Source organism: Thiohalocapsa sp. (assembly GCF_022340605.1).
In the GTDB taxonomy this organism is placed as follows: domain Bacteria; phylum Pseudomonadota; class Gammaproteobacteria; order Chromatiales; family Chromatiaceae; genus Thiohalocapsa.
The window spans coordinates 1-57,127 of the sequence record NZ_JAJDNQ010000113.1 but is presented as its reverse complement, the minus strand read 5'-3'; the positions used below and the strand labels follow the sequence as shown (position 1 = coordinate 57,127).

The window sequence follows — 57,127 nt, the reverse complement described above, 5'->3', positions numbered from 1 at the left end:
TGCGCCGGCGCAGGGTGCTGGGCTTGTAGCCACTCAGGTCTTTGCCGCCGTGCTCGCGCACTAGGTCGAGGATCGCCCGCATCGCGCGGTCATCTTCTCCGAGCGCCGCGGCCGCGGCCTCCGGTGCCAGTCCGCGGCCCCAGGCGCACAGGGTGGTGGCGATGGCGGCGGCAGAGCGCCCGAGCTCGCCATCGCCGGGGGCGCTGGTGCCGTCGCGGGACAGTGCCAGCACCAGGGCACCGGCCTGACGCAGGATCGCGGCACCGGCACTGCCGTCGTCGAGACGCTCGGACAGCAGTGCCACGGCGGCGCGCGGCCCCAGCGCCGCCAGGCCGGCGCAGAAGGCGTCGATGGGCCGCTTCGCACCGGCGACATCCGCGGCGTGGACGAGTCGCAGGCCCGCGGGCTCGAGGCGCAGCGATTGCCTTGGCAGCACGATGTGGACATGGTCGGCGGCCAGAGACAGGCCATCGTCGGCGGCGGTGATCGGCATCGCGCCGCATTCGCCCGGCAGTTCCGGCAATGCGCCCTCCTGCCCCGGAACCAGGCCCGGCATCAGCACCCAGGCGATACCGCAGTCCGTCGCCAGGGCGCGCAGGAACGCCGTGAGGTCCGCCGGCGCGCCCCCCGAGCCGATGATCAAGGCGACCTTGACCTGTGCGTCGGCGCCGGCCACACCCGGCTCGCGCAATTTACTCATCGTCTACCTGCTCGGGGGCTTACACCGTCTGTGGAGGCAAGAAGCCCTCGCCGGAGAATCCGGGAAGTCCCAAGACTCCAGATCTGCGGATGATACGCCCGCGTGCGAACACGATGCATGTGCGCAGGGTCTAGGGAGGCGTTGCCTCAGACGGACGAGGCATGCTCACCGCGCTCGCCGCCATCCAAAGCGCGCCGCTGTTGGTCGGGCCGGCGAAGGAGGCCCGACAATCAGGCGGTGACGATATGCACCCCGCCGGGCTTCGTTCCCCGGTCCGCCCCGACGACGGATTCCTGTCCGGACGCGGCGCTTCGCGAGGAGGGACGCGGCGGCCTTACCTTACGGAACGCGGCGAAAGTTGTGTCGGTCGCGCGTACGGCTGCACGGCCGCTGAAGAGGAACTACGAAACACGCAAAAAGCGCGAAAGGGCCGAGGTAGGGGGCGGGGCTGGTGATGAATCCGCGCCTTTTCGGGTGTTTCGTGTATTTCGCCGTGACAACATTCCAGTCCCTGTGGGGTGGCCGTGCTGTGCAGTGCTGACTGTACTTGCGAGGTGCTTAGTCAAGTCCCGCTGATGCGGTCGTAATAGCGCGCGCGGTACAGCAGCCGGGGCACGGCGTCGTCGGTGAAGCCAGTGCGGGTGTGCAGCACGTTGTTGCTGACCAGGCCCCAGCCGGATTCCAGGCGGCCGTGGAGGTGCCAGGGCGTGTCGCGGTGCAGCACGTCCTTGAGCCAGGCGACGGCCTCAACGGTGAGCGGGTCGTCGCGCCAGACGATGTTGCGCGCCCGGTTGGTGAAGCGCATGTGCAGTTGGCCATCGGGGCGCACCGAGAAGACCGGCCCCGTGCGGTCGGGCCGCACCTGCTCGCCGTCGACGTAGCTTGCCGGGATGGTCATGCACTCCGGGTGCATCAGCGCGCGGATGTAGTCCGGCGACTGGTCGCGCACCAGGATATAGGCGATCTCGTGGTCCAGCAGGTCGTTGGCGCCGCCCTCTGCTGCGGGGTGGACGCAGTGCAAGAGCAGGCCGTCGATGCGCTGCTCCGGGGCGTTGTAGTAGCCGTCGGTGTGCCAGTCGATGGGCCGATTGGAGTAGGGAATGTATTCGCGGTGGCGGGCGTCGGTCTGCACCGTCAGCGACGTGATGGCGTCGTCGTCGGCGCCGCGGTTATGGTCAAGCCGGTGCAGCCCGAAGGCGGCGCCGAGCCGGGTCGGGATGTCTTTGTCCGGATCAGTGCCGGTCTTGCCGACGTAGATGGCCATGTTGGCGCGCCGGCAGCGCTCCAGGATGGCCGCGTGCTCCGCGGGCGCCAGCGTGCGCGGGTCGTCGATCTCGACCACCAGGTCGTCGAGGCGGGTCGGCGCCTCGGCGAGCTTGCGCTCGCGCCACTGAAGATAGGCGGTGTTGGCGGCGAGGTCGAAAGGGGAGTCGGACATCATCGGGGGGCGGCGGGCGGTTGTAGGGTAGAACGGCGTATTCTTGCACAGCACGTGGGGCCTTGGCCGGTGGTCGTTCTGTGTGCCGGTACGTGCGCCGGACAAGGTTGCTCACGCCGCTGCAAAATAGCGGCGTCAACGAACGCCCGCATCCATGGCGGGCCATGCACGGCAGAGTGAGCACGGGTATGGGCATGACGGGAATGTTGGTCAGGTTGGCGCCGGCCGCCGCGGCCCGTGTGGTGTTCTACGTGGACGCGGACAATCAGTCGCCGCAATGTGCGGGGGACCTCATCTCGCTGTTCGGCGCCGCGCAGGTGCTGGCGGCGCTGCGCACGCTGTGCACGTCCGATGCGGCCGGCCTGTATTCGGCGACGGTGGTGGAGCAGGGGCTGGCGAAGCTCGGCTTCGACCCGAAGGCGCGGCGCGCTTTTCTGGCCTCGGCTCCGGGCATCCAGACCGAGGGGAAGTTCACCGGGAAGGCTTACCGCTTTTGATGGGGCGCGGCGTGGTGCGGTGTCGCCCAGGAGGGCGACACTCCGGCCGCACTCCGGCCCCACTCCGGCCGCACTCCGGCCGCACTCCGGGAGTGTCGCCAGGGCGACACGCGCGAGGGTCGGTCCAAGACCAGTCTCGGAATCTTCATCTTGCTGCACCAGAGCTCGGACACCCCCCGGCGGACAACGTCGAAGGTCTCGGCGCGGCGCTAAGACTCACCTAATTCCCGCTCGCTATCGTCACCCTCACGCGAACATCCGCGTGACTGACGAGACGTGATCATCATGCAGAGCAAGCTCTATCAGACAGCTGCCATCACCACCCTTCTGCTGGCCGGGCTCGGCGGCGCCCATGCGGCCAGCGGCACGCAGAACGATGCGCTCGGCATCAACGACGCCGGCATCAGCCTGACCCAGGCCATCAGCGCCGCCGAGCAGCACGTCGGCGGCAAGGCGTCGAAGGCCGAGTACGAGCAGGAAAAGGGCCGCTCGGCGTTCGAGGTCGAGGTAGTCAAGGGCACCGCGGTGACAGATGTGGTGGTCGACCCCGCCAACGGCGCCATCCTGTCCGCCAAGGCGGACAAGGCCGACCAGGGCGACGAGGACCACGAGGAGCACGGCGACCGGCGGGGCGAGTCGGAGCAAGAGGACGACTGACCGCCCTGCCAGCGCTGCCCGGGGCGGCCAGGCCGCCGCCGGGCGCACCGGCCGGCAAACGAAGCCGGTCCGGCCGGACTGACCGCAACCCACCGTCACGGAGCCCCGATTCGAGATGAAGAACGCCCAAGACATTGCCCTAAGCAAGGTGCCCGAGGTCACCCTGCTGTTCTGGGTCATCAAGATTGCCGCAACCACCCTCGGCGAGACCGGCGGCGACGCCGTGTCCATGTCCATGCACCTCGGCTACCTGGTCGGGACCGCCATCTTCGCCGGCGTCTTCATCGTCGCCGTGGCCGCCCAGATCAAGGCCAAACGCTTCCACCCCTTGCTGTACTGGACCACCATCATCGCCACGACCACCGTCGGTACGACCCTGGCCGACTTCGCCGACCGCTCGCTCGGCATCGGCTACGCCGGCGGCAGCGCCATGCTGCTCGCCTTGCTGATCGCCTCGCTGGCCATCTGGTATTGCACCCTCGGCACCGTGTCTATGGCGTCCATCAGCTCGCCGAAGGCCGAGATCTTCTACTGGGTGACCATCATGTTCTCGCAGACCCTGGGCACGGCGCTGGGGGACTGGACCGCGGACACGGCGGGCCTCGGCTACGAGGGCGGCGCGCTGATCTTCGGTGCCATGCTGGCCGTCCTGGCGCTGGCGTACTACAAGACGCGGATCTCCCGTACCCTGCTGTTCTGGCTGGCCTTCGTGCTGACGCGGCCACTCGGTGCGGTGCTCGGCGACCTGCTCGACAAGCCGCTCGCCGCCGGCGGGCTCGCGCTGAGCCGCTACTCAGCGTCGCTGGCGCTGGTGGTGTTCATCGTCGCCTGTCTGGTGCTGTTCCGGCACCGGGCGGCGGAGACGGCCCATTGACGCGGCGAGGCACCCCGACAAGCCTCGCGCTTGCAGCCCGGCTCGAGGCCAGCGGCGGCCTTGGCGCCGGGCGCCGCCGCCGAGGAGCACCCCATGCGCATCCTGCTGGTTGAAGACGACCCGATGATCGGCGCGGCGGTCTCCGTCGCGCTGAAAGACGCCGCCCATGCCGTGGACTGGGTCCGCGACGGCGACACCGCCGGCCGCGTGCCCGTGGTCGTCATCACCGCCCGGGATGCGGTGGACGACCGCGTCCAGGGGCTGGACCTCGGCGCCGACGATTATCTGGTCAAGCCGTTCGACGTGAACGAGCTGCTCGCCCGGCTGCGCGCCGTCGTGCGCCGCCAGGGCGGGCAGGCGGCACCGCTGCTCAGCAACGGTCGCGTGAGCCTGAATCCGGCCACCGGCGAGGCCGGCAACGGGGCGGTCTCGGTGACCCTGAGCGCCCGCGAGCGCGCGTTGCTGCACACCCTGCTGCTGCACCCCGGCCGCATCTTCAGCCGCGCCGAGCTGGAGACCCACCTATATGGCTGGGGCCAGGAGGTCGAGAGCAACGCCGTCGACTTCCTGATCCACGGCGTGCGCCGCAAGCTCGGCGCCGACGTCATCAAGAACGTCCGTGGCGCCGGCTGGCTGGTGGAGCGGCCCCGATCAGAGGTGCCCGAAGGACAACCGCGCCCATGAGCCGCTCCATCCAGCGGCGGCTAACCCTGATGCTCGGCGCCGCCATCCTGCTTGCCGCGGTCGGGGCGGGGCTGTCGGCCTTCGTGCTCGCCTACCGCGAGGCGAGCGAGTTCCAGGACGATCTGCTGCGCCAGATCGCGGCGCTGATGGATGGGGGCATCGCGGCCGGCAGCGGGACCACGACCGGGCCGCGTGCGGTACTGACCGACCCCGACGCGCGCGTCGGCATCGTCCGGCTGCCGGGTGATACCCGGCCCGGCTGGCTGCCGCCGGGGCTCGCGCCCGGCTTCCACCGGCTCGCGGGGACGACGGAGCCGCCGCGGGTGTTTGTCCGCGCGGACGCGGGCGATGGGCACCGGATCATCGTCTTCCAGCCCACCGAGACCCGCGACGAGGTCGCCCTCAGCAGCGCCCTGTTCACGCTGGTGCCGCTGCTCCTGCTGCTGCCTGTCATCGCCGGGCTCATCGTCTGGATCGTCCGCCACGAGCTGGCACCGCTGCGCCGCCTCGCCCGCCGGCTCGATGCCCAGCCGGCGGAGCGGCCCGGGCCCATGCCCGACGCCGGGGTGCCGGACGAGCTGCGCCCCTTCGTGCAGGCCATCAACCGGCTGCTGGAGCGGGTCGGCGACCTGCTGCAACAGCAGCGCCGCTTCATCGCCGATGCCGCCCACGAGATCCGCAGCCCCCTCACCGCGCTGTCGGTGCAGGCCCGGAACCTGACCCAGGCGCAGAGCCTGGACGCGGCGCGCGAGCGCATGCTCCCGCTTCAGGCTGGCATCGAGCGCGCGCGCAGGCTCACCGAGCAGTTGCTCAGCCTGGCCAGGCTCCAGACCGGCCCCCAGCCCGCGGTCGAGGTGGACGCCGGCGCGCTCGCGCGCTGATCGCCGAGCACCTGGCTCTCGTCGAGGCCCGAGGCATCGACCTCGGCCTGGACGAGGCCGCGCCGGTGCGGCTCGCCGCCACGCCCGAGAGCCTGCGGCCGATCTTGCGTAACGGCCTGGAAAATGCGATCCGCTACACGCCCGAGGGCGGCGAGGTCACGCTCAGGCTCGCCACGGACCCGGATGACGCCATCATCGAGATCGTAGCGGCCATTGAACAGGCTGATGCCGATGCTGCAGGAGGTGCTGTGCTCGTGATCGCGCAAGCGGTAGGGGCGATTGAGCAGGTCCAGCGCCCGGTCGGCGACGCTGCCGGCAAGCGACTCGGCGCTGTAGGGCTCCGTACTCAGCGCCGGCACCATCACGACGAATTCATCGCCGCCGAGCCGCGCGACGGTATCGGCCTCGCACACGATGGTGCGCAGCCGTTCCCCGACCTCCCGCAGCAACAGATCGCCGATCTCATGGCCCATGCTGTCGTTCAGGCACTTGAAGTTGTCGAGGTCGATGAACAACACCGCGCCGTAGCTCCCGGAGCGCGCGCTGGCGCCCAGCGCCTGCTGGATGCGGTCCATCAGCAGCCGCCGATTCGGGAGCCCGGTCAGTGCATCGTAGAAGGCGAGACTGCGGATTTTCTGCTCGGCGGCCCTGCGCTCGGAGATGTCCTGCACGAAGCAGAAGGTGTATTCCTCGTCGCCGAAGGAGACGTAATTGGCGTTCGCCTCGATGGGGATGATGGTGCCGTCCCTGCGCCGATGATAGGACTCCGTCGCGAAGTGACCCTGCGGACTGAGCCAGTAGAAGCAGGTGCTGCTCTTGCTGATGGCGCTGTGGGCGAGTTGCAGGTCGCGCTCGGCGCGCTTGCGCGCGGTCATCGCCGCGATGGCATGCTCCCGCGGCGTGGCGTCTCGCAGCGTCAGCAGGAGACCGGTCACGGCCCCCGCCGGGTTCTTCAGCGGCGTCAGGGTGCGGTCCCAGCAGCCGTCGCGGCGCCGGGCGGCGTCGTGGTCCGACGCGGGGCTGCCCGGTATCGACAGCGCGACGCCCGTGTCGCGCGCGTGACAGAACAGCGCCTGGATCTCGATGTCCGGGCATGTGTCGAAGTATGCCTGGTCCGGCAAGTCGGTGCCGGGGTCACCGGTCGCGGCGGCGTAGGCGGGGTTGACCCGCACGAAGCAGAGCGCCCGGTCCAACTGGGCCATGGGTGTCGGTGCGGCGTCGAACACCGGATCTTGAGTGTCGTGCATCGATGGTGGTCCGGCTCACGGTCGTAGCTCCAGGTAAAAACCCTACTCAATGGTAAGGCCTTTACCAGTCTCTTGCGGGGCTTTCGGTGCCGAACTTGCGGTGGAGCGCCGCGGGATGCGCCATAACCCAAGCGTGGTAGCACGTGAAGGTCGCGGGAAACATGTCCAGACAATCGACGAGCCAGATGCCAAGCCAGCCCAAGCCAGGCCCGCTGCCCGCGGGCATCTGGGTGCTCGGCTTCGTCAGCATGCTGATGGACATCTCCTCCGAGCTCATCCACAGCCTGCTGCCGGTCTTCCTGCTAACCGAGCTCGGCGCGAGCGCGCTGGTCATCGGTCTGATCGAGGGCAGCGCCGAGGCCGTGGCCTTGATCGTCAGGGTCTTCTCCGGTGCCTTGAGCGATCACCTCGGCCGGCGCAAGACGCTCGCCGTCGCTGGCTACGGCCTCGGCGCCCTGAGCAAGCCGCTGTTCGCCATGGCATCCAGCGCCGGCATGGTGTTCGCGGCGCGCTGCATCGACCGCGTCGGCAAGGGCATCCGCGGCGCGCCGCGGGATGCGCTGGTGGCCGAGCTGGCCCCGGCGCGGGCGCGCGGCGCCGCCTTCGGTCTGCGCCAGGCGCTGGATACCGTGGGCGCCTTCCTCGGGCCGCTGCTCGCCGTGGGGCTGATGCTGCTCTGCGCGGACGACTTCCATGCCGTGTTTTGGTTCGCGGCGCTCCCGGGCGCGCTGGCCGTCGCGCTGCTGGTGCTCGGTATCCGCGAGCCGCGCTCGAGCCGGCGTCCGGGGCAGGGCTCGCCGATTCACTGGCGGCTGCTGCGTCGCCTGAGCCCGGTCTATTGGGCCATTGTGGTGGTGGGCGTCACCTTCACGCTGGCGCGCTTCGCCGAGGCCTTCCTGGTGCTGCGCGCGCAGCAGGGCGGGCTGCCGCTCGCCTGGGTGCCGCTGGTGCTGGTGGTGATGAACCTGGTCTACGCGGCCGCCGCCTATCCCTTCGGCCGGCTCGCCGATCGCTGGAGCCGCCCGCGGCTGCTGGCGCTGGGGCTCGCCGTGCTGGTGGCCGCCGACCTGGTGCTGGCGCACGCCGCCGGCTGGGGCCTGGCGCTCGTCGGCGTCGGCCTGTGGGGCCTGCACCTCGGCATTACGCAGGGCCTGCTGTCCGCGATGATCGCCGACGCCGCCCCCGGCGACCTGCGCGGTACCGCCTTCGGCCTCTTCTCGCTGCTGTGCGGGTTCGCCATGCTCGTCGGCAGCGCCCTGGCGGGCCTGCTTTGGGACAAGCTCGGCGCCGCCGCGACCTTCTACGCCGGCGCCGCCTTCTGCCTGCTCGCGCTGGGCGGGTTGCTCAGGACCCGAGCTGGCACAACCGAGGCGCCGCGCGCCTAGGGCGGACGAGGGAAGCGACCGGGCGCGATTTCGGCGTGGAGCAGCTCCTGTTGGAGCGGTACTCTCGGTGCCGCGCACGGCGGCGTAGCGGTTCTTGTGGGAGCGGCACTCTCGGTGCCGCGACCGGCGGCAAGGTAGCACACCACGCCCTGAGTAACTGCCAAGCGGCAGGCAGTCGTGCGGCCGTCATCGCGCTACAACAGGCAGTGGTGCTCCCACGGTGCGGGCGCGCCTGGAGCAGCTGTTATGGGAGGCCGGGTTAGCGCAGCGTAACCTGACGATGGGCGTCGGCCCCCTGTGTCAAGATGTAAGCCTTCGTGCGACGCCACGGCGTCACCAAGACCCGCCTGATCGAGGATGCGTTTCAGCATCACCTGCTCGCCACATCGGCACCACCTACGTCGCCGTCGCCGACACATCGGAGCGGCTGAATTCCGTCCAATCGCGCACCCCATTCTCTGCGCGCCGACATGGTCGCGGACCCCGCCCACTACCGCTGGTCCAGTTACCGCGCCAACGTGCTTGGCGAACCGGACGCGCTGCTGACCCCGCACCCGCTCTACCTCGCCCTCGGCGCCGACGCGGCAGCGCGCCTTGGTGCCTACCGGGAACTGTTTCCGCGGCGCGCTCGACGACAAATCCGGCAGCGACCTGCGGCTGGCCCTGAACCCTGAACCAAGACCAACCCATTAGCAACGATCGCTTCTACCTGAGCCAAAGATGGCCTTCGTAAGTGTCAGGTACCGTCAGATTCCGGCCAGAAATTCGCGTCGAGCACCTCGCTCTGGGCGAACGGGCAGTGCTCCGGGAAGTCATCCTCATCGAAAGGGGTCTCCTTCACCGCCTTCTGCACGGCACTGAACCAGCTGGCGTCGAACGCGTCATCCAGCTGAGACTTGAGCCCCGGGTTCTTTTGCAGCAGGCGCGCGATGCGGTAGCGCTGCTCTTTGATGGTTGCGCGCCAGCTCTTCCCTTGCCGCTCGGGCTGATAGCGCCACTTCAATAGGTGCGCGATCAGCACCGCCAAGCGGCTTTCGAGCTCCCGCTCCTGGCTTGCGCCCAAATCCAGCAGCTCCTCGATCAGGTGCTCGGCGTCGAGCTCGTCCAGGCGCCGCTCGCGCAGCAGCGCCGCCTGCTCGCGGGTCCAGCTGTAGAAGTCGGCATCGTGCAGTGGTGTGCTCATGGGCAGGGCGCTCGGCCGTGGCGTGGGCGATATTTTAGGCGCTCAACGCCGGCAACGCCCACATCCGCAAGACTGTCTTATCTTTCCTACCAGCGAACCCTGCTGGCGCCGAGTGCCGCGCCCAAGTTGGACAGGCTCCTAGGTCGTAGATTTGGATTTGGCGCAGTTGTTCGACCAAATCCACCACGACCGGCTCATCGCCCGCGTCGGGGAACACCTTCCGGACAGGCGCATCCTGCGCGTTACGGGCAAGACTCTGCGCACTGGTGTTCTCGCCAATGGCCTGATTACGCGGCGAGCCCGCGCAGGTGGCCGGAACGATGATCAAGGCCGGCAATGCTGGATTGCAAGACCCATCGTTGGACGTGACCCTATCGTTGGACGTCGGCTGGATTGCCTTGCCAAAGCATTCCTTCTAGACTGTACGGTATCACCGTACTGCAACAGAGGCATGCCCATGGACTCAACCACCGTAAACAAGTTTCGTGATAGCCTAAAAACCTTCGTGGAACAAGTGGTTAGCCAGCATTCGCCCCTGCGTGTAACCCGACGTAACGGATCTGATTTTGTCGTGATGAGCGCCGAGGATTGGGAGCGAGACCAGGAAACGCTGTATGTGCTCCAGAACACCAGCCTAATGCGCCAGATTGCGGATTCCAGCACAACCCACGCGACACGCACCGGATATGCCCCGACGAAAGAGCAGCTCGATGAGATCGTTGGTGTTTGAAGGTAAATCATGGGAGATGTACGAGGATCTTCGGCAGCGAGATAAACGGATGCACAAGAACCTCTGCGCGATTCTTAAGGAAATGGTGCGCGGAGATCCGACGACGGGTTTGGGTAAGCCCGAAGCGCTGCGGCACAACCTTACAGGCTTTTGGTCTAGGCGACTCAGCCAGAACGACCGACTCGTTTATAGATTTGACGATTCACATATCCATATCTTCGCCATCGGCGGTCACTACGATACCTTCGAGCCTCAACGTTATCCGTGACATAAGGGGTCACATTAAGGGGGGAGGGTCACATCACATAAGGGGCGGTTCTTGCATTCAAGCATAGTGCATCATTACAAGGCTTGACCCCGTTCTCTCCAGAGGCGCCGGCAGTGTGGGAGCGCCACTGCCTTTCGTGGCGCGATGGGCGCCGCGCGGTGGTCTGCCGCCTCGCAGTTGCTCAGGCCTGCATGGGCTGCCGCGCCGCCGGTCGCGGCACCGAGAGTGCCGCTCCCACAAGGGCCGCTACGATGGCCGCCGGAATCGAAGCCGCAACAGGGATTTTTTTCACTGCTCCTCACTCGAACGCGTAGCTGAACTCCCCGTCGGCGACGCTGACGTGCACCCGCTCGATGGACTGGCCTTCCATCATGCGGCGCAGGAATTCCTCGCTGATGCGCGGCAGCACGGTGTTGGTGAGGATGGCGTCGATCATGCGCCCGCCGCTTTCCAACTCCGTGCAGCGCTCGGCGATGAGCTGGACCACCTCCGGGTCGTAGCTGAAGGGGATCTTGTGGTTCTCCAGGATGCGGCGCTCGATGCGGCCGAGCTGGAGGCGGGCGATGGCGCCGATCATCTCGTCGTTGAGGGGGTAGTAGGGGATGGTGACGAGGCGCCCGAGCAGCGCGGGCGGGAACACCTTGAGCAGCGGCTCGCGCAGGGCCTTGGCCATGCCCTCGGCGTCGGGCATCAGGTCCGGGTCGGCGCAGAGGCTGGTGATGAGGTCGGTGCCGGCGTTGGTGGTGAGGAGGATGAGGGTGTTCTTGAAGTCGATGGTGCGGCCCTCGCCGTCTTCCATGTGGCCCTTGTCGAAGACCTGGAAGAAGATCTCGTGCACGTCCGGGTGCGCCTTTTCGACCTCGTCCAGCAGCACGACGCTGTAGGGGCGCCGGCGCACGGCCTCGGTGAGCACGCCGCCTTCGCCGTAGCCGACGTAGCCGGGGGGCGAGCCCTTGAGCGTGGAGACGGTGTGCGCCTCCTGGAACTCGCTCATGTTGATGGTGATGACGTTCTGCTCGCCGCCATAGAGGGCCTCGGCCAGGGCGAGCGCGGTCTCGGTCTTGCCGACGCCGGAGGTGCCGGCGAGCATGAAGACGCCGATGGGCTTGTTGGGGTTGTCGAGCTTGGCGCGGGAGGTCTGGATGCGCCGGGCGATCATCTCCAGGGCGTGGCGCTGGCCGATGATGCGCTGCTCCAGGGTGTCGGCGAGCTTGAGGATGGCCTCGGCCTCGTTCTTGACCATGCGACCGACGGGGATGCCGGTCCAGTCCTCCACCACGGAGGCGACGGCTTGCTGGTCCACGGTGGGCAGGATCAGCGGGCGCTCGCCCTGGTGCTCGTGCAACTCGGCTTGCAGCGCCTTGAGCTTGGTCAGCAGGGCGTCGCGCTCCGCGCCGGTCGGCGCCGCGTCGGTGGCCGGTGCCGGGTCCGCCTGGTCTGTTGCCGTGGCTCGAGTGCCCGCGTTGCCCGCGGCTGCCGCCGCCGGTGACGAGTCGCCGCCGGCACCACCGCGCAGCTTGGCGCGCAGCTCCAGGATCTGGTGCACCAGCTCGCGCTCCTGCGTCCAGCGCGCCTTGAGGTCGGTGTAGAGGGTGCGCTGCTCGGCGAGTTGCTCTCGGGCGGCGGCCTCGCGCTCGGCGGTCTCGACGCCGACGGCGGTCTCGCGGCCGATGATGGCGAGCTCGTTCTCCAGGGCGTCGATGCGCTTTTTGCAGTCGTCCACCTCCGGCGGCACGGCGTGCTGGCTAATGGCGACGCGGGCGCAGGCGGTGTCGAGCAGGCTCACGGACTTGTCCGGGAGCTGCCGCGCCGGGATGTAGCGGTGCGAGAGCTTGACGGCGGCCTCCAGCGCCTCGTCGAGCACCTGCAGCTTGTGGTGCTTTTCCATGGTGGAGACGACGCCGCGCATCATCAGGATGGCCTTCTCCTCGCTCGGCTCCTCCACCTGCACCACCTGGAAGCGGCGGGTCAGGGCCGGGTCCTTCTCGATGTGCTTCTTGTACTCCGCCCAGGTGGTGGCGGCGACGGTGCGCAGCGTGCCGCGGGCGAGCGCGGGCTTGAGCAGGTTGGCGGCATCGCCGGTGCCGGCGGCACCGCCGGCGCCCACCAGGGTGTGCGCCTCGTCGATGAACAGGATGATGGGCTTTTCGGACGCCTGCACCTCCTCGATGACCTGGCGCAGGCGCTGCTCGAACTCGCCCTTCATGCTGGCGCCGGCCTGGAGCAGGCCCACGTCCAGGGTGAGCAGGCTCACGTCCTTGAGCGGTGGCGGGACGTCGCCGGCGGCGATCTTCTGCGCGAAGCCCTCGACGACGGCGGTCTTGCCGACGCCGGCCTCGCCGGTGAGGATGGGATTGTTCTGGCGCCGGCGCATGAGGATATCGATGATCTGCCGGACTTCTTCATCGCGGCCGACGATGGGGTCCATCTCGCCCTTGGCGGCCTGGGCGGTGAGGTCCACGGTGAAGCGTGCCAGCGCCTCCTGCTTGCCCATCTGCGCCGGTGCGATGGCGCCGCTCGCCTCGCCGGGGCTGCCGGCGCTGCCGGCCATGGTGCCGTCCTGCGCCACCATGGCGTCCTCGGGCGAGCCGCCGACGACCTCGGACCAGCGCTCGATGAGGGTCTCGACCTTGACCTTGTCGAACTCCTTGGAGATGCCGGCCAGGGCGTTGCGCAGCCCCGGCGTCTTCAGGATGCCCACCACCAGGAAGCCCGTGCGCACCTGGTACTCCTTAAACAGCAGCGAGCCGTAGACCCAGCCGCGCTCGACGGCCTCCTCGACGTGCGAGGAGAGATCCGAGATGGACGTGGACCCGCGCGGCAGGCGGTCCAGCGACTCGGTGATGTCCCGGGCGAGCCTCGAGGGCTCCAGGCTGAACTGCTTGACGATGCGGTGCAGGTCGGAGTCCGGCAGTTGCAGGATCTGATGAATCCAGTGCACCAGCTCGACGTAGGGATTGCCCCGCAGCTTGCAGAACACGGTGGCGCTCTCGATGGCCTTGTAGCCGATCTGGTTGAGCTTCCCGAACAGTGCGACACGGCTGATCTCGGTCATGACTGGCTTCCTCGTTTGGCTGTGCGCGGCGCGCCGCGATCGTCTAAGCAAATGCTGGAGCGGCTGTTGGAGCCGGCCGTTCGGCTCGCGCGAACCCTTCGGTCTGCGCTCAAGGCGTCTCGGTGGCCTCCACATGCCGCAGCGGGTGCAGGTACAGATCGTCGGCGTCGTCCGTGGGTGTGCCGCTGATGGCCCAGGTGGACCAGCCGAGCCGGCCGCTGCCACCGAGGGCGAGCGGCGGCACCTGCTCCTTCTTTAGGATCAGGTTCAAGTCCCAGACCAGCTCGTCGCCGACGTAGTTGCGCACCAGTGCCAGCAGCCGCGGCAGGTACTCGCCGCCCGGCAGCAGGCGCTCGAAGTCGTCCCGGTCCAGCGGGCCGAAGACGATGCGGAACTTGTACTGCCGGTCCCAGACGCGCGCGCCGACGATGGTGCCGACGCCGAGCGCCCCGGTGCGCGGCGACTCGCCGAGCCGCCAGCGGCTCTCCACCGGCAGCGTCATCCAGTGGCCGACGAACTCCTCCAGCGCCACCGGCAGGCGGAAGAAGTCCGTCAGCAGCGCGATGAGCCCCTCGGCGTGGCGGGTCTGCGCGGCGAGCAGCCCGGCGTAGTGGAGCTTGCCGATGTCCGGTACGGCGTCGCGGTCGCGCAGGCTCGGCGAGCCGAGCCCGCAGGTGGCGGCGACGTAGGTGGAGAAGCGGTCGCTGTCCGGGCGGTCGAAGCTGACCGTAGGGCGCGCATCGGCCCAGGCGCGGTAGAACAGCGACAGCATCCGATGATGGAAGATGTCCGCGAAGCGCGACAGGGTGGCGTCGTGGACGTTGGCGAGCCGCTGCCGGGCATAGTCCGAGAGGTGCAGTGGCAACGGTCCCTGCGGACCGAACAGGCCGAGGAAGTAGACCGTTAGCAGCGGCGGAGCGCCGGCCTCGCCGGGCACGAAGTCGGCGAGTGTGGAGGGCGCGAAGTTGAGCGAGACCTCTTGCCCGAGGCGCACCACGTCGTCCGCCGGGCGCGGCGCGGTGCCGAGCCGCGGCCGGTCCGGGTGGGCGCACTCGAGCCGGCGCAGCGCCTCGAAGAAGTGAAAGCTGTAAGGCGCCGCCCGCAGCTGCTCGAACAGGGCTACAGCCTGTGACGTCGTCCGATTCTCGTCGGCCACCGCATCACCTCGTCGCCATCGCTCGTGCGCACGATGGTCTTGGTCCAGGCATTGATGGAGACGTACTTGGCGAAGAACTGCTCCATCACCGCGCTGAACAGGAACATGCCGCTGCCCTCGAAGGCGGCCTTGTCCAGTTCCAGCGTCAGCACCAGACCGCGGGCGAAGAAGGCCGGTCCCGGCCCCGGCAAGCGGTCCGTGTCGGCCCGCGAGCGAATGCTCCGCACGCCCTTGATCTGCTCGCGAATAGCCGGGTCGGAGGCGTTGGCATACAGTTCCAGCAGCTCGCGCAGCGCGGCGGCGCCCTCCTCGGGGCTGCTGTCGCAGATGGACAGGTAGTTGAGCGACAAATGGCTCACCAGGCGCCAGGCGGTGTCGCCCTCGGGGAACGCTGGCCGTGGCCGCGTTGGCGTGAGCATGGCGCGCACCGCGTGCACCGGGGCGCCGGTGCTCATGGTGAAGTCCGTGTCGCCGACGCCCAGTGACAGCGACAGCGGCAGGTCGCGGTTGGTGCAGAGCGCGCTGATCCCGAGCTGGCGCAGGTCGGTGCGATAGGGGGTCTCGTCGCCGTCCACCAGCGCGATGAACACCTCGCTGCCGACGTAGCTGGAGCGCGAGCCGGCGCGGCGCTGCTCGCCGGACAGCACCCGCGGCTCCCGGTGCAGGCTGTAGAAGGCACGGTGCTCGCGCCCGCTGATCCATTCATGCGGGGCGTAGAAGGGCTGGAAGGTCTGTTCCGGCTCCACGCCGACGCCGTAGCCGGTGAGGGTCTGGATGCTGTGCACCTCGTAGTCCATGGGCCGGGTGCGGTCCATGACGACGTGGTACTCCTCGGTCCGGCCGCTCAGGTGGATGCGGTCCGAGCGCTTCGGGAACAGGTTGATGGCGGGGGTGCAGAAGAGCGCGAACAGCTCGGCGTCGAAGCTGTCCTCCAGGGCCTGATCGTGGCGGTCCAGCAGGACCACCAGCTCCAGCTCGTCGCCCTGGTGGCGGCGCACGCCCCGCGCGAGCCCCGTGAGCTCGACGAACAGGAAACGGTCCGGAAAGGCAAAATACTCTTGCAGCAGCCGATAGCCCTGGAAGGAGCGGGGGCTGCGCGGCAGCAGCGCGTGCGCGTCGTCGAAGCCGAGCTGTTGCACGCAGTCGCGGTGCAGATGCTCGCGCCAGGCCGGCTCCGGCCCCGCCGGTTGGATCACCACACCCAAGGCATGCCCCACGAGCTGCTCGTAGACGCGCATGCGCAGCTCGTCGCTGCCGCGCAGGAAGATCGGCAGCCGGTCCAGGGCGAGCTTGTCGAAGGTGAGGCTCGCGGTGGCGCGTAGCCGAAGCACCAGCGCCGCGGCCGCCGCCTTGGGGATGTCGCCACCCGAGTTGGTGAGGGCGGAGCCGTGCAGGTAGCGGGCATCGGCGAGCTGCAACGGCCACAGGGTGACGTCGTGGGCGGTGCGGTACTCGCAGGCGGTGCGGTCGCCGCGGCCGAGCACGCTCTTGACCACGGTGTCGCGCCGGATCGGGAAGCCCTCGGCGAGGGCGCCCTCGGCCAGGTCTGGCTGGAACTGCAGCACCGTCATGGACGGCACTGGCGCCAGGAAGTTCGGATAGACGCTCTCGAGCAGATGCTGCGTGAAGCGCGGAAACTCGGCATCGAGCTTGAGCTGCACCCGCGCGGCGAGGAAGGCGAAGCCCTCCAGCAGCCGCTCCACGTAAGGGTCCGCGCACTCGAAGCTGTCGAGACCGAGCCGGCCCGCGATCTTCGGATAGGCGCGGGCGAACTCGCCGCCCATCTCGCGGATGAAGCGCAGCTCGCGGTTGTAGTAGTCGAGGAGCCTTGGGTCCACTGTGGTGCGCGGTGCAGGGGCAGTGGGTCAGCCGACGTAGTCCGTGACCTTGACATCGCCGATGTCGAGGTCGATCTCGGTCTTGAGATACATGCGCAGCGGTACCGGCTGCGCCCAGAGCTCGCCTTCGATCAGGAAGGTCATGGCGTTATGGCTCATCTGCGACTTGTTGGCCTCCAGCCGCACGGCGAGGCTGTGGCTCAGGATGCGGGGCTCGAAGTCGATGATGGCCTGGCGCAGCTCGCGCTCCAGCTCGGCGATGTTCGCACTGGAAACGGACACGCCCGACAGATCCGGGATGCCGTAGTTGAGCACCGAGTGGCGCACCTCGGGGTAGGCGTCCAGATCGGTGCCGGCCGCCAGGTTGGTGGTATTCAGGAGCCAGGCGAGGTCGCGCAGCACGGCCTCGCGCAGCCGCGTCAGCGAGAACACCCGCTGCTCGCGGGATTCGACCTGCCGGCTGGGCTCGTCGTCCGTGAGGCGGTCGAGCAGCGAGGGCTGCAGGCGTTCCTTGTGGGTCAGCTCAGGCAAGGTCGGCCTCGGCCGGTGCTTCGTCGTCGATGCTCGGCCGCAGCGTCACGACACGCGTGTCGAACAGCGCGTATTCACCCTGGTCGGTGAACAGCATGCGCTGACCGCTGCCGAGGAAGGTGTCCGGCTCCTGCTCGGTCCACTCGGTCTTGCGTGCGCGCACGATGTCGGTGTCGTCGGAGCGCTCGGAGCCGGGATAGCGGCTCGGGATCAGCGCGACCGTCTCGCCGCCGTTCGCCCAGGTCATCTGTGCCGGCATCCAGATGAGGTCGCGCAGGTCTTCCGGCGGATCGAGCCGGATCTCCTGGATGTGTTCGAACGGGACCCAGTAGTAGCGGCCGTTCAGGATCAGCTCCAGCATGGGGCCGAGTCGGGTGTCGCCGTCCGTGATCCAGGCGAACGTTTCGCCGTCGATCTCGCCTGCGGTCGCCGGTGCCTGGTCCAGCGCCTCGGCACCTACCTCGGCGGCCTGCGTCGCGGCACCCTCGGCGAGCAGCCGCTGTGCCTGGAGCAGCAGGGCGATCCAGGGCTTGGGCTCGCCGAAGATCAGCGGCGTGCGCTTGCCGGCGAACACTTCGGCGCGGAAGACCTCGCACTGCAACGCCTCGCGGTAGGTCTGCACCATGGCGAGTGTGCCGGCGTCGAGCTCGCCCGCGACCCGGAGCTGCTTCAGTGCGCGGTCCCATTGCCCGAGCAACGCGAGCAACTGGAACAGGAAGGTGCGGTGCTTGGCTTCCGATGGGTTGCCGCGGACCTGGTCCTGCAACAACGCCAGGGCTTCAACGAGCTTGCCCTCGCGCAGGGCCTCTGCTGCGTTCATGCGACTCCCCTGTTGGATTGGTGGTGGTGCGAGGACCACCCGGGTCCCCGCACCTGGCTCGCGCCGGGCGCCGCGCCGAGCCCGCGGCGGATTTCCGCCAAGCCGCGCGAACTCTTGCACGGCGCCGTGTTGGCATCACGCCGGGCAGTTCTCCGCGATGTTCCAGGCAAACTCTGGCTGCGCGCCCTTGGAGCCGTCCGGCTTCTGCTCGGTGTAGACGACTTTGAACTCGCGGAAATTCAGCGTCACGTTCTCGGTCAGCCGATCCTCGCCCCCCGAGCCGCCGGTGGAGACCGATGTGATGAGCACCTTCTTCATCTGAATGGTCAGATACTCGAGGGGCTCCTTGCCGGCCTTGCGCACGGTCAGCTTGGCGCTCGGGAAGTGGTCGCCGTTCGAGCAGTACTGCATCAGGATCGGCGACGACTTGTCGATGTACTTCGTCACGCTGATGTCCTGGAAGTTCGCCTTGCCAGAGCCGCCGCCGCCACCCACGTGGAAGCTGCCGGACTGGCTCATGCCCCAGCTCCAGGCGAGGACGTCGATCTCGTCCTTGTGTTCTTTGTCTTGCGCTTCACCCGCGATTTCGCCCTCGATGTCGAGGAACATGTCGACTGCCATGGCTGTTCACCTCACGATGTTGCCCAATGTATCGGCTCGGCACCGCGCGGGTCCGAGCTCCACCAATGCGCCGTCGTCGGTGCCCGACGACGGCTTCCCTCAAGTCAACCGCCACCCTTCGCCGATGGCAGTTTCGAGACCAGGCGCAGAGAGACGGTCAAGCCCTCGAGCTGGTAATGCGGGCGCAGGAAGAACTTCGAGGTGTAGTAACCGGGGTTCCCCTCCACCTCTTCCACCTGTACCTCTGCGGCCGCCAATGGCTTGCGCGCCTTGGTCTCCTCGCTCGACGTCCCGGGATTGCCATCCACGTATTGCATGATCCAGTTGTTGAGCCAGCGCTGCATGTCGCCCCTTTCCTTGAACGAGCCGACCTTGTCGCGCACGATGCACTTGAGGTAGTGCGCGAAGCGGCAGGTCGCGAACAGGTATGGCAGGCGGGCCGCGAGGTTGGCATTGGCGGTGGCGTCCGGGTCGTCGTATTCGAACGGCTTCTGCAGCGACTGCGCCCCGATGAAGGCTGCGAAATCCGAGTTTTTCTTGTGAATCAGCGGCATGAAGCCGTTCTTCGCCAGTTCCGCCTCGCGCCGGTCGCTGATGGCGATCTCGGTGGGGCATTTCATGTCGACACCACCGTCATCGGTGGGGAAGGTGTGCGTCGGCAGCCCTTCCACCGCACCGCCCGACTCAACGCCGCGAATACGCGAGCACCAGCCGAAGAACTTGAACGAGCGGTTGATGTTGGTGGCCATGGCGTAGGCGGAATTGGCCCAACAGTACTTGTTGTGCTCCGCGCCCTCGGTGTCTTCCTCGAAGTTGAACTCCTCCACCGGATCGGTCTTCGCGCCGTACGGGATGCGTGCCAGGAAGCGCGGCATGGTGAGGGCGACGTAGCGTGAGTCCTCGGACTCGCGCAGCGAGCGCCAGGCCGCGTATTCGGCGGTCTGGAAGATCTTGGTCAGGTCGCGCGGATTGGCGAGCTCCTGCCAGGAATCCATGCCCATCACCGTCGGGTTCGCCGCGGCGATGAAGGGTGCGTGGATCGCGGCGGAGATCTTGGCCATCTCGCCGAGGAGCTCGACATCCGGCGGGCTGTGGTCGAAGTCGTAGTCGCCCACCAGGCAGCCGAACGGCTCGCCGCCGAATTGGCCGTACTCCTGCTCGTAGAGCTTCTTGAAGATCGGGCTCTGGTCCCAGGCGGTGCCCTTGAACTTCTTGAGTGTCTTGTGCAGGTCCTTCTTCGAGACGTTCATGACCTTGATCTTGAGCATCTCGTCCGTTTCGGTGTTGTTCACCATGTAGTGCAGGCCGCGCCACGCGCCTTCCAGCTTTTGGAAGTCCTCGTGGTGCATGATCTTGTTGACCTGCTCGCTGAGCTTGGCGTCGATTTGCGCAATCAGCGCCTCGATGGTGTTGATCACGTCGGCGGAGACGGTGACCGTGCTTGCCAGGGCCTGCTGGGCCAGGGTCTGCACGGCCGTCGTGACCGCCTCCTTGGCGCGGTCGGTCTTCGGCCGGAACTCCTTTTCGAGCAATGCGCTGAATTCACTCGGCTCGAACGCGCCGGCTTCCGCCTGGGCCTCGGTCTGCGCTTGGGCTTCTGCTTCGGCCATGGATCAACCCTCCTTCTCTTCGGATGCCTGCCCGGCTGTCGCCGCATCGCCGTCGTCGGCAGGTTTTGCTGCCGAGGCGAGGGATTGCAGCAGGGTCGGGTCGGACAGCACCTTCGAGATCAGCTCCTCGGCGCCGGACTTGCCGTCCATGTAGGTGACCAGGTTGGAGAGCTGCTCGCGGGCTTGCAGCAGCTTGTTCAGCGAATCCACCTTGCGGGCGACGGCGGCGGGTGAGAAGTCGTCCATGCTCTCGAACGTGATGTCTACGTTGAGGTTGCCTTCGCCGGTGAGCGTGTTGGGCACCTGAAAGGCGACGCGGGGCTTCATGGACTTGAGCCGGTCGTCGAAGTTGTCTACGTCAATGTCCAGGAACTTGCGGTCCGCAACCGGCGGCAGCGCCTCGGCGGGCTTGCCGGACAGGTCCGCCATGACGCCCTGGACGAACGGCAACTGGACTTTCTTCTCGGCGCCGTAGAGCTCGACGTCGTACTCGATCTGCACGCGCGGTGCGCGGTTCCTGGCAATGAATTTCTGGCTACTCTGGGCCACGGTCTAGCCTCGCTTCGCTGGTTGATGTGATTCACGGGGAATTGCTGCGAAGCCCCGCGATCGATAGCTGCTGCCGCTTGCCCGGCCGTCTGCTGCCGGCAATGGCCGGCGCAGTGCGACGCGGCAGCGACCTCGTCCCTGGCGCGACGGCGGCGGCCGGTGCCGCGGGCGCCGGCAGTCGTCGGTCGCGGTTATGAGCGCGTTCGCGATACATGACTCCCGTGCTCGAAAGTAGGGGATTTGCCGAGATTAGCACGGGAGAACTCCGGCGTTGCATGGGGGCTTCGGAGCAAAGGACGGTCACCAACCCGACGACTTGCTGCCGCCCGTGCCGGCGCTGCCGCCGCCGGTGCTGTTGTCGCCGTCATCCGCGGTGGGACCGCGCAGGCGCTGTATGGCCGTCAGGCCATCTGGCGCCAAGTCTTTGATAAGCGACTCGAAGTCTTGGGAGATCAGGCGCAATGCGCGCTCCAGCAGAATCGGGATCGGGCTGGACGGCTCGTGCTTTCGGTAGTACGAACAGATTTCTTCGAGGGCGCGTCGCACGTCGTCGGGGCCGGCAATGGGACCGGCGATGGGCCTGGCAATGGGGGCGCCGCGCTGTGGATGAGCGGCGGTTTCGGTTGCCTGAGCGGCAGTGTCGCCCGTGCTCTCCGGGGCCGACTCGCCGGCGATGTCCGGGCGCAGTGCCAAGCCCTCGGCCAGGGCCTTGCGGGCGCGCGCGAGCAGCGCCGACAGCGGCGACAAGTCGGGCGCGGAGGCGGCGCCCACCAGGCTCATCAGCCGGCTTTCGAGTGCGCCCAGCGTCGCCACGGCATCGGTAACCGCCGTGTTGGTTTGCTCCAGCGCCTCCGCGTCCGCCGCGCGGATGGCCGCGTCGATGAGCTGGCGGTCTGGCGGCGATTCTTCGCTGTCCGCCGGATGGCTGGCCTCGCCCTCGGCCACCAGGATGTCGCGCAGCGAGAAGCGCCCCATCACCGACTGCACCAGCGGCGCCTCACGCAGATAGGTGAGCGTGCTGGCCGCGTCCGCCAGGGAGGCGATCACGTTGACACGCATGGTGAAGTCGTCGGGCTCGTCCGGATCGAGCTGTGGGTGCACGTCCGCCCAGAAGCGCTCCAGAAGACCGTCGAGAAACGTCAGCGACGCGGTGAAGCCGGGCCAGCCCTGCGTGCGCGTTGCCGCGTTGAGGAGTATGACGACGACCCGTAAGTCCTTGGTCTGCTTGCAGGCGTCCAGTGCCTGACGGCGCACCGCGTCCCATTCCGGCTCCTGCGCCGGCACCACCGTGTCGCCGATTTGCTGCTCCGGGACTGTCTGCGCGGCGCGCGTCAGCTCGTCGACGGCTCCGTATTCAAGGTCCTCTCCGCAGGGGGTGTCCGGGGCTACCGGTGTGAGCAGTTCTTCCAAGTTCATCAACAATCTGGACCTCCGCTCTGAGCACGCTAAGGTCGCTGGCCAGCCGCGGCCGCGGGAAAGCGTGGGGCGAGGATAGGGCTACGATCTTTGCATCAGCGGTTCATAGCCTCGGCCCGCGTGTGCGGAGTGACCTGACCAGATGCTTGGCAAAAACCCGCATGCGATGATAGTGGAGGCGCCTACCAGCCCACAAGGTGACAAACTTCACAGTCGCGGGCACCAACGGCCTTCGCCGGGGGATGGCTGCCGGGGCTCGTATCCGCCGCCTCTAGCCGACGGCGCCCGGAGCCTGTGCCGCCCGTTCCGGTCTCGGCGGCGCGGTGGCGATGTCGGTCCGTTGCCACCCCTGTCGGCCCGATGGCGCGCCTTGGTTGAGTGCGGCACCGCAACTGTCATACTGTTCCCCGGTCCATCCTTGGCTGTACGCCCTATGTCGTCATGGGTGGAATGACTGGCGGCTGCACCGGCTGGCCGCGGATGTCCTCGCCGCCGTCAAGGCTCGCCGACGACGGCGCTGGCACCCGGCGCCAGTGGTGCGGCAAGCGTGAGCGCATCGGCGTCCAACAGTAACGGAGTCCGCGACTATGGCGTCTTTCACTCAAACCGAGCGTGTCATCTCGGTGAAGACCCCGCTCCCGGCGGATACCCTCCTCCTCAAGGGCATGACGGCCACGGAGCGACTGAGCAGCCCATTCGATTGCCAGCTCGATCTCATCAGCGAAGATTTCGAGATTGCCGCGTCCCGCGTCCTCGGTCAGCCGATGACCGTGTCGCTGCACTTGCTTGACGGCAGCAGTCGTTGGTTCAACGGGATATGCAGCCGCTTCTCTCACGCCGGGCATGAAGACCGTTTCTGCCGCTATCGTGCAACCCTGGTGCCCTGGTTTTGGCTCCTGACGCGCAGCTCCGACTGCAAGATCTTTCAGGAGATGACGGTGCCGGACATCATCAAGAAGGTGTTTCGCGATGCCGGATTCACGGACTTCGAGGATGCGCTGAGCGGTAACTATCCGACCCGCGAATACTGTGTGCAGTATCGCGAGACGCATTTCAATTTCGTCTCCCGTCTGATGGAACAGTACGGCATCTATTATTTCTTCAAGCACCGCGACGGGAAGCACACGCTCGTGCTCGCCGATGCCTACGGCGCGCACGAGCCTTTCCCCGGGCATGAGCAGATCCCCTACCACCTACCCGATGAGATTGCGGTTCGGGAGCAGGACTACATCTTCGACTGGAACCGCGCGACCACGCTGCGCTCGGGCGCGTTTGCGCACGACGACTACGACTTCACGAGCCCTCGCTCCGAGTTGCTGGGCCAGGTCGCCAACCACCTCCAGCACGAGCACAACGATCTCGAGATCTACGACTACCCGGGCGAATACGACAAGAGCGAGGACGCCAACGGTTACGCGCGCGTGCACGTGGAAGAGCTCCAGTCGGACCATGCCTTGGGCTATGGTCAGGGCGTCTCGCGCGGGATCGCGGTAGGCAGCCTGTTCACGCTCGCCGACCACCCGTGGCGCGAGCAGAACCAGGAATATCTGGTGACATCCGCCGTCCATCACTTGCGCTCTAACGAGTTCATCTCGACGGGGCGGCAGGAAAACGGCCCACCCTACCGCTCGTCATTCCAGGTGATTCCGGCCAATCAGCCGTTTCGGCCGCCACGTATCACGCCCAAACCCGCCATCCATGGGCTGCAGACGGCGGTGGTGGTCGGCAAGTCGGGCGAAGAGATATGGACCGATAAGTACGGGCGCATCAAGGTCCAGTTCCATTGGGACCGCTATGGCAAGAAGGACGAAAACAGCTCCTGCTGGATGCGGGTCGCGTACGGCTGGGCCGGCAAGCAATGGGGCGCGGTTGCCATACCCCGCATCGGCCAGGAAGTGGTGGTGAGCTTCCTCGAGGGCGATCCCGACCGGCCCCTGGTGGTGAGCTCGGTGTACAACGCCGACCAGATGCCCCCTTACGGATTGCCGTCGAACCAGACGCAAAGCGGCGTGAAGACCCGCAGCTCGAAGGGCGGCGGTGCCGACAATTTCAATGAGCTGCGCTTCGAGGACAAGAAGGGCTCGGAAGACGTCTATTTCCATGCGGAGAAGGATTTTCATCGCATGGTCGAGCACGATGATGATCTGGTGGTGATGAACAACCAGACCATCGAGGTCAAGCAGAACCGCACCGAGGTGGTCACCCAGGGCAACGAAAAGATCACCATCAAGCAGGGCAATCGCACCGAAGAGCTCAGCCAAGGCAATGAAACGGTCACCATCAAGATGGGGAACCGCAAGGTCGAGCTGGGCATGGGTAACGACGACCTGACGCTCGAAATGGGCAATCAGACCACCAAGCTGAGCCTCGGCAAGAGCACCACGGATGCGATGCAGTCCATCGAGCTCAAGGTGGGGCAGAGCAGTGTCAAGGTCGATCAGATGGGTGTGACCATCAAGGGCATGATGATCAAGATCGAAGGGCAGGTGACGGTGGATGTGAAGGGCGTGATGACCACGGTGAAGGGCGATGGCATGCTGACGCTGAAGGGCGGTCTCACGATGATCAACTGAGGGAGCCAACGGCAATGACCAGCAATGAATCGCCGTCGCGCACGCAGGGTGCCGGGGCGCGGCCGCTGCTGCCGGAGCAGGCGCGCGCCGTGTGCGGTCAACTGGGGCTCGATGTCAACCAGTCGTCGCTGCTGAGAGAGGGGATGTCGGCAAAGGAGTTTCTGGCCGCGCTGATCGAGCAGGAGCAATTCGTGGACGCCGTCACCTTCATGGCGTGCGCCTTGCCGAAGCGCGAGGCAGTGTGGTGGGGCTACCTGTGCGCGCGTGAGGTGCAGGCTGATCCACTGCCGGAGCCGGATGCGGTCGCGTTGTCGGCGGCGCTCGAATGGGTGCGCGAGCCGACCGACGCGCGCCGTCGCGCAGCAAAGGACGCCGCCGATGCAACGGAGTACGCTACACCCGCCGGACTCGTGGCGCTGGCCACCTTCTTCACCGGTGGCAGTATTGCCCCGCCGGAGGTGCTGACGGTGGAGCCCGCGGAGCATGTGACTGCCCAGATCATTCGCGGTGCGGTGATGGCCGCGGGCGTCATTCACGAGCCGGAGCATGCCGCGGAGCGCTATCGGGGCTACCTGCAAACGGGGCTCGATGTGGCGAAGCGCAGGCTGCACTGGGACCGGCTGAAATCCTGACCCGGAGCCGCTTGTGTTCCGTGGCCACGCCGTGGGGTTTCTATGAGGCAGGATGAGAAGCGAAGCCCGACGTGGTGCTTGACATAGCCGCCTGATCGTCAGGCACCCTGCGCCGGCCCGACTGCGCCGGGCACCGAAATCGAAGCCGCGACCAGGTTTCTTGCCAGCCCCTCAGGTCCCCGAGGGTGTACGCGGCATCAGGCAGCCCTGCTCCAGCAACCGGCGCAGGATGCCGAGGCACTGACCCTGGATGTCCGCTATCGGCAGACCCTGGGCGCGGGCGAAATCGGCAATCGTCCCGCCCAGGGTCGGAAATTGCTCCAGGCGCTCCATCAGCGCGATCACATTGGCGTCCAGACCCAGGCGCACCGGCACGCCGTCGTCCACGCTCAGGACCATCGCATCCGGGTGCCAGGACCCACCGCGCCATACGGCCTTGGACTCCAGCCGCGCCCCGGGCGTGATGACGAGCCCCGCATCGAGGATAGCGGCGTCGCTCGGGTGGGCATGCAGGAAGTCGCGATTGCGGAAGCCCTGGCGCACCGCCGCGCCGATGGGCTTGCCCGGCAGTCCTGCTTCGATGCGGCTGAAGCTGATCCAGTTCTCGCCTCCGGTGCGCCGGCGCAGGGAGATGAGTCCGCCGTGCACCGCCGTCACGCCCCGAGCGGTCAGATGCTCCAGCCACGCCGCATAGCGCTGCGGCGCCGGCGGACCAGGCTCGTGGCTGGTCTCGACCACCCACTCGCGGGCGTAGGTTTGCGGCAGTTGCCGGTTGGCGGCGAGCACCCAGGCGTCGCAGCCGGATCGTGCGAACCAGTCTGTCAGCCGCTCTTGCCACGGCTGGCCTTCCAACTCGACCCATTCGCAGATGATCTGGCAGAAGCCGCCCTCGTTGAGGTGTTCACCCACCTCGCCGACGAGTCGGCGGGAGAAATCATCCAGATCCAGCGGGCTCTCGCGGAACGGATGGTCGCTGCCGGGCGAGATCACGAATGGCGGGTTGCTCAGAATGAGGTCGAATCGCTCCCCCGCCACCGGGGCGAACAGGTCGCCGGTGACGCAGGTCACGTCGTCGCGGGCGTTGAGCGCGGCGTTGAATGCGCCGAACAGGGCCGCGCGCGGGTTCAGGTCGCTGCCCACCACCTTTGCGTCGGTGCCGGCGGCGAGCCCGTGCATCAGATTGCCACTGCAGAGGTCCAGCACGCTGACGCCATCGCACGGCACCGCGAAATCGAGCAGCGTCAGCGCTGGCTCGTTGATGGGCATCACGTAGTCGCGCGCCTGCGCGGTCTCGCGGTAGTCGAAGGTATCGGATGCCAGCCAGAGTCCGGCGCAGGGTGTGAGCAGGGCCGCCGGACGCCAGTACGCACCGTCCCGGCGCAACAGCCCGCACCGCTGCAACAGGGTCAGAATGTCGGCGGGCAGCACCGCCACCGCCGCCTCTGAGGCTGGCTGCCCCAGAAAGAAGCAGCGGGTGAGAAGGTCGAAGGTCGACCCACCGGCGGTGCGCGCGAGCAGGGCGGGCATTTGCGGCGAGTACGAGGGCAGTGGAATGCGAACGGCAAGCTGCGCCTGGATGCCGGACGCGATATAACCGCTGGCGAGGAAAAAGTCGCGCAACCGGCGGGCTTCGTCGCTGGAGGGGGCGGTGAGCATGTCGGTGTCTTTCTCGGTGAGCCGCGGAGTGAGCCGCGGGGTGAGCCGTGGCGCGCGCCGGAGCCGATGCCTAAGAGGGCCAGTATGGCAGCATTCGTTCCGCCCTTGCAGCGCGGCGTGTGCGCCAGCCTCGCGCGCGGTCCCGCGCCGAGCGCAAGCGCCGGCGGCGGGGTTGTGCTCGCCGCCCGCTGCCTCGACCATGGACTTCTATGGGGTACGAGCACGCCAGCACCTGCGCCGTTTGCGGCACCGCGCTCACGGTGCACGAGCGTGCGTGCGGCAGCATCTGTGCCGACCCGGAGTGCCGGCGCACGCATCTACGGCGGCGGCAGCAATCGCTCGCGGGCGCGCTGCGGCGCACCCGCACCGCGGTGGCGCGCTGGCGCCGGCAGTTTCCCGGCGGCGGGGATGCGGCGGCGCCAGGGCAGGTGGCAGCCGCGCAGGGAGCCGAGCCGACGGCGCTGCTGCCGGCCAACACCCGGCGGCTCGTGCCGCTCCCGGCGCGGCGCCGGCGCCGCTTCCGCGACTATTTCACGCGCTCGCTCAGCGTCGCGCTCGCGCCCGATGCCGGGCATACCGGCGGCGCCCTGCCCGGGGAGGAGTCCGTGGGCCAGGCTACGACGCCAGCGGACGCGGCGACCGTCGCCATGCTCGGGCGCGCCTGCGCCGTCTGCCGCGGCCATTGCTGTGCGCAGGGCGGGGAGCATGCCTTCCTGCGGCCCGAGGTGGTGCGGGCCTACCTGTCGCGGCACCCGGCGCTGCGCCCGCGCGAGGTGCTTGCCGCCTACCTCGACCGGCTGCCCTGGGTGTCCTATCAGGACGCCTGCGTCTTTCATACCCGCCACGGCTGCAATCTGCCGCGCGGCATGCGCTCGCGCACCTGCAACGACTACCGCTGCGGTGGCCTCATGGACTTGGCTCGCCGGCAGCAGGCAGACGCCACCATGCAGGTCTTCGCTGTCGCGGTGGACGGGGAAACACCGGTGCGGGCCGCGCTCATCCGCCGCCCCACGGGGCTGGCGTGCGAGCGCTGAGAAGTTCTTGAGACCCGCGGCGACAGGCTGCGGCAGCGCTCGCTATACTCGGCAATTCCCTCCCTCATCCGGCAGGATATCCGCCACGCCGGCATCAGTCAGCTGCCCATGTCCGCGACAGGCCCGCACAACGCCTTGCCCATTGACGGCATGATCCAGGAGTTCCGGATCGTGCGCGTCCTCGGTGCGGGCGCGTTCGGCATCGTCTACGAGGCGCGCAACACCTTTTTGCCGCAGACCGTCGTCATCAAGGAGTTCCTGCCCAGCGAACTCGCCTATCGCGATCCGGACGGCCAGGTGCGGCCCCTCTCGCAGGAGACGCTGGAGCTGTTCGAGTGGGCGCGCAAGCGCTTCCTGCAGGAGGCGAAGAATCTCTGGGAGCTCGCCCAGCCCGACCGGCATCCGAACATCGTGCGCGTCACCCGCTACGGCGAGGAGAACGGCACCGCGTATATGTTCATGGACTTCGAGCAGGGGCGCCCGCTGTCGGCGATCCTCGACGAGCAGGGCCGCCTCACCGCCGAGCAGCTCGAGCATATCCTCGACCCGCTGTTGGATGGCCTGGAGCGGGTGCACGCGAAGGGCATCGTGCACCGCGACATCAAGCCCGACAACATCATGATCCGGGACGACTTCTCGCCGGTGCTGATCGACTTCGGCGCGGCCCGCAACCTGTCCGGGCAGAGCGAGCGCTCGGTGGTGGCCGCCTACACGCCCATCTTCGCCGCGCTGGAGCAGCACCAGGCGGTGGGTGAGCAAGGGCCCTGGACCGATATCTACAGCCTCGGTGCGACCCTCTACCTGGCGGTGACCGGCGATAGGCCGCGCTCGGCCCCCGAGCGGCTCTATGGCCTGACCCAGCCGCCGGCCGCGGAGGCGGCGCGCGGGCAGTTTCCGGATGTCTTGCTCACCGCCATCGACAAGGCCTGCGAGCTGCGCCCGGAGGACCGGCCGCAGTCGGTTGCGGCGTGGCGGCGGCTGTTCGGGGTCGCCGACGACGCAACGGTGCTGGCGCCGCGGGCCGCCGCCGCGACCGATCTCCATGTGGCCGCAGACACGACCACCAGGGTGCAGCCGCGGCTGGCGGCCCGGACGCAGACCACGCCAGGCGCCACGCCCGAGACGCGGCCGTCCGCGCCGGCGAAGCGGAGCCGGCGGGGCTGGATCGTGGGCCTTGCCCTCTTGGTGTTGCTCGGCTTGGGCCTCGTTGGCTGGCTTTACCGCGAGGATATCGGTCTCCGGCTGGTGGCGATGGGATGGCTCCCGGGCGAGTCCGAGCCAAGCCCCGGGCCTGCCGAGCCCGAGGTGCCGGCATCGACCGCGACGGAGCCGGAGCCAGCACAGAGCGGGCCAGCGCAGGCCGAGCCGGCGCAAGCGCGGCCAACACAATCCGAGTCGGCGGAGCCCGAGCAGGCGCAGACCAAGCCCGCCGAGCCTGAGCCGACGGCGTCCGCGTCGACGCAGCCGACGCCAGAGCCCACCATCGTCGTGCCCGGCGCGCGCTTCTCCGATTCCATGGACGATGGCGCCGCAGCGCCCATCATGGTCTGGCTGCCGGCGGGTGACGCCATGATCGGCTCGCCGGCCAACGAGGCGGGCCGCAATAACGATGAGGCACAGACGGCGATCAGTATCCGTGCGCCCTTCGCCATGGGCGAGACCGAAATCACCATCGGCGAGTACCGGCGCTTCGTCGACGCCACCGGGTACCGAACCGAGGTGGCCGCCAGCTCCACCTGTCTGCGTCCTGACGACGCCTGGCAGCAGTTGGTCCCCGACATCACGCTGGGCTGGGAGCGCCCCGGCTATGCCGTCACCGACCGCAGCCCCGTCGCCTGCGTCAGCTGGAACGATGCGATGGCCTATGCCGACTGGCTGTCCAAGCAAACGGGCAAAGTCTACCGCCTGCCCACCGAGGCGGAATGGGAGTACGCGGCGCGCGCCGGCACCAAGACCGCCCGCTTCTGGGGCGACGACGCCGACAGCGGCTGCCGTCAGGCCAACACCGCGGAATGCGACGACAAGTACCGCTATGCGGCGCCGGCGGGGTCGTTTCCGCCCAATCCGTTCGGCCTGCGCGACATGCTGGGCAATCTCGGCGAATGGACCTGCTCGGACTACGACAGCGGCTATCGGGGGGCCGAGCTGCGCTGTGGTGCCAGGCCCTCATCCACGGCGCCGCGCGTATTCCGCGGCGGCTCCTGGCTGGACGCCCCGGTGCTGGTGCGTGCCGCGGCACGCGATGCCGCCCCCGGTAACCTCGGCTTGAGCAACGTCGGCTTCCGGGTCGCCCGCGAGCTCGACCCCCATAGCAAGCGTAAGGAAAGCACTGTTCAGAGCGAAGTCTTAGAACCTGGCGTGGAATAAGTGAATCGCCCAGGTGGCAGCCGCAGCGGCTATGCTTTGCGGTGTCCAGCGCGCGCTGAGCCGCAGCGCGGCGGTCAGAACCACCAGCAGGAACCGCCATGATCCCACTGCACCCTCCCCGGTCCGTCCTGCCGCCGCTGGCCGGCGCCACCCTGGGCCTGCTGCTCGCCGGCTGTGCCAGCAGTGGCGGTGAGTCCGTCTATGCGCAGGCCGCCGGCGCCAACGACAACCCCGCCACCGTCGAGCGCCTGGTGAACCAAGCCGAGGACCTCACCGTCGTCGACTGCCTGTTGCCGGGCAGGATGCGGCGCATGGGCACCACCGTGACCTGGGTGACGCGGCCGCGCCCGGTGAAGAAGACCGCCACGGACTGCGAGATCCTCGGCGGGCAGTACATCCTGTTCGATCGCGCCAATCCGTCCACCGCGCTCGCCGTCTGGCGCTCCGCCGCCGATGCCGGCGATGCGACGGCCCAGACCTACGTCGGCGAGATCTACGAGCGCGGCCTCACCGGCACCGCGAACCCCGCCGAGGCGGCCCGCTGGTACAAGAAGGCCGCCGACCAGGGCTTCGCCCGCGCACAGTTGCTGCTGGGCAACCTCTACGAGAAGGGGCAGGGTGTGCCGAAGGATCCGGTGCAAGCGCTGGACCTCTACCGCAAGGCGGCCGACCTCAACGAGGACAAGGTGGTCTACCTGCGCGAGGCCGTCGCGCAGGCCAAGTCGGAGTACGCCGCCGAGGCCGCGGCCCGGCGGGCGGCGGCGCAGCGTGCCGCCGCCAACCGTGCCCGCGCCCAGGCCCAGTACCAGGCGGTGCGCCAGCGCGCCGCATCCGGGCAGCAAGAGGTGCAGCGGACCGAGGCACAGGTGCAGCAGGCCAAGCAGGAAGTGGTCAAGAGCCGCAGCACCCGGCTGCTGGATCAGCCCGCGCCGGCGGTGGCCGCCAATCGGCGCCTGGTGGACCAGTACGTCGCGGTCGCAGCACAGGCCCAGGCGCAGCAGACGCAGCTGGCGGCGACGCAGCGCATCGAGGGCCTCGCAGGACCCGCTCTGGCGCAGAACTAAGCGCGCTCGTCGCGCGCGGCCCCGCGGGGCCGGCACGGGCCGTTAGCGCGGGTGAGCGCCTAATGCTTCGGCACGGAAATGCAGAGGCCGTTCGCAGCACCTAGCCCTGGCGCCCTGGAGGGCGCCACTCCGGCCGCGGGTCGCGATGGCCGGAGTGTCGGCTTCCAGGGCGGCACTCACTCGCGCCGAATCGTGTCAGCGACCCGTCATCGCCAGCAGCTCCGGCGGGTAGCGATCACCCTCGATCGGAATTTCAGCCGCCGCGCGCTCGATCTCGTCGAGGTCGCCCGGCGTCAGGGAGACCTTGGCGGCGGCGATGTTCTCCTCGAGCCGATGCAGCTTGGTCGTCCCTGGGATGGGCACGATCCAGGGCTTCTGGGCCAACAGCCAGGCGAGTGCGATCTGCGCCGGCGTCGCGCCCTTATCCGCTGCGATTCGCTTCAGCAACTCGACCAGCGCCTGGTTCTTTTCCATGGCCTCGGGCGTGAAGCGCGGCAGTCTGGCGCGAAAATCGTTCTCGGCGAGCTTGGTGTCCTTGGTGAAGGCCCCGGTTAGGAAGCCCTTGCCGAGCGGGCTGTAAGGGACGAATCCGATCCCGAGCTCCGCGCAGGCATCGAGCACGCCGTTGGTCTCCGGACCGCGGGTCCAGAGCGAGTATTCGTTCTGGATCGCCGTGATCGGCTGCACGGCGTGCGCGCGGCGAATCGTCGCGGCACCGGGCTCGGACAGCCCGAAGTGCCGCACCTTGCCGGCCTGGATCAGCTCGGCGACAGCGCCGGCCACATCCTCGATAGGCACCTCGGGATCGACGCGATGCTGATAGAAGAGGTCGATGTAATCGGTCTTCAGGCGTTTCAGCGAGGCATCGGCCACGGCCTTGATGTGGGCGGGTTGGCTGTTGAGCGCGCCCAGCCCCTTCTCGGCATCGAAGCCGAACTTGGTGGCGATCACGACCCGGTCCCGCACCGGCGCCAAGGCCTCGCCGACCATCTCCTCATTCGTGAAAGGCCCGTAGATCTCGGCCGTGTCGAACAGGGTGACGCCGCGCTCGGCGGCCGCGCGGATCAGCGCAATGCCTTCGTCCCTGGTGAGCGCGCTGGCGTAGCCGAAGTCGATGCCCATGCACCCGAAGCCAATGGCCGAGACCTCGAGCCCACGGTTTCCAAGCTTGCGTGTTTGCATGTGTGGTTCTCCCGAATTTGTCAGATGGAATGGCGTTGCCCGATGCCACTCGGACGCGGGTGTCCAGAGGGGAATCGCCCGACGCCTTCAGTGGCGCTTCGACAGACGAGACCTACGCATTTCGCTCTGGACGCGGTTTTGTCCTCGACCCGGAGAGCGAGCGTCTGCGGCGTCACTTGCCGCCGTCCGGTTGCGCGGCAGCGCACCGACGCGAGCAGGGATGCCTGGAATCTAGCGGTCGCGATATCCGGCAACAAGGTGGGCGAAGGGGGTGCCCTTATGAGAAAAACTCATCAGTGCCCGGTCGGCGCCGTGGTGATCGAGGCGCTGCGGCATCGACGCTGAAGCCGTCTCATTCCACGCTCACGCCGCGGGTCGCATCGCGGCTGGGCGGCGCCCGGTGGTCCGGGCGACCCTATCCCCCTTGTCCCCAACTCGGCTGCGCGAATGCCGTCGCCAGGAACTCCACCAGGGCTCGCACCTTGCCCGATAGGTGCTGGCGGGTCGGGTAAACGGCGTAAATGCCGATGTCTTCGCCCTGCAGCTCCGGCAGCAGCCTTACCAGGCGCCCGGCGGTGAGATCCGCGCCGATGAGGAAATCGGGCTGCAGGACGATCCCCTGATGATCGAGGGCCGCGGCGCGACAGGTATCGCCATTGTTGGTGTGCAAGCGCGAGCGGGTGCGGATGCGGCGTGGCCCGTCCGCGGCCCACAAGGTCAGGGTGTCGCCCATGGGCTCCGAGCGGTAACTGATCACCCGATGGTCGGCCAGGTCGGCCAGGCTGGCCGGCGTGCCGTGCGTGGCCAGATAGCCCGGCGAGGCGCAGAGCATCAAGCGGGTGCTGGCGAGCCGGCGCGAGACGAGGCTGGAGTCGGCCATCTGCGCAATGCGCACGGCCACGTCGAAGCCCTCTTCCACCAGGTCAACCAGGCGGTCGTTGAGTGTGACGTCCAAGGCGACCTCGGGGTGGAAGGCGAGGAACGTTCCCCAGAGCGGGGCCAGATGCAGCACCCCGAAGGACACCGGTGCACTCACCCGCAGCAGCCCGGCGGCCCGGCCCGTGACCGCCGAGACCGCCCCGTCCGCCTCAGCGAGGTCCGCCAGGATCTGCCTCGCGCGCAGCCAATAGTCGCGCCCCGCCTCGGTGAGGGCGAGGCGCCGGGTCGTGCGTTGCAGCAGGCGCCCGCCCAGGCGTGTCTCCAGGTCTTGGACGAGGCGCGAGACTGCCGTGGTGGAGGTGCGCAGCGCTCGGGCGGCCTTGACGAAACTGCCGGCCTCCACCACGGCGATGAAGGTCTCCAACTCGCGAAAGCGGTCCACGAGGATTGTCCTGATCTGCGGGATAGTGAATCACGGATTGTACGCTTTATCTTGAATGGATCGTTCAATAGATGGACGACATCATCACTTGCCACCGCTCCGGCACCACCGATGAATCTACCGTCCCTCTTCGTTTCCCACGGCGCACCAACCTTTGCCTTGGAGCCGGGAGCCGCCGGCCGCGCCCTGCAGGCCCTGGGGATGCGGCTGCCCCGGCCGCGGGCCGTTCTAGTCGGTGGTGCAGCTGTCGCTGCCCGTGACCGACGCCGCCAAGGTCCTGCTGGCGATTGGCCGGGCGCTGAGCCCGCTGCGGGCATCCGGCGTGCTCATCCTCGCCTCCGGCAGCCTGACCCACAATCTGGGCGACGTGCGTCCGGGAGACGACGCGCAAGGCGGTTATGCCGCGCGCTTGATGGACTGGGCCGCAGGCACGCTTGCCGCGGGTGACCTCGAAGCGCTCTGCGACTACCGCCGACGCGCCCCCGATGCCCGGCGGGCACACCCCACCGAGGAGCACTGGCAGCCGCTGTTCATCGCCATTGGTGCTGCCGGCCATGAGTGGAGTCGCTCCGTCCGCCTCCCGGGGGGGCTCACCTACGGCGTCATCGGCATGGACGCCTACGGCTTCGCCGTCTCGCCCGCCGTGCAGCCGGCGTTCGAGGCGGCCCTTGACGCTCGACGGGAATCGCTTGGAGCGTCGTAGCGGGCATCCGGGGCGTCCCGTCGCCGGCGTCATCTCCGGCACCGTCGTGGCGGCCTAGCAATCAGAAGATCCGAAAGCCGCGAGGCCGAGCGTGCCTCGCACGGTCTCGATGCCATGAATGATCAACGGAGCAACCAATGAACACGCCTTACCGCATTGCCGTACTGGTTGGAAGTCTGCGCAAGGAATCGCTCAACCGAAAGCTGGCCCTCGCGCTCGGCGCGCTGGCGCCTGCCGCGCTCAAGTTGGAGATCGTCGAGATTGGCGCCTTACCGCTCTACAACGCCGACCTCGACGAAGGAATCGCTCCCCGGGAATGGCTCGTCTTCCGCGAGCAGATCCGCGCCGCACAGGGGGTGCTGTTCGTCACGCCCGAGTTCAATCGCTCGGTTCCGGGCGCGCTCAAGAATGCCATCGACGTCGGCTCGCGTCCTTACGGCCAGAGTGCCTGGGCAAGCAAGCCCTGTGCCGTGATCAGCCTCTCGCCCGGTGCCCTCGGCGCCTTCGGGGCAAACCACCATCTGCGCCAGTCGCTCGTGTTCCTCGACATGCCCGCCATGGCGCAGCCGGAAGCCTATATCGGCCACGGCGGCGACCTGTTCGACGACGCGGGTGAGGTGACCAACGCGGCGACACGCGAGTTCCTGGCGGCATTCATGCGGGCGTTCGCGGCCTGGGTGGAACGCCACACCTAGTGCAGCGTTTCTCCCAACTTTGCTTTCGTTGTCGTTATCGTTGCCGTAATCGACTACCCGACCATGATTACGACCACGACCACGACCACGACCACGATCGCTGCTCGGACTGCGAGAGCGATCCTCCTGACTCGTCGGTCTGAGGGAACGCCTCGCTGGATTGCTTCAAGCGCCGAGCGCCGAGCGCGGGGGGCCAAGGGCCAAGGGCCGAGGGCTGAGGCCCAAGAAGCGACCGCAGGTGCCATTCCGGCCCTTGGCCCTTGGCCCTTTCTGGTCTGCGGGCGAGCAGGGCCGGCCACTGCGCCTCCCAGCAGCAGGTGTGATCGAAGCCGGGTAGTACGACGAGCACGGCATTCGACTGCCGTGCCACCACCGGCGCCAGGAGCCGCGGCGGTACCCGGCGGTCGCCGGCGCCGGCCAGGTGCAGTTGGGTGATGTTTGCCGGCAGCGGCGCTTGCGTGGCAGGGTCCAGCGAGCCCCCGAGCGGTGTGTAGCGGTGGTATTGCGTCCAGGCCGCGACGTCCAGGTTTCCGGCGATAGTCACCACCCGGACGGTGTTGCCGAGCCGCGGCGCCAGCAGCATCGCCAGGGTGCCGCCACCGCTGTAGCCGATCAGCACCAGCGGCCGCTCCCGCCCCGCGAGTCGGCGCAGCGCGGCGGCCATGCTCGCCACCACGCGCTCGCCATAGCGGGCATCGGTCCACAGCCGCGGCGTGCAGCCGGCGGCGTGGGCCTCGCCGTGGTAGCAGGGCCGCCCCAGGTAGACGGCGGGGGCGGGATCACGCACCAGCAGGCGCAGTGCCAGCGGATTCCGCGGCGTGGGATCGGCGCTGATGCGGGTCGGGGTGAGGAAGGGCAGGCCGTCACCCTCGAGGTAGACGTGCAGCGGTCGGTCTGCGTCCGCAAATGCGCTGTTGCGGAAGATCCGGTGGCGGAAGCCCTGCCCCTGGACCCAGCCGGCCGCGAGGCCGGCACGGCTTGCCACCTGCTCCGGGCCGCGCGGCGGTCCGGCACAGCCCGCGAGGCAGCAGCAGAGCCAGAGCAGCACGCGCAGGTTGCCGGGCGCACGCAGCACGAGCCACGGGGTCGTGCCGGCGCGGTGTGGGAGCGGCACTCTCGGTGCCGCGACCTGGGCGCCGATAGCCCGGTGCCGCCTGGGTGCGGCACCTCCGCTGCCGCGGGCCACTGGGATAGAGCGTCTATGCCGCATCGTTGTGCCTGGCCGGCGTGCCTGGCTGGAGTACCTGGCTGGACACCAGGCGGGACGCACCCTGGGGAGCGACCAACCGCCGCTGCCAGGGTCACGGGAACGGCCGTGGTGTCGTGAGGCTCTCGCCGGATCGCGGCGGGTCGAGCCCTAGACGCTCATTACGACGGCGGTCACGTTGTCGCGGCCGCCATGCTCACAGGCCTGGCGCACCAGTTCTGGAGCGCTGCGTCCGGGTCCATCGTTAGCGAGCAAGCTGGTCAGTGCCGCGTTGTCCAGCTCCCGATAGAGGCCGTCGCTGCAGAGCAGGAAGCGGTCGCCGGCCTGAAGCCGCTCCAAGCGGTAGTCGACCTTGAGGTCTTCCTCGCTGCCGACGGCGCGCAGCAGCACGTTGGCCGACGGATGCGATTCGGCCAGCTCCGGTGCCAGCAGGCCCTCGTCGACCAGGAATTGCACCTGGCTGTGGTCCGTGGTCAGGCAGTCCAGTTGGCCAGCGCGCAGCCGGTAGACGCGGCTGTCGCCCGTCCAGAGGATGGCGGCGTGGTTGCGGGCGGCAGTCAGCACCACGACGGTGCTGCCGATGAGGTCCGCCCGCATCGCGGCGGCGTACGCCAGCAGGTCGTCGTTCACGCGCCGCAGCGCCGTGATGATGGCCCGTGCCCGCCGGCCGAGCAGGGCAGTGCGCGGCAGCGCCGCCAGGGCATCGATGATGGCACGGCTCGCATGGGCGCCTTCGGCGTGTCCGCCCATGCCGTCGGCCACCGCCCAAAGGCCGAGCTCGGGCCGGTCCAGGTAGGCATCCTGATTGACGTTGCGCACGCGGCCCTGGTCGGTCGCGCCCGCCGAGATCCAGCGTGGCCGACCCGCGCTGTGGCCGCCGGCTTGGTCGGAGATCGGCATCAGGCGCTGCCGAGCCGGGTCCAGCCGCCGGCGGACCAGTCGCCGCCGAGCATGGCCATGTAGGCCGCGGGCGCCGGCAGCCCCTGGCAGGTGAGCAGGCTCGCGCTGACGTGCTCGGAGCCGGCGCTCCACCACAGGCTGTAGGACAGGAAGGCGTCCTCCAGCGCGTGCCGCAGCAGCCGGCTGGCGGCGCTCGGCAGGGCCGCCTCGCTCGCCTCGAGCTGCCAGGTGTCGGCGTGGCCGCCGTCGATGCCGGCGCCGGCCTGCAACTGCACGGGCGGCGGTGGCAGGCGCAGCAGGCCCGCATCGAAGCGTTGCAGGTCGAAGTCGTCCTCCAGCGTCGAGAGGGCGAGGTCTTCCATCTGCCCGAACCAGTCGTGGGCGCAAAGCAAACGGAAGCAGTCTGCATTGGCCGGCACGACCCGCGCCAGCGTGAGTGGGAAATAGCGCCCGACGCGGTCCACGCTCGGGATCATCACGCCGGCCCAGGCGTTGCGCCCGGCGATGCCGGGCGACAGCACGAAGCGCCACAGCGGACTCACCAGGTAGGCGTCCAGCCAGGCATCGCCGAGCTGGCCGCGGCTTTCCGCCAGCACTTGCTGCAGCCACCGATCCCAGGGTTCCAGGAACTGCCGTGGCAGGCGGCGATTGACGAAATCGCCCAGGGTCGGCAGCTTGCCGAAGAACCCCGGCGCGTCATCCGTGCCGGCGCGTCCGGTGGCCTTGGAGCCGGCTGGGTTCATAGGCGCTCCGGACAGCGGAAGCTGCGCAGTGCAGCGAGATGGAAGGGGTTGCGCACGCTCGCCGCCCGCAGCTCGAACTTGGCCCACATGCCGCCCAGGGCGAAGCGCACCCGGTACAGCTCTTCCTGGCCGGTGGCGCTCAATTGCGCCCGGTCCAGCAGGCGGAACCAGCCCCAGGCGCCGTTCCTGGTGTCGCCGATCTCTCTGCCGTTGACGCCTGTGAAGGCGATGCGCGCGCGCCCTTGGCCGTCGGCTGACGGCCACTGCATGGTCTGCGGCTTTGGTGGTCCGTGCTGATAGGTCAGTACCTGGCCGCCGATGTCCAGCGCGAAGCGTACCGCCTGCGGGTCCATGGTGTCGGGCGTCAGCGCGAATGCCGCCGCCGGCAGCTTGCCGCCGGTGGCGAAGAAGGCTTCACGGATGTCCGCGGCGCGCTGGAACTGCGCCAGCGCGCTGTCCGGGATGCCGACGCCGTTCGTGTTCCAGCGCCAGCGGGCGCGGGAGGTATCGGCGAAGGGCGCGAGGTATTGCTTGAAGAAGCCGTCGATGAGCCCGTCCGGGCCAAACAGCCGGCCGAAGTCCTGCAGGGTCGTGTCGCGGGTGCTGCCGCTGCTGAATGGGTAGCGATTGCCGATGGCCTCGCGGCAGAAAGGCAGCACCTCGGCGGTCCAGTGCTTGTTGATGTCCGCGCGTGCGCCGCCGGCGATGAGGGTGGCGCTGTCCTGCACCAGGCCGTCGACGACATTGGCGAGCACGGCCGGCATCTGCGCCGTCTGCTGTTCCAGTTGCTGTAGCTGCTGCCCCTCGCCGGCGGCGAGGACGCCGCGGCCGCTGCGCTGGGCGCTGTCGATGGCCTCCAGGCGCGTCTGCAATTGGCCGAGCTCTTGCTGGATGCGCTCGATCCGCGGTTGCTGGCCGCCGTCGGCGCGCACCAGGTCCCGCAGCCAGGCGAAGCGGTCGCTGACGTAGGTCTCCGGCGGCTCGCCGGCACGACCCGGCGCGGCACTTCCGGCGCTGGAGGTGGCACTCAGGGCCCGGCGCAGCTCCGCACCGGTGGTGCCGATGCGCTGGTCGATGACCATCCCGGCCCGCCGCTTGAGTACGCCGGACGCGGCATCGGCCTTGGCGTTGCCGGCATCGCCCGCGGCCGGCTCGACGCGGTCCAGCTCGGTCTCATCGGCGGCTGCCGTGAGCACCCGGCGCAGCGGCGAGCGCTTGGGGTCCGCTAGTGCCCGTGCGATGCTCGCGGCGTGCTGGATGTCCCGCGCCTGTACCACGTCGATGTCGTCCAGGAAGTCGGTCCAGTGCTCCGCGTAGTCGTGCAGGTAGCGCTCGCGCACCTGTTCGAGGAGCGCGTCCGCGTCGGCACCGTCCGGTGTCACCTCCGCATCGGGGCCATAGATCCAGCCGTCGGCGGCGGCGTCGGCGATCAGCGCGCGCACGGTCGGGTCGAAGTCTCGCCAGTACCCGGCATAGGTGTACAGCGCCGGGATGCCCGCGGTGATGGACTTGCCGCTCGGGCGCGTCAGCACCAGGCTGGCCTCATCGCCACCGGCCTCCGGGATGGTGAAGTCCGGCAGGTCGTCGCCGAAGCCGACGTTCTTGAGGCGGTCGTAGATGCGCTGCGACAGGGGACCCGTGTTCAGGATGTCGCGTGCCTGCTCGATCAGCCCGCCATCGAGGTCCAGTGGCAGCGGCACCGGCGGCTCGCCGAGCAGCGCATCCAGGTGTCCGGCGAGGGCATCGCGTTGCGCTCTGGTGGTCTCCCTCGGTACCTGTTCCAGCCAGTCGGCGGTGACCCAGTCGCGCACCATGTCGGGGTCGTACCTGTCCGGGTCGTCCAGCATCAGGTAGACGTGCAGGACTTGGAACAGGCGCTCGGAGTCGCCGGCGCTGGCGCGCATCTGGTCTTCCAGGCGCAGGATCACGCGTGGCAGCAGCACCCGGTGCAGCATGCGCCGGTAGGCGCGGTTGGCTTGGGAGCCGAGCTTGTCTCCCTGGTACAGCCCGAGGCCCATGCTCAACGGCACCGGCTTGCCGCGGTCGGCGTAGCCACCCGGGATGTCGCGCACCGCATCCAGCAGCGGCAGGACGTCCAGCGGGTCGCGGTCCTTCGGCGACAGGCTGTCGATGCGCTCGTCGATGACCTTCACGCTGTCTTCGACATCGTCCACGTAGGCGCGGTTGCGGCTGTAGCTGACGGTCCAGGCCGTGAGGGCCAGGAGCGCCACCAGGCCCAGCGCGGCGAAGGCGCCGCGGCGCAGCCATAGCCTGCGGCGCTCGAGCCGCGGGTCCAGCCCCGCCACCGGCGCCTCGGCGAAGACCACGTCGCGCAGCATTCGAGTGACGAAGAAGCTCTTCGCCGTGCCATGAAAGGGCCGCGGCCCGGCGCCGCCGACGCCGAAGTTGGCGGCGATCGCCCCGAGCACCCGGTCAATGGGCGTGCCCATCTGCGTGGCGCTGGTGAAGTAGACGCCCCGAACCAGCGGCTTGCGATCGAATCGGCTGGGTGCGAAGGCATCCTGCAGGAAGCGCTGGATGCGCTCCTCCAGCAGCGCGAACTGGCGCGGGAAGCTGAACACCAGCCGCCGCTTGCCGCCGTCGCGCTCCTCCTGCATGCGCGCCAGCAGCCGCTCGTCCAGGCGCTGCACCAGCGCGCGGTACTCCGCCGAGAAGCCCGCCAGCGGCTGGCCGGCGTCGTCGGCCGGGTCGAACGGCAGGGTGAAGCCCCAGACCTGGTGGCGCTCCTCCTGGCCCAGGTCGGCGAAGAACTCGTTGAAACCGGCGATCAGGTCCGCCTTGGTAAAGACCACGTAGATGGGGCAGCGCAGGTTGAGCTGGGTGTAGAGCTCCTGCACGCGCTTGCGCACGGCGCGCGCGTGGGCCTCGCGCTCGGTGTCCGTTTGCTGGATCAGGTCCGACAGGCTCAGTGCCACCAGCACGCCGTTGATGGGCCGGCGCGGGCGGTAGCGCTTGAGCATGCCGAGGAAGCCGGTCCAGGCGGCGCTGTCCACTTCGGCGTAGCTGTCCTGGGTGGTGTAGCGCCCGGCAGTGTCCAGCAGCACGGCCTCGTCGGTGAACCACCAGTCGCAGTTGCGGGTGCCGCCGGTGCCCTCGATGGCGTTCTTGCCGAACTCCTCGGCGAGCGGGAAGCGCAGACCGGAGTTCACCAGCGCCGTGGTCTTGCCGCAGCCGGGCGGACCGATGATGAGGTACCAGGGCAGTTGGTAGAGCCATTGGCCGCCGAGCCGGCGGCGCATGTCGCCGCGCTTGAGCACGGCGAGCGCGTCGTGGAAGCGCCTGCGGATGGTGGTGAGCTCCTCCGCCGAGGCCACCTCCGCCGAGTCCATGCCGGGCTCGCCGTCTTCGGCGAGCTGCTCCACCAGCTTGCGGTTGCGAGCGCGGGCGCGCAGTAGCAAGAGCACCTGCACGATGGCCCAGATGGCGAACAGGGCGCCGATGATCGCAAGCCGCACGCCAGACGACGCCAGCGGGTCCTTGCCGGCGAAGCCGAGCAGCGGACCGACGAACCAGATCAGCAGCGCGAGCGCGACGACGCCCAGCAGGGACAGGAACCAGCCCGAGCCCAGGAAGCGGAACCAGCCTTTCATGGTGCCACCCGCCCGCGGGCCGTGCCGCCGTGTGCGCCGATGAGCATGATCTCGACCCGGCGGTTGCGCGCATCGCGCGGGTTCTCGGGGATGAGTGGCTCGGTGGCCGCGAGGCCTTCTGCAGTAAAGCGCGCGGGCTCGCCGGTCTCGTCCACCAACAGGCGCATGACTGACTCGGCCCGCGCCTGGGACAGGGCGTAGTTGTCCGGAAAGCGCAGGGTGTGGATCGGCGCGCTGTCCGAGTGGCCGGTGACCAGCACCTGTCCGGGCAACTGCTTCAGCGCGTCACCGACGCGGCGCACCAGGGTCACGAAGGGTGGCTGCAGTTGGTCGCTGGCGGAGGCGAACATGGCGCTGCCCCCCAGCAGCACAGTCTCGCCACGCGGGCGGTTCACGACCTGGAGCCGGTTGGCGGCGACTTCGGGCGCCAGCAGCTCCCGCAAGGTCGGTGGCGGCGGCGGTGCGTCGGGTGGCGGCGGCTCGGGCGCCACGCGCTTGATGGGCTCGACGCTGCGCTCCGGCATGGGCGCCAGGCGCTTGTCCAGCGCGGCGAGCTCGAGGAAGGCGGGGTTCGAGTCGCTGCTCAGCGCAAAGGTGTAGACGGCGAACAGCGCCAGCAGCAGCAGGCCCGCCAGCCCGGCGAAGACCCACAGCGGCAGCTGGTGTAGCAGCGGGTCGCGCTGCGCCGTGACGCCGCGCCAGTGCGGCGAGAGCTCGGGCTCCGGCTCCTGGCGCTGGGCGCGGATGGTTTGATAGAGGTGCTCGCGGATCTGCTCCAGCTGCGCCCGGCCGCCGTCGCGGATGCGGTACTTGCCCTCGAAGCCCATGGCCAGGCAGAGGTACATGAGCTCCAGCAGGTGCAGGTTGCCGGCCGGGTAGGTGAGCAGCTTCTCCAACGCGCTGTAGAATTTGTCGCCGCCCCAGGTCTCCTTGTGGAAGCTCACCAGCAGGCCACGCGAGGCCCAGATGCTCTGGCTGCCCCAGGGGGTGTCCAGCACCGACTCGTCCAGCAGCGCGCACAGCATGTAGCGTGCCGGCAGGACCACCTGGTCGGCGAGACCCTTGCCGCGCGCACACTGCTCGAAGGCGCGTACCTGGCCGATGAGCCGCTCCAGCAGGCCGGTGGGGTCCGCGTGGCCGGGGCTGCCGCGAAGCTGGCCGGCGACGGTGAAGAGATCGGTGGCGCAGGACACCAGCGGGTTGTCGGTCATGGCTCCCGGCAGGGCTCCGGGCAGGGGAGCGGCGCCGGGGTGCGTCGCGCCAGGTGGCGGCATCTGTTGCGGCGCCGGCTGCGGCACGGATTGCGCACCGGATTGCGGCTGCTTCTGCCGTGGCATCGGGCGGCGGTGTCCGGGCGTCGGCCGGATGACCGTGGCGCCGGGGTTGTTTTGGGTCAGGAAGGGTTTTTCTTCGTCGGTCACGGCCTATTCCCTGATCGCCCAGAGCTCCAGTTGCAGCCCCGGAAAGTCCCCGCCCACGTGCAGGCCGAAGCCGCCGCCGGCGGTGAGCTGTTGCCACAGATCGCTGCTGCGGTCGAGCTCGAAGTAATCGAAGCCCGCGTGATACGGGATCTCCAGCGGCGGCGTCGGCAGCGGTCGCAGCGCCACGCCTTGCAGCGCGAGCTTGACCAGCTCCTGGATCTTGTCGATGGGACCGATCTTCACCTGCGTCGGGAAGCGGTTGCGCAGCACCTGAGAGGCCACCTGGGCCTGCCCGGCGAGCACGAAGCGGGCGTTGACGAACAGCGACGGGTCCTGCACGAGCGCGATACGGAAGCCGTACTTGCGCTCCTGGATCGGGATCGATACGGCGCGCTCGACGGTCTCGCGGCTGAGGTAGTCCCGTAGGCGCTCGATCACGGGCAGAAAGCTCGCCTGCAGGTCGTCGTGGCGGTAGGGCGGAAACTCCGGGGCACGCTTGGCGTCGCTGGAGAAGGTCGCGAGCTCGCCGGCGAGGGCAACCAGCCCGCGGTAGAGCAGCTCCGGATGCAGGCCCTGGGTGCGGGTCCAGTGCACCACGACGGGCTCGGCGCGGTTGATGAGCTGCAATAGCAGAAAGTCCGCCCAGTCGGAGACGCCACCACGGCCGACGCCGCGCACCCGCGCCGCGCGGGCCTCGCCCTGGCGGTGCAGCAGCCCTTGCAGCTCCTCGATGAAGTCACGCAACAGGTTGGATGCCGCAATGTCGAGCACGGGCGGGATGTAGCGCAGGTCCAGCGTCACCTTGCGGTCGGCCCGGCAGTCCAGCACCCGGGCGATGCCGCAGCACGAGAAGCCGTCGCGCACATCGCGCTCGCGGCTCAGGCGCAGGTCGAGCCGGCCGACGTTCAGCAGCGTCTCACCGGCGCCGGCGCCGGCGTTGTCCCGGACGGTCTCCTCGCCGCTGCGGTAGCGCAGCGTCGGCTCGGTGCTGTCCGTCGGGCCGCTCTGCACCGCGTTGGGGCGGGCCAGGGGCAGGGCCAGGTAGATCAGCTGGCCCGCGTCGTCCTCCACCAGGTCGAGTGGCTCCGGCAGCGGGTCCGAGGCCGGGGCGTCGAAGAGGGTGCCATCCGGCAGGATGCCGGCGCACTCGGTGACGGCGAACTTGCCGAGGTCGAGCTGCTCGCGGTCGAGGACGAGATGCTGGAGCCCCCATGGGAAGCAGGCGCGCAGCGCCGTGCGCGCATGCGCCTGGGACTCGATCCAGCGGTCATGCTGCTGGAAATGCTGGGGCTGAAGGAACATCCCCTCCGACCAGAGCACGCGGTTGTCCAAAGCCATGGTCTGCTGTCCGGCGGTCTCAGAGGGTTTGGATGCGAATGGCGTCGGAACCGACCGTCACCGACAGGCTGTTGTCCGCGTCGCCCGCGAGGGGCACGACGCTGCGCCACTGGGCGCTGTCGATGTTGCGGAAGGCGCCGAGCACGCCGAGATAGGCCGCGCCGGGGCTCAGCTCCTTGTGGATGGCCTCGGACTGGCCCGGGGCCAGGGTCATCTCCTGGCGCGACACGAGGGTATCGCCGAGGGTCGGCACTTCGTCGTTATACAAGGAGAAAAAGTCGGCGCTCTTGAAGGCGCCCGGCGACTTCAGCTCGTAGACGCGCACGACGATGGGCAAGCCGCCGGCGTTGGCGTTGCTGGCGGCTTTGACTTCGATATCCAGCCGCGGCGGCGGTTTCGGTGCCGGCGGTGGCAACGGCGCCGGCGGCGCCTTCTGCGCCTTCTTGCCACCGCAGCCGGTCGAGGCCACGGCGACGCTGCCCGCGAGCGCGAGCGTCCAGATTTTGCCAAGGAAGGCTCGGCGACTGCGATTGGTCTGCATCATGGGGCCAGGTTCTTGGGGGGCTGGAGTGGGTATGGCTTGGCCGCCGCCGATGCGCCGGCGGCCGGGATCGTCATGGCGGCCCCGCGAGCGCTTGCACTGACGACCTGCGGGAGGGCGCGCCGTCAATGCCCGCGCTCCCGGCGCGCTCGGGCGAGCAGCGCGACCTGTTCGTCGTACGCCCGGGAGAAGGCGTCGCCGAACACTTTCATGAAGTCTTCCGACGCCGCGGCGCGGATCTTGGCGTGGCGCTCGCCGAGCAGGTCCCAGCAGCGGGCCTTTTTCGCCATGGGCAGTACCTTGTCGAGACTCTTGTCGTCGAGCTCCGCCGCCAGCGCGTCCGGTGCGAAGCGCCCCAGCAACTCGTCCAGCGCGGAGCGCAGGCCGGCGATCATCGCCATTTCGTGTGCCTGGATGTCCTCGAATCCCTGCTTCGCCGCCTCCTGCGCCGGCATGAAGCCGTGCGTTTCGCGCAGCAGCAACCGCTCCAGGGCATCCTCCACCGACACCGAGAACTTGAGCGGGTTGTTCTCGGCGGCGCGGATGGTGGTGACGCCGAGGCGCATCTCGCTCTTGAACTGGGTGCGCACCATCAGGGTGGTGCTGAGACCGGCGACCAGGGTGCGCAGCAGCGCGCCGGCACCGCGCAGAAATGCATCCGGGTCCGCGACCTGGGATGCGTCGCCCGTGCCGAGGCCGGCAAGAAACGCATCCAGCGCCGTCTGCCCGGCTGCCGTCGTCGGCGCGTGCGATGCTGCCGGCGGTGTCGCGCGGCGGCCGGGCTCCGGGCGCAGTGGGGGCGTCGCCCCGGGCGGTGCTGCGTGCGCGGCTGTCTCCGCCGCCGCGTCCGGCATGGCCGTGCCAGCAGCGGCGAAGCCGTCGGCCGCCGCCGCGGGCGGGTGCTCGATGGGCGCGGGCGCCGTGGCAGCTGGTCTGGAGGGCGCGGGTTTAGGCCGGGTCGGCCGGCGCTCCGGCTCGGGCGGCTCCGGCGTGGCGGGGCTGCCGCCGCCGGACCAGTCGGACGGCTCACGCTCCGGCACCCTGTCGGCGAAGGGCACGGGCTCGGTCCGAGCGTCCGTTGTGGGTGCGGCGGGCGGCTCCTGCGCCGGTGGTTGCGGTGTTGCGAGCGGCTCGGAGGGACGTGTCACATCGGCGTCGAAACCGGACGCTCCAGCGCTGGCCGGCGGCGGCTCGATGTCGCCGAGGAGGTCGTAGTCGTCGGGAATCGGCTCGTCGCCGTGTGCGCTGGACGGCGGCTGGAAGAACACCTGGTCCACCGGCGTCGGGGTCGCTGTGGCCTCCCGGCCCGCGTCCGGGTCGGCGAGCAGGTCATCGACGCCGGGCCGTTCCGCAAACGGGTCGGCGGCCTGCTCCAGGAGCCTGCCGTCGCTTGGCTGGTCGCCGCCGCCGAGCAGGTCCAGGATGTCCGCGCCGGCGCCGGGCTGTTCCAGACCGGGCAGCAGGTCGTCGGCGGCGTGCGGCTCGGCGTGAAGTGCGCGCCCGGGCGACGGCTCGGTGAAGAAATCAAGGTTGGGTTGGGATGGCTCCGGTGCTGCCTCGGCGGGTGCATCGGCCGACGGTGCGTACATGTGCGTGGCAAAGCCCGGCACCGGTGGCGGTGGCGGCTCCTCCGCCGGTAGCTCGGCCGTGTCGGGCTCCGTGTCCTCGGCGACGGCCACGGCGATGTCATAGGGTCCGATCTGCAGCATGTCGCCGTCTTGCAGGGGCGTCGGCTGATTGCGCGGCAGCGGGTCGGGGGCGTCGTTGAGGTAGGTGCCGTTGGTGCTGAGGTCGATCAGCACGAAGGCCATGCCGCCTGCTTCCACGCGGGCGTGCAACCCCGAGACCATGCGCTCGGGATCTTCCAGCACCAGATCGTTGTCGGGATTGCGACCAAGGAGCCGGCTGCCCTCGCGGAGCTGCAGCCGCAACGGTGTCTGCGGCGGCTGCCCGGAGACGGCGGTGACTTCGAGCGTGAGATGCATGCGGTGCGTGCAGGCGCGGTCTTGTCAGGTGATGTCGGGATAGGGCTTTTGTCGAGCGAGTATAGCGAAACTCCCGATCTATTCATGCGGGCTATTCTGGTTCTCGGATGGTTATCCGACAGTGCGTCTGATTTGCTGCCGGGCGGTTATTGACAAACTTGGGTTAATTACGTTCCGCCGATTCATCGGCGCATCCGGTGCGAGGCAGGACGCGCCGCCATTCCCCTGCTGGTTTGTGGTATTGCCGACAAATTGGCCGCTTTGCGCCGAAGGTGTGCCGCCATCGAGGCGTAAGTGCCGAATTCCGCGTGGGTGGGGCGTCGGCATGTAATCTGCTTGGACCATCGGCATGGACTGCCTGCAACAACGCATCAACGAACTGCGCCCGCGCGCCGATGCCCTCTGCGCCGCCCTGCGTCGCGAGGCCGAGCGGTGGTTCGGTACCGGCGTGCTCGCCGGCTGTGTGCCGGACGGCGCCGCGTACCGCCTGGAGCGGGATGCCGCCTCCGGCGCCGAAACCCTCGTGGGCGAATGGCTGGATGCCCGCGGCTACCGCATCGGCATGCTGGTCTTCCACGGCGATGGCAGTTGCTTCGGGGAGTTCGACCTGGTGCGCATGCACCCGCGGGACCCGCGCTGGTTCGTCGAGGCGGTGGAGGCCTGGGCCGGTGCAGCGACTGGTGCAGCGGCCGATGCAGCGGCTGGCGGCGGCACGCCGCGTGCGGACCTGCGCTTGCTGGCGGCGCCCTGAGGCGGCGCCTACAACCCTAAAATGCCTCTAGCGGAGGCGAGCCATGCACGCGACACCTTACCTGGTCCTCTACCACAAGCAGCGCACCAGCGCGCGGCTGCGCTTCCTGCGTCACGCGCACGGCGGCATCTGTAGCGACGGCCCGATTGCGGCGGACGCGCGTGTCGAGGTGGGGGGCGGCGACATGCCGGAATCGGCCGGGGCAGGCGCAACGCTCAGGACGCATCCGGGCATGCTGTTGCGGGCTGCGGAGGCGGCGCTCGGCTTGCCGCGCGGCTGCATCGAGGCCGACGGCGGCTTTCGTTGCCGGGTGGTGGTGGACGGCGATCATGCCGATGTCCATCTGGCGCATTTCAGTGACATCGACCCGCCGCTGGGCGCCGCCGCGGCTGCCGGCGCCGAGTTCATCGATCTGACCGCGGCGCGTGGGCTGCCGCGGCCGGAACTGGAGTTGCTGCGCCTGGCCTACGAGCACGTGCTGGGCTGATTCGGTCGCGCCCGCCGCTGCTATGGGGCGTGCCTCAGGCGTCCTCGGCGTGGTTCGGCGCCGATCCCGCGGAACGGATGGTGGGCGGCGGCGCCGGCGGGTAATACGGGTGAGGTTCCGCGGACTCCGCCGGTTGCGCCGGCGCGCTCTCCGGCGTCGTGGCGGGTTCCGCGTCGGGCGCAACGGGCTGCTCCTGGCGTGAGCCGCTGCCGGGTTGCGTGGCCGCGGCGCCGGCATCGGCGGGGGCTGTGGCGCTTGCTCCATCACCTCCGGACGCTGCAGCTTCCCCGGGTTGCGTATCGGTGCGCGTCGCCTCCGGCGCGGTCTCGGCGGGGCGCGCGGGCGCGGAGCCCGAGCCGGACGCGTTGCCGCGCGACTTTGGTCCGGCCGCCGACTCCTTGGCGCCGGCCGCCTGCTTACCCGCTTCGGCAGCGCTCGCTTCAGTCGTCGCGCTGCCCGGCTTGCTCCCGCCCGCCGATGCTGCTGCGCCGGTGCTGCCGACGTCGGCATCCTGCATCACTTCGATCTCCGCATCCAGGGCGTCCAGCGCCGTGCCCTTCTGTGCGGCGGCGGCGGCCGCGCGACGGGCGCGCTCCTCGGCCTGCTGGCGCGCGACGCGCTCGGCATAGTTGCCGTAGTTCGGACCTTTGCCGACGACGGTGACGGCCGTGCCGGGGCTGGTGTGCGCGTACACGGCGGCGGCAATTTTCGGCGGCATCCGGATGCAGCCGTGCGAGGCGGGGTGCCCTGGCCTGGGGATCGGCCCGGCGTGCATGCCGATCCCGTCGTAGGTGAGGCGCATGAAATTGGGCATGCTGGCGCCCACGAAGCGTGCGCCGTGCGGCACCGGATCATTGCCATCCGCGCTGCCGCGGATCACCCGGCCGTTACGACCGACGATCTTGCCGTAGAGGTTGGAGCGCTTGTCGCGCGCCTTTTCCAGGATCGTGAACTCGCCACGCGGGGTCGGATGACTGGGTACGCCCGAGGCGATGGTGCTCCAGCCCACGCGCTGGTCGCCCGCGTAGAACGTCGCCGTCTGCTCGTTGGTGTCGATGACGATGCGGGTGAGCGCCTGCCCATCGCCGTCCCATTCGTAAAGCTTGCCGGGCTTGCGTACCTTTGCCGCCTCTTTTGCGCGATCGGCCTCTGCCGGCTCGGCCGTTTCGGCTGCCTTGTCGGCCGCAGCCGCCTCCTTGTCGGCCGCCTTCTGCTCCGAAGCCTCAGGCGCGGGCCTTGCGAACAGCCCCGAGGGTAGCTCGGGGAAGGTGATCTGGGCGCACCCGCCGGCGCTCAGAAGCCAGATGGCGAGAACTGATGCGCGGGTTAGGTGCGACGAGGAGAAGGGGATACGTGCTGCGGTCATCGATCGTTCCGTGGAGGGGCGCGGGATGGCGCCAACGGCGTAGGTGTATGACGTTAACGGATTGACCGGCATGGAGCAAAGGCTTGTTGCACGAGCCGCGGCGCGGCGTGGACGAATCCGTCTTGGCGGCAGGGCGCGGCGTGGGCCGGCCGCACGGTCGGCATGCGCGAAGAGCGCGCACTACGCACGGTATTATGAGTTATTCGCCGATAGACTTATCGGTGCTTCCTTCATGATGCGCACTCCGTTACGTTCGTGGCGAAATACGCCCTCCTGGTTGGCGTGGACGACTATGCTCCGGACGTCCCGCTTCCGCCCTGCACGCCGCTGGCTGCCCTCGACCCGCTGCGCGAGGTGCTGCAGTCCAGTTGCAGCCGTTTCGAGTACGTCCGCACGCTGTTCAATCCGGACCGCGCACAACTGACGCGGGCGCTGCTGGACTGGTCGGCGGCGGGCCGGCGCGGCGATCTCCTGCTGCTCTATGTTGCCGGCGCGGGTGCGCTGGATGCTGCCGGGCGTGCCCACGTGCTGCTGCCGGGGTACAACGGGACCCTGCGCCCGCCTCATGCGCTGTCGCTCGCGAACATCATGAACAACGCAAGGCTCAGCGTTTGCACGCGCCGGGTGGTGCTGTTGGACATGGGGTTCACCGCGGCCGGCAGCGCGTCCGGCAATCAGGTGGTGCTGGCCCAAGAGCGGATGAGGATCGCCGATACCGCGGTCCTTGCGAGCGCCGCCGGCGCGCCCTTCGTTGCCGATCGCGGCGCGATGCCGTCGCGGCGGCTGCTGGGTCCGTGGCTGACGGAGCGGTTGACGGCAGCCGCGCAGGGCGTCGTCACGGTCGGTGATGTCTATCAGTGGCTGCGCCAGGATACGGCACCGGACGAGCGCGTGGATGTGCCTCGATTGTGGCTGAGCCACATGGAGCGCGGGGGGCTGGTCCTGGCCCGGCATCCAGCCGCGCCGCAGGGCGCTGAGTCTGCCGAGCGCGCATGCTCCAATATGGCCGCACCCCGGATTACAAGGGGCGTCGCACGCGCTTCGTGCGCCGACGTGCGGACGCAACCGTCGGCGCGCCGGGCGCGGCGTTCTCTCGGCCCTGTCCGGTCTCGGCGCCGGGCTGACCACCGACACTATGGGCGCCTCGGCGCGCTGTTGCGGCTGCCGTTGCGGCTCCTGGGCCTGGCGCTGCTCGGGCCTTTGGCGCTGTTCATGGCGGGAGAGGATACCTCCCGGGACGTGCAAGTGGCCGCCCTCAAGGTGCTGCATCAGGCAGCGCCCCGCGTCTTCAACCGGGTCTTCGTCGATGGCCAGGTGACGCTGTTCAGCGATTCGCTGCGCAGCGGTGGCCGCGGGCCGGAGCTGGCGGCGTTGCCGGGCGGCTTCTTCCAGATGGGCTCCGCCGCCGGCGAGCCGGAGCGCCATGCCGGCGAGGGGCCGGTGCATCGCATGGGCGTCGAGCCCTTCGCGTTGGGCATCGCCGAGGTCTCATTCGCCGAGTACGACCGCTTCGCCCGCGCCACCGGCAGGCCGCTGCCGCCCGACAACGGCTGGGGGCGCGGCAACCGGCCGGTGATCAACGTCTCCTGGGACGATGCCGTCGCCTATGTCCGCTGGCTCAGCGCGGAGACCGGCAAGCGCTACTTTCTGCCCACGGAGGCGCAGTGGGAGTATGCCGCCCGTGCCGGGACCACCACGCCGTTCGCCACCGGCGGCTGCATCCATACCGAGCAGGCCAACTACAACGGCGTGTTCGACTATGCCGATTGCGGTGCCCGCACCGGCATCTTTCGGGGCCAGACCCTGCCCGCGACGGTGCTGCCGCCGAACCCCTGGGGGCTGTATCACATGAACGGCAACGTGTGGGAGTGGGTGCATGATTGCTGGCATCCCGCCTATGGTCAGGTGCCCAAGGTGGCGGCGCGCGCCGAGGACGCCGCCCTGTTGTCCAGTCGCGGCTGCGGCCGGCGCGTGATTCGCGGCGGCGGCTGGCGCTTCGAGCCGGGCTATCTGCGCTCGGCGACGCGGCTTTGGTCCGAGCCCGGGACGCGCAACAGCGACATCGGCTTTCGCATCGCCCGCGCCCTCGATTGAGTCCCGGTGACCGAGTCCCGGCAACGGCGCGCGCCGTCGTTGCGGGCAGCGGGTCCCAGTCCACCGCGACGATACGGTATCCTCTGCGGCAACCGCGCGGGCTTCATCATCGGCTCCTGTGCGCCAGCGGCCGCGCCGGCTTGTCCGGCGGCCGGGGCGCTTGCCCGCGTCGCCTTGTTTACACGAGATCCCTGAAACCCATGCAGAGCGAGTACGATCCCGGCGCCGTCGAGGCGGCGGCGCAGCAGTATTGGGCGTCCAGCCAGAGCTTCCGCGCCGTGGAAGACCCGGACCGCGAGAAGTTCTATTGCCTGTCCATGTTCCCGTATCCCTCGGGGCGGCTGCACATGGGCCACGTGCGCAACTACACCATCGGCGACGTCATCGCCCGCTACCAGCGCATGCTGGGCAAGAACGTGCTCCAGCCCATGGGCTGGGACGCCTTCGGCCTGCCCGCCGAGAACGCCGCCATCAAGCACGGCATCCCGCCGTCGCAGTGGACGCGGGCCAACATCGAGACCATGAAGGGCCAGCTGGAGCGGCTCGGCTTCGGCTACGACTGGTCGCGCGAGCTCGCCACCTGCGACCCGGACTATTACCGCTGGGAGCAGTGGCTGTTCACGCGGCTGATGGAAAAGGGGCTCGCCTACCGTGCCAAGGCGACGGTGAACTGGGACCCGGTGGACCAGACCGTGCTCGCCAACGAGCAGGTCATCGACGGCAAGGGCTGGCGCTCCGGGGCGCCCGTCGAGAAGCGCGAGATCGAGCAATGGTCCGTGCGCATCACCGCCTATGCGCAGGAGCTGCTGGATGCCATCGACACGCTGGACGGCTGGCCGGAGCAGGTGCGCACCATGCAGCGCAACTGGATCGGCCGCTCCGAGGGCGTCTACATGGACTTCGGCATCGAGCGCAGTGACGAGGTCCTTGGCATCTACACCACCCGCCCGGACACGGTGATGGGCGTCACCTACGTCGCCGTCGCCGCGGAGCACCCGCTGGCCCGTGCCCGTGCCGAGCATGACCCGGCACTCGCCGCCTTCATCGACGAGTGCCGCCAGGGCGGCACGACGGAGGCGGAGCTGGAGACCATGGAGAAGAAGGGTCACCGCCTCGGCCTCGACGCCATCCACCCCATCACCGGCGAGCCGGTGCCCATCTTCGCGGCCAACTTCGTGCTCATGGGCTATGGCACCGGTGCCGTCATGGCGGTGCCGGCGCACGACCAGCGCGACTGGGAGTTCGCCGAGCGCTACGGCATCCCGAGGAAGCAGGTGATCGTCGCGGCCGACGGCGGGGAGTGCGGCATCGATGCCGGCGCTTACGTGGACAAGGGCGTACTCGTCGACTCCGGTCCCTTCGATGGCCTCACCTCCGAGCAGGCGTTCGACGCCATCGCCGACTGGCTCCACGAGCGCGGCAAGGGCGAGAAGCGCGTCAACTTCCGGCTCCGCGACTGGGGCGTCTCGCGCCAGCGCTACTGGGGCTGTCCTATCCCTGTGGTCCACACCCCCAACGGCGGCGTTCGCCCCGAAACCGACCTGCCCGTCAGACTGCCGGAAGACGTCGTCGTCGACGGCTCCGGCTCGCCGCTGAAAAAGATGGATTCCTTCTCGAAGCTGCCCGCAGGGGAGATTCGAGAAACGGACACCTTCGACACCTTTTTTGAGTCGAGCTGGTACTACGCCCGCTACTGCTCCGCCGACTGCGACACGGCCATGCTCGACGAGCGCGCCCGGTACTGGCTGCCGGTGGACCAGTACGTCGGCGGCGTCGAGCACGCCGTGCTGCACCTGCTCTACGCGCGCTTCTTCCACAAGCTGATGCGCGACGAGGGGCTGGTGGATTCTGACGAGCCCTTCGCGCGGCTCCTGACCCAGGGCATGGTGATCGCCGAGACCTGGTACCGGGAGGACGCCGAGGGCAAGCGCACCTGGTACAACCCGGCCGAGGTGGAGGTCAGCCGCGACGACAAAGGCAAGCTCATCGGCGGCGTGCTGAAGGCGGACGGCGAGCCGGTCACCTTCGGCGGCGTCGAGAAGATGTCCAAGTCCAAGAACAACGGCGTCGACCCGGAGGCACTGATCGAGCGCTACGGCGCCGACACGGTGCGGCTCTACACCATGTTCACCGCACCACCGGAGCAGTCGCTGGAGTGGTCCGACGAGGGCGTCGAGGGCGCCGCGCGCTTCCTGCGCCGGCTGTGGACGCTGGCGGCCGGCAGCGCCGAGGCGGCGCTCACGGCAGCGGCGGTGGACGCCGCCGACGACGCCGCGGCCACCGCGCGGCGGGAGGTCCATGCGGCGCTGAAGAAGGCCCTATTCGACTACGAACGCCAGCAGTTCAACACCGTGGTCTCCGGTTGCATGACCATGGTCAACGCCCTCTACAAGCTCGATGCCGGCAATCCCGCGCAGGCCGGGGTGCTGCGCGAGGGGCTCGGCATCGTGCTGCGCCTGCTGGCGCCCATCGCGCCGCACCTGGCGCATCACCTGTGGCGGGAGCTCGGCTTCGGCGACGACGTGCTGGCGGCCGGCTGGCCGGCGGTGGACGAGGACGCCCTGGCGCAGGACAGCATCCAGTACGTGGTGCAGGTGAACGGCAAGGTGCGCGGCAAGGTGCAGGTGCCGGTGGACGCCGCGCGCGACGCCATCGAGGCCGCGGCGCTGGCGGATGCCAACGTGCAGCGCTTCATCGAGGGCAAGACGGTGCACAAGGTCATCGTGGTGCCGAACAAGCTCGTCAACGTGGTGGCGAAGTGATGCGGCCGGCCATCGCACTGCTGCTGTCGTTGCTGCTGCTGTCAGTGGGGCTGGTCGGCTGCGGCTACCAGTTGCGTGGCAGCGTGAACGTCCCGCCCGGCCTGAGCCCGGTGTTCGTGCGCGGTGGCGGGCTGGTCGGGCGCAGCGTCGAGACCCGCCTCGCCGGCAGCGGCGTGCAGAGCACCACGGACCCGCGCGATGCCGGGTTGGTGATCGACATCCTGTCCCAGGATCGCGATTCCCGGGTCGTGGCCGTGGATTCCGGCGGCAAGGCGTTGGCCTACATGCTGACCTATCGCGTGAAGTTCGCGGCGACGGATCGCCAGGGCCAATTCGTCATCAAGCCTCAGGTGCTCTCGCTCGACCGCACCTTCGACGACAACCCGAATGTCTCCGTGCTGGGCGAGCAGGAGGAGTCCGACATCATCTATTCGGACATGGCCGACGACGCCGCCGATCAGGTGCTGCTGCGGTTGCGCGCGGCGCTGGCGAATCGCCCGGCGGCCGCGGCCGCGGGTGCGGGCAGCACATGAGCCGTCCCCGCTGTCCGCGCCCGCGCCTGGATTGCCGGACCCATGCGGCTTGATCCCGCCCAGCTCGACGCCGGCCTCGAGCGCGCGCTGGCGCCGATCTACCTGATCTTCGGCGACGAGCCGCTGCAGCTCGGCGAGGCCGCCGCCGCGGTGCGCACCGCGGCCGGCACCCGGGGCTTCAGCGAGCGCACCTGCCTGGAGGCCGACGCCCAGTTCGACTGGACCGCCCTCGATCATGCCGCGGCGTCCCTGTCGCTGTTCGCCGAGCGGCGGCTCATCGAGGTGCGGCTGGCGGGCGAGGGCCCCGGCCGCGACGGCGCTGACGCCATCCGCCGCTACTGTGCCGCCGCCGCGGGCGACGTGCTGCTGCTGATCGTCGCCCCAAAGCTGGACTGGAAGACGCTCTCGTCGAAGTGGGCGCAGGCCCTGGACCAAGCGGGCGTCATCGTGCAGGTGCGCCAGCCCCAGGGGCAGCGGCTCCAGCAGTGGCTGCGCGGGCGTCTGGTGCAGGCCGGTTTCCGGCCGACGGACGATGCCCTGGCGCTGCTGGCCGAGCGGGTAGAGGGCAATCTGCTCGCCGCCGCGCAGGAGGTCGAGAAGCTCAAGCTGCTGCGCCAACCCGGGCCGTTGGACGCCGAGGCCCTGCTGGCGAGCGTCTACGACAGCGCCCGCTACGACCTGTTCGATTTGAGCGACGCCGCCCTCGCCGGCGACCGCGCCCGCACCGACCGCGTGCTGCGTGCCCTGCAAGCCGAGGGCACGGCCGCGGCCCTGGTGCTCTGGGTGTTGGCCCGCGAGCTGCGCAAGCTCGCCGCCGTCGGCTTCGCACTGGCCAACCGCGGTAATACCGCCGCCGTGCTGCGCGAGCACAAGGTTACCGAATACCGCCGCAACGAGGTCATCGCCGCCGCACGCCGGCTGCCGTTGCCGAGCCTCTGGGCGCTGCTCGCCCGCTGCGCCGACGCCGACCTCGCCGTCAAGGGCCGCTCTGCCGCCGATCCCTGGCGCGTGCTCGCCGAGATCGCCGACGGCCTCGCCGCCACGGCGGCGCGGGCGGGCCGGTAGCTGCAAGGCGCGGACTAGGCCAAGGTCACGTCGGCTTCGCCCCTGTGCGAATCGAAGACCGCGAGACGGCGGTGGAGATTCTGGAATCCCTCCTGCGCTACTACGTCCAAGGCACCGGACGCCTCGAAGAGCCCGAGGTCAGGCAACTGCTGCAACAGACATCCACGGGAGATCCAATCATGCAGACCTTCATCGACCGCTACATCGAGCAAGGCCGCGAGCAAGGCATTGAGCAAGGCATTGAGCAAGGTCGCGCGCAAGGCCGTGAGCAAGGTCGTCAGCAAGGCGAGGCCGCGGTACTGCTGCGTCTGATCGAGCGCAAATTCGGCACGCCGAGCGAGGCCGTGCGCGAGCGTGTCCTCAGCGCGGATGCCGAGACCTTGCTAAATTGGTCCGAGCGCATCCTGACGGCCGAATCTGTGGATGTCCTATTGCACTGAGTTGGCGGCGAGCACAGCCGCGGTAGACACGCCCGCGTGTGCTGACCCTCGTGGCGTTACGCTGATGCCGTCAAGCCCGGCGCCTTGACCGATTGCCCAAACGCACCCAGGCGCCTCCGCAACGCGGCCACTGAGCTCAGTGCCGATCAGTAAGCCGTCGCCGCCAGAAGCGGGAAATCCACCCCCTTCGGCTCCGTCCCCATTAACCGACCAACCCCGCGTCGAGTCCGGCGGCCTTGATCATAAGTCCGTCCACCGCCGTGGGAGCGCCGTCCCCGGCGCGATCGGCCGCCGTGGGAGCGCCGTCCCCGGCGCGATCGGCAGCGAGTCATGGCGACGACGACGCAAAGTGGTACGCTGCAACCGAGCGTAGTCCTGAGATACCCGACGACATCGAAAATGCTGCCGGTAAGCGACATGCAATGTCGTCCATAGAAGTGCATGCACCGGGAGAGGCTGGCGATGCGCAAACAGACTATCCAGTACGGCTCGCCGCTTGACGCGCTGGTCGCCGTC

General features: G+C 68.9%; 48 protein-coding genes (1 of these 48 cut by a window edge). 23 read left to right on the top strand and 25 right to left on the bottom strand.

The features are described from left to right. Both LJE69_RS14865 and LJE69_RS14860 read right to left on the bottom strand, forming a co-directional pair. The coding region annotated (locus LJE69_RS14865; protein ID WP_296926455.1) for a CheR family methyltransferase crosses the window boundary (this coding region is incomplete at its 3' end): on the bottom strand, positions 1–700 show 700 of its 4,103 nt. 3,403 nt of the annotated region lie to the left of the window's left edge. Positions 701–1,262: 562 nt separating this feature from the next. After that, positions 1,263–2,138, bottom strand: coding sequence for a TauD/TfdA family dioxygenase (locus tag LJE69_RS14860; RefSeq protein ID WP_296926453.1), 876 nt, complete (start codon positions 2,136–2,138; stop codon positions 1,263–1,265). Between the two features lie 188 nt (positions 2,139–2,326). On the opposite strand from LJE69_RS14860, the gene LJE69_RS14855 reads away from it, so the two are divergent. From LJE69_RS14855 to LJE69_RS14835, 5 genes are all read left to right on the top strand, one after another. Then, positions 2,327–2,635: a hypothetical protein gene (locus LJE69_RS14855; protein WP_296926450.1), complete on the top strand. Its 309-nt coding sequence runs from the start codon at positions 2,327–2,329 to the stop codon at positions 2,633–2,635. A 285-nt stretch (positions 2,636–2,920) separates the two neighbouring features. Beyond that, entirely contained in the window at positions 2,921–3,292 is a 372-nt protein-coding gene (locus LJE69_RS14850) for a PepSY domain-containing protein (RefSeq protein WP_296926448.1), read from the top strand. A 115-nt stretch (positions 3,293–3,407) separates the two neighbouring features. Next, a complete protein-coding gene (locus tag LJE69_RS14845; RefSeq protein WP_296926446.1) occupies positions 3,408–4,166 on the top strand; it encodes a hypothetical protein in 759 nt (252 codons plus the stop codon). 93 nt (positions 4,167–4,259) lie between these two features. Continuing rightward, a complete protein-coding gene (locus tag LJE69_RS14840) occupies positions 4,260–4,850 on the top strand; it encodes a response regulator transcription factor (RefSeq protein ID WP_296926444.1) in 591 nt (196 codons plus the stop codon). Then, on the top strand, positions 4,847–5,731 hold the full coding sequence (locus LJE69_RS14835; RefSeq protein ID WP_296926441.1) for a histidine kinase dimerization/phospho-acceptor domain-containing protein: 885 nt from the start codon (positions 4,847–4,849) through the stop codon (positions 5,729–5,731). The genes LJE69_RS14840 and LJE69_RS14835 overlap by 4 nt, the downstream gene beginning before the upstream one ends. Here the strand turns inward: LJE69_RS14835 and LJE69_RS14830 are convergent. Next, positions 5,617–6,978, bottom strand: a complete 1,362-nt coding sequence (locus LJE69_RS14830) for a diguanylate cyclase (protein WP_296926439.1) — start codon at positions 6,976–6,978, stop codon at positions 5,617–5,619. The two genes, LJE69_RS14835 and LJE69_RS14830, sit on opposite strands and share 115 nt — an antisense overlap. A gap of 185 nt (positions 6,979–7,163) precedes the next feature. Between LJE69_RS14830 and LJE69_RS14825 the strand changes: the two genes are divergently transcribed. Together LJE69_RS14825 and LJE69_RS14820 are read left to right on the top strand one after the other, a co-directional pair. Then, positions 7,164–8,363: an MFS transporter gene (locus tag LJE69_RS14825; RefSeq protein WP_296926436.1), complete on the top strand. Its 1,200-nt coding sequence runs from the start codon at positions 7,164–7,166 to the stop codon at positions 8,361–8,363. A gap of 470 nt (positions 8,364–8,833) precedes the next feature. Beyond that, positions 8,834–9,037 carry a hypothetical protein gene (locus LJE69_RS14820; protein ID WP_296926434.1) on the top strand — a complete coding sequence of 68 codons (204 nt, stop codon included), beginning with the start codon at positions 8,834–8,836 and terminating at the stop codon, positions 9,035–9,037. Between the two features lie 62 nt (positions 9,038–9,099). On the opposite strand, the gene LJE69_RS14815 is transcribed toward LJE69_RS14820, so the two are convergent. Further along, positions 9,100–9,546, bottom strand: coding sequence for a DUF29 domain-containing protein (locus LJE69_RS14815; protein ID WP_296926432.1), 447 nt, complete (start codon positions 9,544–9,546; stop codon positions 9,100–9,102). 457 nt (positions 9,547–10,003) lie between these two features. Between LJE69_RS14815 and LJE69_RS14810 the strand changes: the two genes are divergently transcribed. Together LJE69_RS14810 and LJE69_RS14805 are read left to right on the top strand one after the other, a co-directional pair. Then, the gene (locus LJE69_RS14810; protein WP_296926431.1) at positions 10,004–10,276 is read left to right on the top strand and encodes a type II toxin-antitoxin system Phd/YefM family antitoxin; all 273 of its coding nucleotides are present in this window, start codon (positions 10,004–10,006) and stop codon (positions 10,274–10,276) included. Further along, positions 10,257–10,544: a Txe/YoeB family addiction module toxin gene (locus LJE69_RS14805; RefSeq protein ID WP_296926428.1), complete on the top strand. Its 288-nt coding sequence runs from the start codon at positions 10,257–10,259 to the stop codon at positions 10,542–10,544. Before LJE69_RS14810 ends, LJE69_RS14805 begins: the two co-directional genes overlap by 20 nt. A 298-nt stretch (positions 10,545–10,842) precedes the next feature. On the opposite strand, the gene tssH is transcribed toward LJE69_RS14805, so the two are convergent. The 9 genes from tssH to tssA all read right to left on the bottom strand — a co-directional run bounded on the left by tssH (position 10,843) and on the right by tssA (position 22,140). Continuing rightward, complete coding sequence (gene tssH / locus LJE69_RS14800) at positions 10,843–13,599, bottom strand: type VI secretion system ATPase TssH (protein WP_296926426.1); 2,757 nt, start codon at positions 13,597–13,599, stop codon at positions 10,843–10,845. A 109-nt stretch (positions 13,600–13,708) separates the two neighbouring features. Further along, positions 13,709–14,755 carry a type VI secretion system baseplate subunit TssG gene (tssG, locus tag LJE69_RS14795; protein WP_296926424.1) on the bottom strand — a complete coding sequence of 349 codons (1,047 nt, stop codon included), beginning with the start codon at positions 14,753–14,755 and terminating at the stop codon, positions 13,709–13,711. Next, on the bottom strand, positions 14,719–16,593 hold the full coding sequence (gene tssF, locus LJE69_RS14790; protein WP_296926422.1) for a type VI secretion system baseplate subunit TssF: 1,875 nt from the start codon (positions 16,591–16,593) through the stop codon (positions 14,719–14,721). Before tssF ends, tssG begins: the two co-directional genes overlap by 37 nt. Positions 16,594–16,620: 27 nt before the next feature. Then, positions 16,621–17,124 carry a type VI secretion system baseplate subunit TssE gene (gene tssE, locus LJE69_RS14785; protein ID WP_296926420.1) on the bottom strand — a complete coding sequence of 168 codons (504 nt, stop codon included), beginning with the start codon at positions 17,122–17,124 and terminating at the stop codon, positions 16,621–16,623. Beyond that, the gene (locus LJE69_RS14780) at positions 17,117–17,944 is read right to left on the bottom strand and encodes a type VI secretion system accessory protein TagJ (RefSeq protein ID WP_296926418.1); all 828 of its coding nucleotides are present in this window, start codon (positions 17,942–17,944) and stop codon (positions 17,117–17,119) included. The genes tssE and LJE69_RS14780 overlap by 8 nt, the downstream gene beginning before the upstream one ends. Before the next feature lie 135 nt (positions 17,945–18,079). Then, positions 18,080–18,565, bottom strand: coding sequence for a type VI secretion system tube protein Hcp (locus LJE69_RS14775; protein ID WP_296926416.1), 486 nt, complete (start codon positions 18,563–18,565; stop codon positions 18,080–18,082). Positions 18,566–18,669: 104 nt separating this feature from the next. After that, the gene (gene tssC, locus LJE69_RS14770) at positions 18,670–20,175 is read right to left on the bottom strand and encodes a type VI secretion system contractile sheath large subunit (protein WP_296926414.1); all 1,506 of its coding nucleotides are present in this window, start codon (positions 20,173–20,175) and stop codon (positions 18,670–18,672) included. Between the two features lie 3 nt (positions 20,176–20,178). Continuing rightward, complete coding sequence (tssB, locus tag LJE69_RS14765; RefSeq protein ID WP_296926412.1) at positions 20,179–20,724, bottom strand: type VI secretion system contractile sheath small subunit; 546 nt, start codon at positions 20,722–20,724, stop codon at positions 20,179–20,181. 300 nt (positions 20,725–21,024) lie between these two features. Further along, positions 21,025–22,140, bottom strand: a complete 1,116-nt coding sequence (gene tssA / locus LJE69_RS14760) for a type VI secretion system protein TssA (RefSeq protein WP_296926410.1) — start codon at positions 22,138–22,140, stop codon at positions 21,025–21,027. A gap of 587 nt (positions 22,141–22,727) precedes the next feature. Here tssA and LJE69_RS14755 point away from each other — a divergent pair. Beyond that, on the top strand, positions 22,728–24,713 hold the full coding sequence (locus tag LJE69_RS14755; protein ID WP_296926408.1) for a type VI secretion system tip protein VgrG: 1,986 nt from the start codon (positions 22,728–22,730) through the stop codon (positions 24,711–24,713). Between the two features lie 14 nt (positions 24,714–24,727). Beyond that, positions 24,728–25,345 (top strand): hypothetical protein, encoded by a 618-nt coding sequence (locus LJE69_RS14750; RefSeq protein WP_296926406.1) that lies wholly within the window; start codon positions 24,728–24,730, stop codon positions 25,343–25,345. 171 nt (positions 25,346–25,516) lie between these two features. Here LJE69_RS14750 and LJE69_RS14745 read toward each other — a convergent pair whose 3' ends face one another. Then, the gene (locus LJE69_RS14745; protein ID WP_296926404.1) at positions 25,517–27,001 is read right to left on the bottom strand and encodes a class I SAM-dependent methyltransferase; all 1,485 of its coding nucleotides are present in this window, start codon (positions 26,999–27,001) and stop codon (positions 25,517–25,519) included. A gap of 209 nt (positions 27,002–27,210) precedes the next feature. On the opposite strand from LJE69_RS14745, the gene LJE69_RS14740 reads away from it, so the two are divergent. From LJE69_RS14740 to LJE69_RS14730, 3 genes are all read left to right on the top strand, one after another. Further along, complete coding sequence (locus LJE69_RS14740; RefSeq protein WP_296926402.1) at positions 27,211–28,035, top strand: hypothetical protein; 825 nt, start codon at positions 27,211–27,213, stop codon at positions 28,033–28,035. A gap of 108 nt (positions 28,036–28,143) precedes the next feature. Then, positions 28,144–30,402: an SUMF1/EgtB/PvdO family nonheme iron enzyme gene (locus tag LJE69_RS14735; RefSeq protein ID WP_296926400.1), complete on the top strand. Its 2,259-nt coding sequence runs from the start codon at positions 28,144–28,146 to the stop codon at positions 30,400–30,402. A 98-nt stretch (positions 30,403–30,500) separates the two neighbouring features. Then, positions 30,501–31,466: a tetratricopeptide repeat protein gene (locus LJE69_RS14730; protein WP_296926398.1), complete on the top strand. Its 966-nt coding sequence runs from the start codon at positions 30,501–30,503 to the stop codon at positions 31,464–31,466. A 195-nt stretch (positions 31,467–31,661) separates the two neighbouring features. Here LJE69_RS14730 and LJE69_RS14725 read toward each other — a convergent pair whose 3' ends face one another. Continuing rightward, positions 31,662–32,648, bottom strand: a complete 987-nt coding sequence (locus LJE69_RS14725) for an aldo/keto reductase (protein WP_296926396.1) — start codon at positions 32,646–32,648, stop codon at positions 31,662–31,664. A gap of 415 nt (positions 32,649–33,063) precedes the next feature. Then, positions 33,064–33,969, bottom strand: coding sequence for a LysR family transcriptional regulator (locus LJE69_RS14720; RefSeq protein ID WP_296926394.1), 906 nt, complete (start codon positions 33,967–33,969; stop codon positions 33,064–33,066). Positions 33,970–34,204: 235 nt separating this feature from the next. Between LJE69_RS14720 and LJE69_RS14715 the strand changes: the two genes are divergently transcribed. Then, a complete protein-coding gene (locus tag LJE69_RS14715; protein ID WP_296926392.1) occupies positions 34,205–34,672 on the top strand; it encodes a class III extradiol ring-cleavage dioxygenase in 468 nt (155 codons plus the stop codon). 137 nt (positions 34,673–34,809) lie between these two features. Next, positions 34,810–35,367, top strand: coding sequence for an NADPH-dependent FMN reductase (locus tag LJE69_RS14710; RefSeq protein WP_296926389.1), 558 nt, complete (start codon positions 34,810–34,812; stop codon positions 35,365–35,367). Positions 35,368–35,434: 67 nt separating this feature from the next. Here the strand turns inward: LJE69_RS14710 and LJE69_RS14705 are convergent, their stop codons facing one another. The 8 genes from LJE69_RS14705 to tagH all read right to left on the bottom strand — a co-directional run bounded on the left by LJE69_RS14705 (position 35,435) and on the right by tagH (position 47,113). Beyond that, positions 35,435–36,481, bottom strand: a complete 1,047-nt coding sequence (locus LJE69_RS14705) for an alpha/beta hydrolase (protein WP_296926387.1) — start codon at positions 36,479–36,481, stop codon at positions 35,435–35,437. A 243-nt stretch (positions 36,482–36,724) separates the two neighbouring features. Continuing rightward, positions 36,725–37,474 carry a protein phosphatase 2C domain-containing protein gene (locus LJE69_RS14700; RefSeq protein ID WP_296926385.1) on the bottom strand — a complete coding sequence of 250 codons (750 nt, stop codon included), beginning with the start codon at positions 37,472–37,474 and terminating at the stop codon, positions 36,725–36,727. Beyond that, the gene (gene tagF / locus LJE69_RS14695; protein ID WP_296926383.1) at positions 37,474–38,217 is read right to left on the bottom strand and encodes a type VI secretion system-associated protein TagF; all 744 of its coding nucleotides are present in this window, start codon (positions 38,215–38,217) and stop codon (positions 37,474–37,476) included. The genes LJE69_RS14700 and tagF overlap by 1 nt, the downstream gene beginning before the upstream one ends. Beyond that, the gene (gene tssM, locus LJE69_RS14690) at positions 38,214–41,828 is read right to left on the bottom strand and encodes a type VI secretion system membrane subunit TssM (RefSeq protein WP_296926381.1); all 3,615 of its coding nucleotides are present in this window, start codon (positions 41,826–41,828) and stop codon (positions 38,214–38,216) included. The genes tagF and tssM overlap by 4 nt, the downstream gene beginning before the upstream one ends. Further along, a complete protein-coding gene (gene icmH, locus LJE69_RS14685; RefSeq protein ID WP_296926379.1) occupies positions 41,825–43,249 on the bottom strand; it encodes a type IVB secretion system protein IcmH/DotU in 1,425 nt (474 codons plus the stop codon). Before icmH ends, tssM begins: the two co-directional genes overlap by 4 nt. A 3-nt stretch (positions 43,250–43,252) precedes the next feature. Continuing rightward, positions 43,253–44,587: a type VI secretion system baseplate subunit TssK gene (gene tssK, locus LJE69_RS14680; protein ID WP_296926377.1), complete on the bottom strand. Its 1,335-nt coding sequence runs from the start codon at positions 44,585–44,587 to the stop codon at positions 43,253–43,255. Between the two features lie 19 nt (positions 44,588–44,606). Further along, a complete protein-coding gene (gene tssJ / locus LJE69_RS14675; RefSeq protein ID WP_296926375.1) occupies positions 44,607–45,131 on the bottom strand; it encodes a type VI secretion system lipoprotein TssJ in 525 nt (174 codons plus the stop codon). 122 nt (positions 45,132–45,253) lie between these two features. Next, entirely contained in the window at positions 45,254–47,113 is a 1,860-nt protein-coding gene (tagH, locus tag LJE69_RS14670) for a type VI secretion system-associated FHA domain protein TagH (protein ID WP_296926373.1), read from the bottom strand. A gap of 349 nt (positions 47,114–47,462) precedes the next feature. On the opposite strand from tagH, the gene LJE69_RS14665 reads away from it, so the two are divergent. After that, positions 47,463–47,864 (top strand): hypothetical protein, encoded by a 402-nt coding sequence (locus tag LJE69_RS14665; protein WP_296926371.1) that lies wholly within the window; start codon positions 47,463–47,465, stop codon positions 47,862–47,864. 43 nt (positions 47,865–47,907) lie between these two features. Then, the gene (locus LJE69_RS14660) at positions 47,908–48,351 is read left to right on the top strand and encodes a hypothetical protein (RefSeq protein WP_296926369.1); all 444 of its coding nucleotides are present in this window, start codon (positions 47,908–47,910) and stop codon (positions 48,349–48,351) included. 34 nt (positions 48,352–48,385) lie between these two features. Here the strand turns inward: LJE69_RS14660 and LJE69_RS14655 are convergent, their stop codons facing one another. Beyond that, positions 48,386–49,789 (bottom strand): L,D-transpeptidase family protein, encoded by a 1,404-nt coding sequence (locus LJE69_RS14655; protein WP_296926367.1) that lies wholly within the window; start codon positions 49,787–49,789, stop codon positions 48,386–48,388. 183 nt (positions 49,790–49,972) lie between these two features. On the opposite strand from LJE69_RS14655, the gene LJE69_RS14650 reads away from it, so the two are divergent. The 5 genes from LJE69_RS14650 to LJE69_RS14630 all read left to right on the top strand — a co-directional run bounded on the left by LJE69_RS14650 (position 49,973) and on the right by LJE69_RS14630 (position 56,611). Next, a complete protein-coding gene (locus LJE69_RS14650) occupies positions 49,973–51,811 on the top strand; it encodes a formylglycine-generating enzyme family protein (protein ID WP_296926365.1) in 1,839 nt (612 codons plus the stop codon). 200 nt (positions 51,812–52,011) lie between these two features. After that, the gene (leuS, locus tag LJE69_RS14645; RefSeq protein WP_296926363.1) at positions 52,012–54,573 is read left to right on the top strand and encodes a leucine--tRNA ligase; all 2,562 of its coding nucleotides are present in this window, start codon (positions 52,012–52,014) and stop codon (positions 54,571–54,573) included. After that, entirely contained in the window at positions 54,573–55,106 is a 534-nt protein-coding gene (gene lptE / locus LJE69_RS14640; RefSeq protein WP_296926361.1) for an LPS assembly lipoprotein LptE, read from the top strand. The genes leuS and lptE overlap by 1 nt, the downstream gene beginning before the upstream one ends. A gap of 42 nt (positions 55,107–55,148) precedes the next feature. Next, positions 55,149–56,171, top strand: a complete 1,023-nt coding sequence (gene holA / locus LJE69_RS14635) for a DNA polymerase III subunit delta (protein WP_296926359.1) — start codon at positions 55,149–55,151, stop codon at positions 56,169–56,171. Positions 56,172–56,242: 71 nt separating this feature from the next. Then, a complete protein-coding gene (locus LJE69_RS14630; protein WP_296926357.1) occupies positions 56,243–56,611 on the top strand; it encodes a DUF4351 domain-containing protein in 369 nt (122 codons plus the stop codon). The last annotated feature ends 516 nt before the right edge of the window (positions 56,612–57,127 follow it).

Excerpts from the sequence above, each read along its gene's own strand:
- LJE69_RS14860 (WP_296926453.1), bottom strand. The coding sequence starts at position 2,138 with ATGTCCGACTCCCCTTTCGACCTCGCCGCCAACACCGCCTATCTTCAG.
- LJE69_RS14855 (WP_296926450.1), top strand. The coding sequence starts at position 2,327 with ATGGGCATGACGGGAATGTTGGTCAGGTTGGCGCCGGCCGCCGCGGCC.
- LJE69_RS14850 (WP_296926448.1), top strand. The coding sequence starts at position 2,921 with ATGCAGAGCAAGCTCTATCAGACAGCTGCCATCACCACCCTTCTGCTG.
- LJE69_RS14845 (WP_296926446.1), top strand. The coding sequence starts at position 3,408 with ATGAAGAACGCCCAAGACATTGCCCTAAGCAAGGTGCCCGAGGTCACC.
- LJE69_RS14840 (WP_296926444.1), top strand. The coding sequence starts at position 4,260 with ATGCGCATCCTGCTGGTTGAAGACGACCCGATGATCGGCGCGGCGGTC.
- LJE69_RS14835 (WP_296926441.1), top strand. The coding sequence starts at position 4,847 with ATGAGCCGCTCCATCCAGCGGCGGCTAACCCTGATGCTCGGCGCCGCC.
- LJE69_RS14830 (WP_296926439.1), bottom strand. The coding sequence starts at position 6,978 with ATGCACGACACTCAAGATCCGGTGTTCGACGCCGCACCGACACCCATG.
- LJE69_RS14825 (WP_296926436.1), top strand. The coding sequence starts at position 7,164 with ATGCCAAGCCAGCCCAAGCCAGGCCCGCTGCCCGCGGGCATCTGGGTG.
- LJE69_RS14820 (WP_296926434.1), top strand. The coding sequence starts at position 8,834 with ATGGTCGCGGACCCCGCCCACTACCGCTGGTCCAGTTACCGCGCCAAC.
- LJE69_RS14815 (WP_296926432.1), bottom strand. The coding sequence starts at position 9,546 with ATGAGCACACCACTGCACGATGCCGACTTCTACAGCTGGACCCGCGAG.
- LJE69_RS14810 (WP_296926431.1), top strand. The coding sequence starts at position 10,004 with ATGGACTCAACCACCGTAAACAAGTTTCGTGATAGCCTAAAAACCTTC.
- LJE69_RS14805 (WP_296926428.1), top strand. The coding sequence starts at position 10,257 with ATGAGATCGTTGGTGTTTGAAGGTAAATCATGGGAGATGTACGAGGAT.
- tssH (WP_296926426.1), bottom strand. The coding sequence starts at position 13,599 with ATGACCGAGATCAGCCGTGTCGCACTGTTCGGGAAGCTCAACCAGATC.
- LJE69_RS14780 (WP_296926418.1), bottom strand. The coding sequence starts at position 17,944 with ATGAACGCAGCAGAGGCCCTGCGCGAGGGCAAGCTCGTTGAAGCCCTG.
- LJE69_RS14775 (WP_296926416.1), bottom strand. The coding sequence starts at position 18,565 with ATGGCAGTCGACATGTTCCTCGACATCGAGGGCGAAATCGCGGGTGAA.
- tssC (WP_296926414.1), bottom strand. The coding sequence starts at position 20,175 with ATGGCCGAAGCAGAAGCCCAAGCGCAGACCGAGGCCCAGGCGGAAGCC.
- tssA (WP_296926410.1), bottom strand. The coding sequence starts at position 22,140 with ATGAACTTGGAAGAACTGCTCACACCGGTAGCCCCGGACACCCCCTGC.
- LJE69_RS14755 (WP_296926408.1), top strand. The coding sequence starts at position 22,728 with ATGGCGTCTTTCACTCAAACCGAGCGTGTCATCTCGGTGAAGACCCCG.
- LJE69_RS14750 (WP_296926406.1), top strand. The coding sequence starts at position 24,728 with ATGACCAGCAATGAATCGCCGTCGCGCACGCAGGGTGCCGGGGCGCGG.
- LJE69_RS14745 (WP_296926404.1), bottom strand. The coding sequence starts at position 27,001 with ATGCTCACCGCCCCCTCCAGCGACGAAGCCCGCCGGTTGCGCGACTTT.
- LJE69_RS14740 (WP_296926402.1), top strand. The coding sequence starts at position 27,211 with ATGGGGTACGAGCACGCCAGCACCTGCGCCGTTTGCGGCACCGCGCTC.
- LJE69_RS14735 (WP_296926400.1), top strand. The coding sequence starts at position 28,144 with ATGTCCGCGACAGGCCCGCACAACGCCTTGCCCATTGACGGCATGATC.
- LJE69_RS14730 (WP_296926398.1), top strand. The coding sequence starts at position 30,501 with ATGATCCCACTGCACCCTCCCCGGTCCGTCCTGCCGCCGCTGGCCGGC.
- LJE69_RS14725 (WP_296926396.1), bottom strand. The coding sequence starts at position 32,648 with ATGCAAACACGCAAGCTTGGAAACCGTGGGCTCGAGGTCTCGGCCATT.
- LJE69_RS14710 (WP_296926389.1), top strand. The coding sequence starts at position 34,810 with ATGAACACGCCTTACCGCATTGCCGTACTGGTTGGAAGTCTGCGCAAG.
- LJE69_RS14700 (WP_296926385.1), bottom strand. The coding sequence starts at position 37,474 with ATGCCGATCTCCGACCAAGCCGGCGGCCACAGCGCGGGTCGGCCACGC.
- tagF (WP_296926383.1), bottom strand. The coding sequence starts at position 38,217 with ATGAACCCAGCCGGCTCCAAGGCCACCGGACGCGCCGGCACGGATGAC.
- tssM (WP_296926381.1), bottom strand. The coding sequence starts at position 41,828 with ATGAAAGGCTGGTTCCGCTTCCTGGGCTCGGGCTGGTTCCTGTCCCTG.
- tssK (WP_296926377.1), bottom strand. The coding sequence starts at position 44,587 with ATGGCTTTGGACAACCGCGTGCTCTGGTCGGAGGGGATGTTCCTTCAG.
- tssJ (WP_296926375.1), bottom strand. The coding sequence starts at position 45,131 with ATGATGCAGACCAATCGCAGTCGCCGAGCCTTCCTTGGCAAAATCTGG.
- tagH (WP_296926373.1), bottom strand. The coding sequence starts at position 47,113 with ATGCATCTCACGCTCGAAGTCACCGCCGTCTCCGGGCAGCCGCCGCAG.
- LJE69_RS14665 (WP_296926371.1), top strand. The coding sequence starts at position 47,463 with ATGGACTGCCTGCAACAACGCATCAACGAACTGCGCCCGCGCGCCGAT.
- LJE69_RS14660 (WP_296926369.1), top strand. The coding sequence starts at position 47,908 with ATGCACGCGACACCTTACCTGGTCCTCTACCACAAGCAGCGCACCAGC.
- LJE69_RS14655 (WP_296926367.1), bottom strand. The coding sequence starts at position 49,789 with ATGCCGGTCAATCCGTTAACGTCATACACCTACGCCGTTGGCGCCATC.
- leuS (WP_296926363.1), top strand. The coding sequence starts at position 52,012 with ATGCAGAGCGAGTACGATCCCGGCGCCGTCGAGGCGGCGGCGCAGCAG.
- lptE (WP_296926361.1), top strand. The coding sequence starts at position 54,573 with ATGCGGCCGGCCATCGCACTGCTGCTGTCGTTGCTGCTGCTGTCAGTG.
- holA (WP_296926359.1), top strand. The coding sequence starts at position 55,149 with ATGCGGCTTGATCCCGCCCAGCTCGACGCCGGCCTCGAGCGCGCGCTG.